Raw genomic sequence first — 42,936 nt, 5'->3', positions numbered from 1 at the left:
AGTGTTCCCCCCACATGCGGAGTAGGTTTGCTATCGCCTTGTCCAAAATGAGGCTGGCATCGTCTGAGCTCGTACCAGACCGGACCTGATCCAGATCGCAGATGAGCTTACGCTGATCGGAATGTCGGACAACGCTCTGAATCCAGCCGACACAAGCCAGACGTGTGCCCCGCGTGATCGGCTGCACCGCGTGAATTTGGTCGGCCGGGTAGAAGATAACTGAACCCGCCTGAAGCCTGAAGGAGCGATCCCCCCCGCACTCCCGGACCAGGAGTTGGCCTCCATCGTAGGAGCCAAGGTCCGAGAGAAACACCGTAAAGCTGATGTCCGTCCTCAACGGCCACCCGTGCTCGTCGGCGATAACCGCGTTGTCGGTGTGCAGGCCATACTGTTGACCTGTTCGATAACGGGAGAACATCAGGTTCGACCACCGCAGGGGCCTAGCCCACGTGCGGACAGTAGGATGGGTCTCCATAGCGAGGCGTATACGGCGGGCGAGAGCAATGACGTTAGGATCGTCACCCCGCGCCTGCTCATTGTCTTTAACCGTTCCGGCAAGCTTCCCGGCCGTGACCCGCCCGTCGTGGAATGGCGCCGTGTCCAAACCCTTACGGATCGCAAGTACCTCATCACGGCTCAGAATATCCGCTTGGACAATCATCGGGTGCCTCCTGTTCGCCAGCTGCAGGTCGCCCGCCGGCAGGCCGGCGCATACTCCACGAAGGCCCAAGGCCATAGGTTCCGCAGCCTTGCGCGAATGGCCGAGGTCCCCATCTTAGAAGGGCCGCCCCTGATTTGGCGACACATGTCGGGGCGCGTAGCGCGCGGGAAGGCCACGCCTGCTCTGTTAGACACGGCCGACCCGCGCCCTTAACAAGAGGAAGCCTTCTATGCCCCTGCTCCTTTGTCCGAACGATAATAGTTCGATGAAGACGGTGGACCGTGCCGGCGTTCAGTTCGACATGTGCCCCACTTGCCGCGGGGTGTGGCTTGATCGCGGCGAACTCGAGAAGCTGATGGCCTCCGGCACGGGCAACGCTTCGCCCCCGACCCAACCAGACCCTTACCGTGCTCCTCCACAGCAGCAGCCCTGGAGCTCGGGCTATGGTGAACGTGGCGAACAAGGTGAATACGGAGAACGGGGCAACTATCGCAGAAAGCGGAGCTCAATCTTCGACATCTTTGATTGAAGGACATGACGCCCGATGCGGGAACAGCCAGCGGCGTGGCACGCGGCGTCTCGACCGTTCGTTTCCTGTGCATCAGATAATGGCTGCCGAGCCCAGTCTCGAACCGCCGCGACACCGACAGATTGCCCTGCGCCGAATAGAAATCGGACGCGATATCACGATACTGGCCCTGCATGACGAGACCAGAGGCTGACGGATTATAGACGGTGCTGGTGCCCGCCAGCGTGTAGCCGATCGGGCCGAACGCGGTTGTCGCGCGGGCCAGATAGTCGAGACGGTAGACCGGTCACCAGCTCGAAGAAAGGTTGATGGGCCGCCCACCCATGTTGTTGATAGGGGTAAATCGCACGCGCTGACCATGAAGCACGGCGATAGGATGGGGCTTCTCAGACCTTAGATCCTGTCGGGTTGAAGGAGTTGCGCGATGAACGACCCTCACTCCCAAGCTCATCAGGCCGGAAGAGGTGGTTCGGGAAAGCCCGAGCAAGGACCCTCTCCCTGCGAACAATCCGGCTCCTGCTGCGTCGAACGTCAGGCTGCCACGGCGATCGAGCATCACGGCGACGGTCACACGGCGGAAGGCGCTCGCGGGGGCGACAGCGAGAGCCTGGATCGGTCGGCCACTGTTAGGGATCCTGTATGCGGCATGACGGTCGACCCTGCGAAAACCACGCACCACGCCGAACATGAAGGCCGAGCCTATTACTTCTGCAGCGCCGGCTGCCAGACCAAGTTCGTCGCCGATCCGAACGCCTACCTCGGCAACAAGGCGAGTCCTGCGCCGAAGGCGGCGCCCGGCACAATGTGGACGTGCCCGATGCACCCGGAGGTTCGCCAGCAGGGATCCGGGACCTGCCCCATCTGCGGCATGGCGCTCGAACCTGAGGAGCCCTCGCTCGACGACGGCCCCAATCCGGAGCTGGTGGATTTCACGCGACGGCTCTGGGTCGCGGGCGCTTTGACCGGGCCGCTGCTCGTCGTCTCGATGGTTGCGGAAATGCTGGGCTTGCGCATCCTCAGTCCGGCCGCGTCGCCCTGGGTCCAGCTTGCGCTCACCGCGCCGATCGTCTTGTGGGCGGGCGCGCCTTTCTTCGAGCGCGGCTGGCAGTCGATCCGCACGCGTCATCTCAACATGTTCACCCTCATCTCGATCGGTGTGGGTGCGGCATTTTCCTACAGCCTGGTAGCAACCGTGGCTCCGGGCATCTTCCCCGATACCTTCCGAACGCAAGACGGCATGGTGCCCGTCTATTACGAAGCGGCGGGCGTTGTTGTGACGCTGGTGCTGCTCGGCCAGGTGCTCGAGCTGCGCGCCCGCGCCTCGACCGGCCGCGCGATCCGTGCGCTGATGGATCTCGCACCCAAGACCGCGCATCGCATTGGTGCCGACGGATCGGAGACGGAAGTCAGCCTTAGCGAGGTGGAAGCCGGCGATCGGCTGCGGGTCCGTCCCGGCGAAGCCATACCGGTTGACGGTGTCGTCCTTGAGGGACGCTCCTCGGTCAACGAGTCCATGCTTACCGGCGAACCGGCACCGGTCCTGAAGGAAGCCAATGCGCCGGTCACGGGGGGCACAGTTAACGGTACCGGCAGCTTGGTCATAGAGGCCCGCGCGGTGGGCTCCGATACGATGCTCGCCCGTATCGTCGGGATGGTCGCCGAAGCGCAGCGCAGCCGCGCGCCCATCCAAGCCGTCGCGGATCGCGTCTCCGGCTGGTTCGTGCCGCTCGTCGTACTCATCTCGATCGCGACGTTTGTCGCGTGGTCGATGGTCGGCCCGGAGCCGCGCATGGGCCACGCGCTCCTGAACGCCATCGCCGTACTGGTTATCGCCTGTCCTTGCGCGCTCGGGCTCGCCACGCCCATGTCGATCATGGTGGGCACCGGCCGCGGCGCTACGGCCGGCGTGCTGGTGAAGAATGCCGAAGCCCTGCAGGCGTTCGAAAAGGTCGATACGCTGGTCATCGACAAAACCGGCACACTGACCGAGGGGAAGCCGACGCTGGTGGCGACTGAGTCCATTGCCCCGTTCAGCGAAGCCGAGCTGCTGGCGCTTGTCGGTGCAGTCGAGACCCGGTCGGAACACCCGTTAGCCCATGCGATCGTGACGGCTGCGACAGACCGCGGCCTGGCAATGGGCAAGGTCGAGGATTTCGCGTCGCAAACCGGACTGGGGGTCAGCGCCAGGGTCGACGGACGTGAGGTGGTGATCGGCAACACGGCACAGATGAACCGGGTCGGGGCTGACGCCGCGCCACTTGGCGATGCTGGCAATCGCCACCGTCGCGAGGGCGCGGGCGTCATGCTGGTTGCGGTGGAAGGACGACTTGCCGGTCTGCTCGCGGTAGCCGATCCGGTGCGCGGAACGGCGCGGCAAGCAATTGCAGCGCTTCGCCACGCGGGCTTGCGCGTCGTCATGCTCACCGGCGACGATCGGGTTACCGCCGAGGCCGTGGCCCGGGCGGTGGGCGGGCTCGATGATATTCGCGCCGATCTGAAGCCTGAGGACAAGGCCCGCATCGTCGACGAGCTGAAGGCGGATGGCCACCGCGTGGCGATGGCCGGCGATGGGATCAACGACGCACCAGCGCTCGCCGCGGCCGACGTCGGTCTGGCGATGGGCACAGGAACCGATGTGGCGATCGAAAGCGCGGGCATGACGCTGACCCGCGGCGACCTGTCCGCCATCGTCCGAGCGCGAAAGCTGGCGCACGCCACGATGCGCAACATACGCCAGAACCTGTTCTTCTCGTTCCTGTTCAACGGGATTGGAGTTCCGGTCGCAGCAGGCGTGCTTTACCCGGTCGCCGGGATATTACTCTCGCCCATGCTGGCGGGCGCGGCGATGGCGCTCTCCTCCTTTACCGTTGTGCTCAATGCGCTTCGGCTGAACGCCGTGAAGCTATGATCATCGACTTCGGAACAGAAGCCAGCGGCGTTTCCCAGCGTAATGGCCAGCTATTACGACAGGATCGGCTCATCATCGCCGACATTGCAGCCGAAAACCCAATGGGCGGCGCCCATGCGCACCTGAGAGGCGACCCGACCACCGAGGTACAGCTGTGAGGAGCGTAGCTAAGCGCCGGCAGCTCTCGGGAACGGATAAGGTCGGGTCAAACGGTTGCAGCTAGCGCGCACAGCCGCCCTGATCCGCGGGAATGGTTGACGCTGGAAAGCTGTTACCGCCACGGTTGGGCGGTGACCAGCTTGTCCCTCGAACACGCACGGCGCATCGTGCTCGCCGCTCAGGGCTTCACGAGCCGTCGGCCGGAGCGACCAACCGCCGCCCACTTGCGTAAGACGATCGACCAGCTCGGGCTTCTGCAGATCGACAGCGTGAACGTGCTGACTCGGGCGCACTATCTCCCGGCCTTTTCGCGGATCGGCATGTTCGAGCGCACCTTGCTCGAGCGAGATGCCTGGGGTCCCAAGCGCCAACGGCACCCTCTTCGAATATTGGGCGCACGAGGCCTCGCTCCTTCCGCTCGATCTACATCCACTCCTACGTTGGCGTATGGCTCGCGCCGAGCGCGGCGAGATCGGTTACCAGGGGCTGAAGCGCTTCGCTGGCGAGCTTCGACCCCAGGCGGAGAAAGTGCTCGACCGGATCAAGGCCGAGGGACCGTTGACCGCTGCAGAGTTTGAGAATGGCTCGAGCAAAAGTGGCTGGTGGGAATGGAGCCAAACAAAGCATGCGCTCGAATGGCTATTTTGGGCAGGCAAGATCACGACGGCGACCCGCCGCGGCAGCTTCGCGCGCGTCTACGACTTGCCTGAGAGGGTGCTACCGAGTTCCGTTCTCGATCTCCCCACGCCTGACATCGAAAGCGCGCAACGCGCCTTGATCGAGCGGAGTGCGCGAGCGCTTGGCGTCGCCACCGCCGCTGACCTGCGCGACTATTTTCGCTTGAAGCCGGATGAAGGGGATCATGCGATCGCAGCGCTGGCAGAGGCTGGCACCCTCGTTCCGGTCCGTGTCGAGGGCTGGAGCCAGAAGGCGTGGATGCATCGCGACGCGCGCTTGCCTCGCCGGGTTCGCAGTACGGCGCTGCTTGCCCCGTTCGATCCCCTCATATGGGAACGTAGTCGCGCAGAACGCCTCTTCCGATTTCGCTACCGGATCGAGATCTACGTGCCGCAGGAAAAACGCAGGCATGGTTATTACGTCCTGCCCTTCCTGATGGACGAGGCGTTGGTGGCGCGCGTCGATCTCAAGTCAGACCGCCAAGCCGGCGTACTCCTCGCACACCGCGTAACTCTTGAACCCGGTGCTCCGCACGAAACCGTAGCACGTCTCACAGACGAGCTGAGTAGGATGGCGTCTTGGCTGGGCTTGGAAGCATTTCGAATTGGTGAGAGGGTCGAGCGCACCTGATCGGCACGATGGGCAGCTTGCGATCACCGATGCCGAGGCTTGGCCAAGCAGCCCGCTATCCCGCTAGGTGAGATGCCGCGAAATGACGGTCGAGCGCGTCCTGGTCGGTCCATATTTCTGCAACGTGGATGGGACGTGGTTCGAACACATCCTCGCCGTAGCTGTATTCAAGGCGACCGTCTTCTAACCGATTGACATCAGCCATGCGCCCCATAATCAGCCGGGCGCCTTCCATCCCGCGGCTAGGCGAACGAAAGAAGGCGGGCTCCGCTTTCCTACGCTTGAAGGCGGCTCGTCCACTGTCCACCCAGCTGATGCAAACTGGGCTCCTGTCATAATAGCTCTGGTCGGGCGGCTACGCCGGGGCCAACGGTCCAGCAAGGTGGCGAAGACTATCCCCTCCCGCTTGCGAGCCGAGATGCAGAAAGCGCATCGGCATCATCCCGTTCCGCCAGAGAACCCGCCGAGCAGTCGATCGCCAGGGTCAGTCGGGACAGAATATCGTCCTCGTACAAGATCTCGACCGCCCGCCCCGCGCTCTGCAGCTCGGCTGCCCGCCTGTGATCGGCATGCGCCGTCACAAACCGCCCAAACGGCTGGTCGTTGCTGATGACCAGCTTCGTCGTCGTCGCGCCGACCGACGCGACGATCCGCGCACCGGCCGCCGCGAGGCGACGGGCAAGCGCGCCATCGCGTGGCGCTCCCAGGATCGCGACCCGCTCCCCCTTGAGCGCGCCGGCAGGCGCCGCCTTCGGAGCGGGACTACCCCGCACCCGCGAAGGGGCAAACCAGCCGGCGAGGTCGATCCCGGTGTGCTCACTAGCGCGGACGATGACCATGCCGGCGGCGCGGGCGTCGCTGAGCGCATCGTGATGCCTGTGCTTGATGCCAAGGAACTTGGTCAGCACGTTCAGACGGTGACTCGGCAGCTCCGGCCAAGCCCGCTCCGCGACCCTCACGCTGTCCAACCATGTCGTCTCAATGCCCGGACGGCCATGCACGCGGCAGGCCGCACTGAGCGCTCCCTTGTCGAAAAAGGAGTGTGCGACCGTGACACGGCCCGAGAGATGGGAGTCGACTATACCGTGGATCGCCCCGAAGGTGGGGGCGCCGAGGACGTGATCGCTGGTGATGCCATGGATGCGGATGTTGAAGGACGAGAACCGGTCGAGTGGATCGACGAGCGTCTCGTACTCGAAAATCTCGCGGCCATTGCGAAAGCCGACGATCCCGATCTGGCAGATGCTGCTGACGCTCGAGCAAGCGGTCTCGACGTCGACGACAACGAAGTCGGGCACGTCACCGTCCGCAGGCGCGGGCGCGCCGTTGGGAGTGGTTCGCTTGGCTAAATCCATCGACCGGAACATAACGCGTCCGTCGTCGCGGCGCACCCCCCGACCTCGATCTCCAGCGGTTCGGTCACCTCCCGGTGGTAGACCAAGCGGCCAAGCAAACGTGGAGAATCGCAGGTTTTAGATCAAACCGTCGAGGACGCCCGAACCACTGAAGTGGGGAGGCGTTGCCGCACCATCGCGCTTCAAGCTAGGAACCGCGTCCAACGCGACGGCGGACGCTCGTCTCACGTCGCATGAACGCGTCGAAGCTGCCACAAAGCCACCGGACGGCGGGGAAAGCCGTTGCGAGACGGGCGTAACCCTGTTCCGGAAGCCCTCCATGATCGAGGGTTACTCGCCTCGCCACTGAGGTGCAGGAGATCGCGCCGCCTTACCGAGGTGAAGTGGGTTCCTCGGTTGGAGGGTCAACGGGCGCAGGAGCCAGCGGTGTTTCGGTGCTCTCCGCAGTCGTTTCATTGACGCCGAGCGCGTCGGTCCCGGCCGGCGGAATCACAATGACCGGAGGGTCGATGGTGGGAACCACCTGTGGCGGAACCACCGGTGGTGGTGCCGGCTCATAATAGTCGCGCCATGCGTCGTATGCGGCATAAAACTCGACGAATGGGCGGTCGAGCCGTTTCAGAGAAGCCCGGGCGAAGGCCGGCAACTCGTCGTCGGCAACCTGGCCGACCTGCGCGACCTCCTCACGTGCCACCGCGCAAAAGGCTGCCCGTATCGCTGGCTGCGCGTAGAAATTGTAGATGCGCGTCTGATTATCGTCATAGACACGCTGCCAGTCCCACCACCCGGGCGCCTGCCATTCCCGAATATAGGCCTGATAGTAGCGATCGATCACGGCGGCATGCGTCTTGATCCACGCACTATATGGCTCGGCCACCCCGCCACCCGCCTGGTCGCAGCCGAGCGCGGCGACGTTTAATGCATTGCGCAGATGCCAAACGGCAGCCTGATCGGTATTGTCGAGATTAGGCGTGAAATACCTGCCGTCGGCCCGTTTGGGCGGGATCTTCATGCCAATATAGCCACCGGCCGGCATCGTCGGGGGCGGCGGCGTAAGCGTCGCGACAACCTGAGGCGGCTGCACGGGAGCGGGCGGCGTGACGCAACCGGATGTGGCGAGAGCCAATCCGCCCAGCAGGCCCCAGCCAAGGTTCGCGCGCAATATCATAGTCCAACCCAGATAATCCGTTGCGACGCGCTTAGCCCGTACCAGATGAACATCACAAGAATGGCTGATCTCCACGCGCGCGCCCTGCCCTCACTCGAGGTTGCGGCCGGCCCATCGGTCACCACAAAGCCGCGCTCGGCTCTGACACGAGAGCTTTGGTCGAGCCGGGCGCGGTATCGGACTGGCTGCACTCATGCTTCGGGATCTAGCGCGTTGACCCGCGGCACAATTAGCGGGTCCTCCGTTGTCAGTGGCAATGGCGGCAGCGCGCCAAGCGAGACGCCGAACGCCGCGGCAAGCACCTCGCGGGACACTGCTGAGGTTGATGCCCGATAGCCAATGTCAGCGGGCATGGGCTGGTCGAAGAACACCAGAAAATGGATATCCTCCTCGCCAATGACCTCGATCTGGTGCGGGTAAGAACGCGGTATGAAATAGGTGTCACCTGGTTCGAGTTCATAGGTATCCACGCTTCCGCCCGGATCCAGAACGGACATTCGAGCACGACCCTTGTGGACATAGCCCATCTCAGCGGTGTCGGGATGCCAATGCGGCTCGCGCATACCGTTTTCGGGGATCAGGATCGAGTACATCGCGAGATGCTTCAGCGCCGGCCAGAACTGCGAGCGCGCAACGCGAGCGCTGCCGTATGGATGGTCGATCGGCGGCGTTTCTCGGGCAATGCCGAACTTGCGCGGATCCGGATAGGCGGCGTTGGCCGGCACCGTAGCCGGCCCGTCACGGCGCACTAGGATCGCGGAGGCAGTACTGCGCTTCAGCGGGATGAAATCGGCGGCCGGCAAAGTGAAGGTGTTCCCAAGGTCCATTCTCAAACCTGCATGGATGACCGAAATTAATCCTGGCTTCGTTTTGATCACGATGTGCCCGTGTCGAGCGGCGCGGGAATGCGTGTGCTTGGCAGACAAGTACCGGCGGGCTCCACCATCGGGCGGCCGAGCAGGAGTATCTATGCGGAAAGCGGTGACGAGGATCCTGTTAGCAAGCGGTGCCGCAATGCTGCCGTCCTGGAGCGGCCCTTCGCTGGCAAACGGCGAGGAACGTAAGGTGGCGTCCGCCTCGGGGCCGGTGATGGCTCGTTTCTGGGAATTGGACGTCGAGCCTTCCCAACTTGAAGCCTTCAAAGCGATCGGAGCTGAAAATCTCGAGGCGTCGGTTCGGCGCGAGCCCGGCGTGCTGATGATGCACGCCGTCCAGCTTGCTGACGCCCCCACGGATGTTCGCGTCCTGGAAGTTTACGCCAACCAGAGCGCCTATGACGCGCACATCCGCTCGCCTCACTTTCAACGGTACAAGATGGACAGCGCGACGATGGTGACATCGCAGCGGCCGGTTCCAATCGATCCGATCCTTCTTTGTGCAAAAGGAGGAACGATCGCACCTGGGGACGCTCCAGGTTTGATGGTCCGCATTGCGGTCATTGCGGTCGATCCCGCACAGCTCGACGCGTGCAAATCATTACTGACCGAAGAACAGGAGGCTTCGGTACGGCTGGAACCTGGGGTCCTGATGCTGCACTCGTTCCAGTACGCGGACGATCCAGCGCAGGTGCGCCTTCTGGAGGTCTACGCCAATCGCGAGGCGTACCAGTCACACCTCAAAACGCCGCATTTCCTCAAGTACAAGACCGGCACCGAGAAGATGGTGAAGTCGCTTGAGCTTCTCCTCGCGAAACCGATCCTCCTTGCCGGGAAGGCCTCTCAGGCAGGCAGTACAGCCTGCCTATGAACTATGAGCGAACGCGGTGAGCAAGCGCTCGATTAGGTCGACCGAGCACTCGTACGCCGTCACTCCCCTCCCGCCCGCCCAGCGCAGGCACTTCCAGCGGAGAGGCATCTTCAAGGTTGGGGAACTCCGCCGCTGTGGCTTCCATGCCTTCGCATCAGGGCGCACGGCCGCGGCGATGGTGATGGAAGGCATCCCCTTTGCTGGGGCGCGAGTGCCGGCGAGCGTCGGGCCTGGCTGCACTTGTTCAGCCACGCGACATCCCGCCCAGGGTACGCTTGCTTATGCCAATTTGTCGCTCGCCGATCTCGCTCTGTCTGGCCGCAACCCTGTTCGTCGGGGCGCTGCCCGCAACCGCCCAATCCTACCCGACGCCGATGCGCACCATCGACATCCCACCGTCGCGCATCGAGCCGCAGGAAGGGCCGACACCTCCGCAGGAAGGGCTGACGCTCGACCTTGGAGCGCTGGACGACGCCGACGATGCGGTAGCGAACGAAGCACCCCTCGCGCCGGCGGCTGCCCCGGAACCGAGCGCCGAGCAGCTCGCGCTGGAGGCGATCGCGGCGGCGGAGGCGGCCAAGCTGCGCAGCGCCAACACGTCGCAACTGGCGGCGGCGAAGGCGCAACTCGACCGGATCAACGCGGACCAGAACGCGCAGCAGGAACGCCTCGCCAAATATCGTGAAGAGGCTGCGGCTCACGCGGCCGCCCTCTCGGAATATGAGGCCCAGCTGGCCGCTGCCCGCGCCGACCGCGAACGTTGGGCGGCGGACGTCGCTGCATGCCGGGCGGGAGATCGGCTTCGCTGCGGCCTGGGTGACGGCCGCCGCTGACGTCAGCGACCGGCTCAGCCGGGTGCTGCTCAGTTGCCGCGATAAGTGGAATAGCCGTACGGGCTGACCACTACCGGGACATGATAATGACCTGCCTTGTCCGTGACGCGGAACGTCAACGTCACCAAAGCGGCCGAGGTGGTACTGGAAAAGGCCGAAAGCTGCTGCTCCGTGTTCACGTGAAGCTTGGAAGCTCACTGGTGGCGGAGCATCTTTTCAAATCCCTCATTTGCCTTGGTCATCTTGGCCAGCTTGCGAAGATACGTCCGGACATGTCGTTCGAACCGGACATCGTCGTGGATGCTGGTCGCCGGGTAGACGTCTTGGGCAATCAGCTCCTTCAGGCGCTTTGCGAAGGCGGCTTGATCATCGGTGCACGCTTCACCCTTCAGCGCACGGCAAACCCATTCCTCAGCGGCGGCCTTGTCGTAATCGTCATTGGCCTCGTAGCCGCGTCGATCGGCGGCGGCCTGGTCCAGCCGCGAGACCTCCCATCGGCGCTCAAGCCACCTGCGGACTTGATTGCCGTCCCACGGTTTCGACGGATCTGTCATGACTCTTCCAAGCTGTCGGGGTGATAGTTGCCATGTGCCGCAGTCGGCCACATAGCTGAGAACGACATTATTTTAGGCATTTTAGATCGCCTTATGGCTCGCAAACATTCAAAACACGATCCCTACGACCATCTGCCTCAGGAAGATGAAGCGCCCGCCCCGCCGACGCTTTGCTGGCTTTGCGGCCGACCGACCGGCAAGACCATCGTCTGGCACCATCCCGTGCCTAAAAGCCGCGGCGGGCGTGATGTCGTGCCGATGCACTCGATCTGCCAGCAGACGCTGACCGCAAACTTCACGAACTCCGAACTGCAGCGACACGGCACCGACGTGACCGGCCTGCTGAACCATCCAAACGTCCGCAAATTCGTTGACTGGGTGGCGAACAAGGATCCGGATTTCACCGCAACTGTCGCCAAGAAGCAACGCTGAAGAAGCGCCCGTCTGACCTGATCACACAGCTGCCCGGAACGGTGAACCTGTAGGCGACGCGAACGTTGAGTGTTCGCTGCCGCAAAAGTGTGAACCTAAAGGGACGGCTGCATGGACTATCCTGTTCCAGGACAATCCCCGCCATCCGAAGATCGCCGGTCGGAATATCGCTATCTTGCCCTCGCGGTGGTCGTCGGCGGGGGGGCGGGCACCATCGGGTCGCTGTTCCACCTCACGCTCAACACGCTTCTGCACTGGCCCACGCTGCTTCGCTCGCTGGTGGGTGGCCCATTGCTGGTGCTGGTCGCAGCAATCATCACCATGACCGCGACGATCGCCGCGGTGGCGCTGGTGCGCCATTTGGCACCGGAGGCCGGCGGGAGCGGCGTTCAGGAGGTGGAAGGCGCGATGGGGGGCCTTCGCGAGGTGCACGGGGCGAGGGTATTGCCGGTCAAGTTCTTTGGCGGGATCGCCTCGATCGGCGCCGGGCTGGTGCTGGGGCGCGAAGGGCCAACCATCCATATCGGCGCGTCGGTCGCGGCGATGCTGGCGGCGCGCTTTCGGCTGAACGCGACCGAACGCAGTGGCCTGCTGGCGGCTGGGGCAGCTGCGGGACTAGCGTGCGCCTTCAATGCCCCCGTCGCCGGCGTGTTATTCGTGATCGAGGAAACGCGGCGCCAGTTTCCGGATCGGTTCAGCACTTACATGGCGGTCATCATCGCCGCGCTGCTCGCTACGGTGATGACCCAGTTGATCGGCGGAACAGGCGCCGATCTGTCGATGGTCGCGCCCGAAATGCGGCTGGCGATGCTGCCATTGTTCGTGCTGCTTGGGTGCCTGTTGGGTGGGGTCGGCGTGTTGCTCAATGCCGCCATCCTCAAGGCACTGGCCTTTGCCGGCGCAGCGGAAAAGAAGGTGCCGTATCTCTACCCGGCAATGGTGGGATTGGTGGTGGGGGCGTTGCTGGTGCTGCTTCCCTCATCGGCCACGGGTGGCGAGGGATTGATCCCCGGATGGGTGCGCGAAAGACCCGGCATCGCAGCGCTGCTGGTCTTATCGGCGGTTCGTTTCTGCACCAGTGTGGCGAGCTACTCGACCGGCGTGCCGGGCGGAATCTTCGCCCCCATCCTGTCCCTGGCAGCGTGTGTGGGGCTGGCCTTCGCCGGCCTCGTTAGCCTGATCGTGCCGGACGCAGCCGGCGGTTCCGGCGCCTTTGCCATCGCCGCGATGGGCGGTCTGTTCACCGCCTCGGTGCGGTCCCCCATGGTAGGGGTCGTGCTGACGTTGGAGCTGACCGGCGCCTACGAGGTGACACTGCCGCTGCTAGCAACATGTCTATCCGCAAGCCTCGCTGCGCACTTGCTAGGCGGCAAGCCAATCTACGAGCAACTGCTTGAACGAACATTGGCCCTAGCGGGCGCCAAGCCATCGCATCGAACAAACAATGGCTGATGCGGGGCGCAACTGGCGTCTTCCTGCGAGACTGCAGCACAGCCATGGCAGCGGCTGCCATTCTCAAAGGGGGGCGACCGTGGTAGTCTATCACCGATCGGGCACAGCAATCAGCTGAGCGTCTGGCGCGCCTCCTTTCTCCCCCTAGCCGCGCTGTTATTAGGCGGATCGGCTCCCGCGGTGGATCGAGCCGCAGATGTGCGCTCCTCCCGAACGGAGGCCATACAGGACTGTCGCGCTCCGATTGGCTGGGAGGTTGTAACTGCTCTGAAGCCAAGGTTCGTTGTGTTTGGTGAAATACATGGAACAGATGAGGCACCCGCCTTCCTCGGGAACTTGGCCTGCGCCCTCGTAGAGCAAGGTGAGCGGATACTAGTCGCGGTCGAACATTCATCGACTCAGGATCAAGCCTTTCAGCGTGCATGGCGCCTTCCGACGGATCAATTCCCACAAGCATTGAAACAGAGCGGTTGGGAAGACCGGGACGACGGCGTCGGAAGTCAGGCAAGCCAAACGATATCGCCTGTGGTAGCTACCCTCTGCATCGCGACGCCGATCTGCGTCTCGCACCATTTATCGCGATTGGAGCGTTACCGGGAAGCGACATCGATCCAGGCTATGACGGGATCTTCTGGCTCGGCACGGTTAGCGCATCGCCGCCGGCCTACACCAAACGATGATGATTCGCCGATTCAATGCTGGATCAAGCTCGCCGGCCCAACCTCTCGGAGCGAGCATCTAACCATAGCTGACGAGTTCATTCCCTCTCCCTGCAGTTCAGAAGGCGTCGTCGCCTGTACTCGCCTGACGCTGCTCTGCGCCTCTAGTCATGATCTAGGCGGGATGAACTGGGAGGGTCCACCAATGTATTGACTTCCCACGCGCTGCGTGGCTGTCTGCTGTGATGGGGATTGCGATCTCCCCACGAGGCGTCAGCTGAAGAGTCGCGTCCAGCCTCGCACGCCAGGGACGCTCCATGCCTGTTCACAACGCCATCTCACCTGAGAAACTCTCCAGGCTCATTGCGCTTCCGGGGTCGGGAGCGATCATGGATGTGCGCGAACCCCTCCAATTGACGGACGCCATCCCAGGCTCTCGGTTCCCCGCCCAACCCGACCCGCTATCCTGGGGTTTCGACAGGCGGACTCCGGTCGTGGTGGTCGACACCGATGGTACCGGCGCCGCAGTGTCGACAGCAGCTGTCCTTCGGAGCGACGGGTACGTCGCCGAAGTGCTGGATGGCGGCTTCAAGGCCTGGTTGGCGGCAGGCTTGCCGACGGTTTTACTCACTCACCTGCCGCCGCGACATGGTGACGGGCGCACCTGGTGGGTGACGCGCGCGCGACCCAAGGTGGACCGCATTGCTTTCCCATGGCTGATCCGGCGCTTTGTTGACCCGGATGCGCGATTCCTCTTTGTGGCGCCTGCCGAAGTACTGGCGGTCGCCGCCCGCGAACACACCGAGCCGTTCGAAGTCACCGACGACGGAGTCTTCTGGAGCCATCGCGAGGAGCGGTGCACGTTCGATCTCATGGTCAAAGCATTCGGCCTGGTGGAGCATGAGCCGCTGGTTCGCCTCGCCACGATCATCCGTGGTGCGGACACGGATCGGCTCGACCTTGCCCCCGAGGCGGCTGGTCTGCTCGCCATCTCACTCGGGCTGTCGCGCAACCATGCCGACGATCATGAGCAACTGGACGCGGGAATGGCGATCTACGACGCGCTTTATCGCTGGGCTCGGGATGCCCGGGGGGAACGGCACAATTGGGCGTCGCATCAACCGTCCCGCGCGACAGCACTGGCATGACCGCCGCGGCGCTGGACGCGGCGGCGTCGCCTCGGCCCGAGCAGGTCAGTCTGGGTCAAGCCTTCTGGGTGTGGCTGCGCATCGCGATGCTGTCCTTCGGCGGCCCGGCGGGCCAGATCGCCGTGATGCATCGCATCCTGGTCGACGAGAAGCGATGGATCGGTGAGCAGCGCTTCCTGCACGCACTCAACTATTGCATGCTGCTCCCCGGCCCCGAGGCGCAGCAACTGGCCACCTACATTGGTTGGCTGATGCACCGCAGGCGTGGAGGCATCGTTGCCGGCGTCCTCTTCATCCTTCCGGGCGTCATATCGATCATGGCGCTGAGCTGGGTCTACGTCTTGTACGGACGTGTCGGGATCGTCTCGGCGCTGTTCTTCGGGCTCAAGGCCGCCGTGCTCGCAGTCGTTCTGCAGGCTGTTGTGCGGATCGGCTCGCGGGCGCTGAAGACCGGCGCAGCGCGTGCGTTAGCGGTCGCCGCCTTCGTGCTGATCTTCTTCCTCGCTGTGCCCTTCCCGCTGATCGTGCTTGGTGCGGGACTGATCGGCTGGGCGGCAAGCCGCCTCGGTTCAGCCGCCTTTGCCGGCGGTGGCGGTCACGGCGGCGCCGGCAGTGGCATCGTCGCGGATGCGGACACGCTGCTCGGCGAAGAGCTTCCGGCGCATGCCCGTCCCAGATGGCGAGAGATGCTGGGTACGGCGACGGTGTGGCTGGCGCTATGGCTCGTGCCCGTTGCGGCATTGGTGATCGTGCTGGGACCGGAGAATGTCTTCAGCCGGATCGCCACTTTCTTCTCGACCATGGCAGTCGTCACTTTTGGGGGCGCGTATGCGGTACTCGCCTATGTCGCCCAGCAAGCGGTAGAGAATTATGGCTGGCTGCAGCCGCGCGAGATGCTGGATGGCCTCGGCATGGCGGAGACGACGCCGGGGCCGCTGATCATGGTGCTTCAGTTTGTCGGGTTCCTGGGCGCATACCGCCACGCAGGCGGGCTTGATCCGTTGCTCGCAGCAACCTTGGGCGGCCTGCTCGCCACTTGGGTGACGTTCACGCCGTGTTTCCTGTGGATCTTTCTGGGCGCGCCCTTCATCGAACGGTTACGCGGCAATGCGGCGGTTACCAGCGCGCTTTCCGCCGTCACCGCTGCGGTCGTCGGGGTCGTGCTCAACCTGGCGATCTGGTTCGCTCTGCACACCATCTTCCGCGCCACTGCGGGGCTCGCCGCGGGGCCGCTGCGCTTCGACGCGCCCGTCCTCGGCAGCCTGGATCCGTGGGCGCTGGCGCTGTCTGCCGGCGCCGTAATCGCGATCTTCCTCCTGCGCGCTGGCGTTATCACCACCCTGTTTGCGACGTCAGCAGCCGGAGTTGCGCTGCACCTCTTTGGTCTGGTCGGCTGAGCGATAGATTTTAGTGCGGGGAACAGGGCCGAGCGACAGCTTTCTCCCGGCGCAGCGCCCGCGCTGCTCCAGGCCATCGCCACCTAACCGGACCGCGTTTTCCGGCCGTGGGATGGAACAGCCGATTTGACTCTCCCGGGCGGGGCGGCGCATGGAACCCTGAACGGGGGACAGGCGCCATCCGTTTCTGCTCCATTTCGGCGCAGCTGCTTGAGATCCTCTCTTGTGTGCCACCCACCCATTAGAAGGTATCCAGCATGTCGCGTGAAGCCGTCCGCCCATTTCTCGTCGTGAAGAACGAAGACGGCGATTATCGAGTTACCATTCGCACGACGCGGTATAATTCGCAGGGCTACCCGCTCGTCTCGGCCGATCTGCTCGAGGAGAAGTTTGCGACGCAGAAGGCAGCGAAGCTCTTCGTAAAGGAAAATTACGGGGCCGAGACCGGTCAGATCGCGATCAAATAAGTCGACGTAAGGCCGGGCGCGATCCGATCGCGCCCGGCTATATCAGGGATTGTCTCGCGGTCGGACTGCAAGCCAGATGGTATAGGGCGCCCGCTCGCGCCCTCCAGTATCAGGGACCTTCGCCTCCTCGACCGCAAAGCCGGCCGCTTCCAGACGTCGGGTGAAAAACGCGTCCTCATAGGACGACCACACGGCCAGCACCCCGCCCGGCCGAAGCGCTGCATAGGCGGCGCGTAGCCCCCAATTGCTGTAAAGGCGCTCGTTCGCCAGCTGGATGAAGCCATCTGGTCCATTGTCGACGTCGAGCAGGATGCTGTCGAACGCCTCGGGAACGCCGTCGATGATGTCGTGCACATCACGGATCTCAACGCTGACGCGCGGATCAGCGAGCGCACCATCAAATAAATGGGCGAGCAAGCCTGTCGCCCAGGTCACCACCTTGGGTACGAGCTCCGCCACGACGACGGTGGAGGAGGCGGGTAAAAGCTCGAGCGCCGCACGCAAGGTGAACCCCATTCCCAACCCGCCGATCAGGATGCGATCACATTGCCTGCCGAGCCGACCGAGCGCTAGGCTGGCCAGCGCCTGTTCCGACTGGAACGCCTCACTTCCCATCAACTCCTCATCACCGAAGTGAATGGAATACGCCGAACCGCACCGTAACAGGCGCAGTTCGCCCCCATTGGGTATGTCGGCGATATCGACGATCTCGATCGCAGCGCTCTCAGCCAACATCAATTCACAATCCCCATGAAGGTCGTGCCCGCTCCGAGCTCACAGGCTCCGAATTCCTCGGCTGTGACGATGGGGCGCAGCGCGCCGGTGGTTCGCAAGTTGGCAGTCCGAAGCTGACCCATGATTTCCTGTCGATCGGGGAGCGCCATAGGCCGGGCTGGCCACTGTCTTGAAGCGCTGGCAAACGCTGGTCACATCCGGGCCGCGCTGACAAGGAAATGTCGGCCTCGCCGCGCGATTGAGGATCTCGCCAGATCACCAACCCGACCCTCATTAAGGGTGCTCGCGGGCTGACGATTACCTGCCGCCAGCCACTTCCAATCGCAGCGCAGGCGATGTGGCTTGCCACCCCGCCCGCGCCCGTCCCGCCAACTTTCGTCAGCTTGCTTACGCGCCGAACCCGCCGTCGATGGTGTGCATGGCGCCAGTGACAAAGCTTGCCTCCGGGCCGGCGAGCCAAGCCACCATTCCGGCAACTTCCTCTGGGCGGCCGTGGCGTTTGATCGCCATGAAGCTGTGCATCAGGTCCTTCATCGGTCCGTCTTCCGGGTTCGCGTCGGTGTCGATCGGGCCGGGCTGCACAATATTGATCGTGATGCCGCGTGGGCCGAAATCACGGGCCAGCCCACGCGCCAGCCCCTGCAGCGCCGATTTGCTCAGCGCATAGGACGCCATGCCAGGCAGCGGCATACGATCGCCGTTCACCGACCCGATTATGATGATCCGGCCGCCTTCGGGCATCTGCCGAGCAGCTTCGACCGAGGCATGGTAGGGCGCATGGACGTTGACCCTGAAGAGCCGGTCGATCTCGTCAGGATCCTGATCCAGCGCGTCACCGAAGATCGCGAAACCGGAGTTCACCACCAGTACGTCGAGGGGGCCGCTGTCGCGCACGCGGGCGATAACGGCGTCGCGATCACCGCTATCGGTCTGCACCGCCGTGCTGCCCGTCTCGCGTGCCAGCTGCTCGGCCGCTTCTTGCGAGCCCGCATAGGTGAACGTTACCGCCGCGCCATCGGTGGCAAAGCGCCGTACGATCGCCGCTCCTATCCCGCGACTTCCGCCCAGGACCAGAACGGATTTTTCCTGAAACGCAGACATTCGGCTTCTCCTTGAGGAATAGTGTATGGTGCGCTACATAAATCACCTGACAAGCCCGTCAAGGATATTGTAATAGTGACTACAGATAAACCTCGCGGTCGCGGCCGTCCACGGCGCTTCGATCCGGACGAGGCCGTCGCTACCGCCCAACAGCTCTTCCACGCCCGCGGCTACGACGCCGTCAGCGTGGCGGACCTTACCGCCGCGCTCGGCATTAACCCGCCTAGCTTCTACGCCGCCTTTGGCAGCAAGGCCGGCCTCTACACGCGCGTTCTGGCGCGTTATAACAGCGACAACGCCGTTCCGCTGGCCACCCTGCTGCGCGAGGACCGCCCGGTGTCCGAATGTCTTGCCGCCGTTCTGGAGGAATCCGCGCGCTTTTATGCCGCCAATCAGGAGGCACCAGGCTGCCTTGTTCTGGAAGGCGTTCGTTGCAACGACCCCGAGGCGCGCGGGGCTGCCCGCGCGTATAATGTCGCCGCCGAAGGCGTGATCCGCGATTTCGTCGCGGCGCGCTGCCCAGAGCAAGCCGATATCTTGGCGGACTTCGTCAGCACGACGATGTCGGGGCTTTCCGCCAAGGCGCGAAGCGGGCACGGATTGGAGCAGCTCCTGGCAACCGCCCGTCTTGCTGGCCTCGCGATCGCCCAGGTCGTGCCCAGCTAGCTTCGTGCACCGCTCGGCGCCGAACCGCGATATACAGCGGCGAAGGTTGTTGTGCCGGAACAAAGTCACTGGCCCGGCCCTTGGCAAATAACCGCTGAACGGCGGCGGCAGGGAGACGTAATGAACCATCTAGCCATCGTGCTCACGCTCGTTGGATTACTCGGCATCGGGGCACAGTGGATCGCGTGGCGAACCGGCCTACCTGCCATCGCGTTGATGCTGATCGCAGGGTTGATCGCTGGCCCCGCCACCGGATTGATCCAGCCTGAGGAGGACTTTGGCCCCCTGCTCGAGCCTGCCGTGTCACTGGCGGTGGCAGTGATCTTGTTCGAAGGCGGTCTGAGCCTGAACCTGCGCGAACTCCGGCATGCCGAGGGTGCGGTGCACCGGCTGGTGCTGGTCGGCGTGCCCGTCGGCTGGGTGCTGGGGGCACTCGCTTGCTATTATGTCGCAGGCTTAGTGTGGCCGGTGGCGATCCTTTTTGCCGGCATTCTCGTCGTCACCGGTCCGACGGTGGTGCTTCCTCTGCTGCGTCAATCGAGCGTTGCGGCGCGGCCTCGCGCCATTTTGAAGTGGGAAGCGATCGTCAACGATCCGATCGGCGCGTTGTGCGCCGTGGTCACCTACGAGATCCTGCGACAGGCGGGCAGCGGCGCAACCATCCTGGAGAGCCTGGTCAGCCTGCTTCTCGCCGCCGCCGTCGCGGGATTGCTGGGCTACGGCGTGGCGCGGCTGCTCGGCTGGGCGCTGCCGCGCGGCTATGTGCCGGAGTATCTCAAGGCGCCGGTCATCCTCGTGGCGGTGATCGGGACCTTCGTTGCGTCGAACGCGATCCAGCAGGAGACCGGTCTCCTCGCAGTGACCGTCATGGGCATTGCGCTGGCGAATATGCGCCTTGCATCGCTGCGCGATTTCCTGACTTTCAAGGAGAACATGACGATCATCCTCGTTTCGGGAGTGTTCGTGCTTCTGTCGGCCTCGCTCGACCTTAGCGTATTGCGGCAGTTTGAGTGGCGCTTCGGCTTGTTCCTCTTCGCGCTCCTCTTCATCGTTCGCCCCGCCACCGTGCTGCTCAGCCTTTCCTTCAGCCGGATCCCATGGCGCGAGCGGCTGTTCATCGGATGGATTGCGCCGCGCGGCGTCGTTGCAATTGCGATTACCGGCCTGTTCGCGTTGCGGCTGGACGAACTGGGATATGGCGATGGTAGCACGCTAGTCGCGCTATCGTTCGCGGTCGTCGTCGCGACGATCGTGGCACACGGCTTCACGATCGGCTTTTTCGCCAAGGCGTTGAATTTGACTGCGCCGAGCGGACGCGGCGTGCTGATTGTCGGTTCCACTCAATGGAGCCTGTCGCTTGCACGGGCGCTGCGCGCGCTCGGGGTCGGGGTGACGATCAGCGATACCAGCTGGCAGCGGCTAAGCGCGCCGCGCGCCGAAGGGGTGCCGATCTACCACGGCGAAATACTGGCGGAGGCGACGGAGGAACGGCTCGATCTGCTGCAGTTCGGCCTGCTCGCAGCCACCACTGAAAACGAGGCGTATAATGCTCTGGTGTGCAGCGAATTTGCGCCCGAGCTGGGACGCGACAATGTTTATCAGCTTGGCGATGCTGCGGGCGACGATCCGCGCCGGCTCCCTGACGCGCTGCGCGGTCGTGCGATGTTCCGTTCGGGCCTTGGTGTCGAAGATGTCGCGATGCGTGAACGCAGGGGCTGGCAGTTCGCCGCCGCAAAGGTTGACGATGTCGGCAGCTTCTCGGCCGCGGCGGAAGCTTTGCGAGAGGATGGCGGCCCCCTGCTACTGCTGAGAAAGGATGGCTCGCTGCGCATGTTCTCGCACGCGTCCGCCCCCACGCCGTCGATTGGGGACACTGTTCTGCTGTACGTTCCACCGGAACGCATTGAGGACACGCACTGGCAAGTGATCGGGACGAAAGATCCGGACGCGCTTTCGAGGGAGATAGTCGCATGAAGAAGACCGCATCCGTCATCTTGGCAGCCGTTTCGCTCAGCGCCTGCGATGCCCGGTCGCCGACCCCGGCGCCGACCCCCTCCCCTACACCTACGTCGGTGGCCAACAGCAGCGTGGCCGCTCAGTCGATCATGCAGCCCAAGGTGATCGCGGAAACCCAGCCTGCTCCGGCGGCGACCCCCGTCGCGCCTCTCCCGACCGGCGGGACTATCCTGTTCGAGCGGGGCGCCAGCCTCGACGATGCCGGGCGCGAAGCGCTGGACACGTTGCTGGCTACCCCCTCGTTGCCGTCAGACGCCCGCTGGATTTTGCGCGGGAGCAGCGACAACGACGGGAGCAGCGCGGCGAACCTTCGGGTGTCACGCCTGCGCGCCGAGGCGGTCCGTGACTATCTCGTCGAGCAAGGCGTCGATGAGACGCTGATCACCGTCGTGGCGCTCGGTGACGGTCGCCCTGCCGCGCCGAACGTGAAGCTCGACGGCAGTGACGACGTCGAGGGCCGGCGGAAGAACCGCCGCGTCGACATCGAGATCGACCTGCCGCAGCCCGAAGCGCCCTCCGCCACGAAGCAGCCAAGTCTAGAAGAGCCGCCTGTAAACACTCAGAACTGCTCGGGTGATCCGTAACTCATCCCGGTCTTGGTTCCCCAAAGCCGGAGAAGTGCCACCTGACCTATGCAGTTGCAGAACTGCAACTCGCCTCGAAATGCGCGTCCACCGGCAGGTTCAGACCGACAGACGACCAAGTTGCAGGTCTGCAAGTCGAACTTTGGTCTCCTCTCAAGAGGGCACACCGAACGAGGGCCTGCTTAGCAGACGGTTGGTTGGGCATCGCGGTACCGCTCGCGATAAACCAGTTAGAGCTCGCTTCCGTCGAGCGGACATGTACGGATGGCCCCTGAACTGGAGCACAGCGCCTATCGTACAACGCCAAGAGGATTGACGTGCGTCTTCGGACTAGTCTAGCTGATAGCTAGTGCTCTAGCCAAAGTCCCGCAGGCTTCTGTACTAAGCCTCAGATAGCTGCGACACTCATCAAATGGATCGCCCGTACGAACCACCAAGTCGTCAATTTCTAGCTTTTGGATCCACCTCAACGCGGTGCTGTGTGGCACACAAGCGGCCACGCAGGCCTCACCTACTGAAGTAGGTCTTCCCTTAGACCAATTGATCAAGAGCGTGAGCATGATGTCCCATGCGGGCTCCGCGAATAAGTCGGACCTCCCGAACGCCCGGTCCCTTACGCGACGCGCTTTATAGATTACCCGAGCCGCTTCGATGTGCGCAGCGCTCAAGCCGACGCTTGCGGGCACCGACTCGTCACTGCGCGCTTGTTCATTTCGTCTCCAGACGTCATCAAAACAACTCGTCACGAGTTCCCTTCCCCTCCGGCCGGGTCGTTTCCTGGTCTGTCCGGCGCATTAACCATAAGTAGATGCCATAAACACCGAACGAGCAAAAAAGCTGCAGGAGTTGGAGCAGATTGTGAGAGAAGCTCTCGAAACGTCGGATCACCTTATCCTTGTTGACACAAGCATTCCGCTCAATAGCCTTAGTTACACTTGATGGTGTTGGGAGCGTCGAGTCTGCAAATCCAATCGGCGAAACTTTCAGCCATGAACGTTTTCGGTGCAGAGCCACTGAGGCTGGCACCAGCGGTAGGCGGGCGGTGATATAAACCGCGCTCACTGCAGTTCATTATGCCCAGTTGTCGGCAGAGCCGTAGTTCACTGGTAAGCGCCTTTGACTTTCTTCATCGCTGATCGTTCCAGCCTCTTTTCGCGCCGCACCCTCCCCCGTTCTTCACGGACGCCCCGCTCAGGCGAACCGGCCTCTGTTACAACATCCTTCCGCGACCACTCCACATGCCTTGAGCTATTGGCTTGTCAGCATCTTGGGCGCAATGCCTGCCCCAGCCCGATATATGAGTGATAAACGACGCTAGATTTAGCATTGAAGAGCATCAATTATGCTGCCTAGGCCCAACAGAATGAGGGATCGCGCAGCTCTGACCAACCTGCAACCATCACCTCCGCGAATGTGGTCGCAGCATGATTATAGGTCAAAGGCTTAGCAGGCTAGTACAGCGACCATGCGCCGCGAGGCCTCTTCGGTGAGGATCAGGAATGACCGACGCCTATCGAGCGGATCGTCTTCGCGACAGAGAAAGCCCTGCTTAATGAGTCTATTTACCCATCTCAAAGCAGTGGTTGTGGCTACATTAGAGGCACAACAGGCAGACTTAATAAAAGTCTATTAACCAGCACACTGATCAATAGAGATGGCGATAGGCATGTCCCATGCTGGCTAATCGAAGTTCGTTGACCTTTGAGACTTTACACTCGTCAACTTGCGAAACCTGTATCAGTCTTTGGCGCTTCTAAGATAGATCCCCTATTCTTCTAGGCCCACCTCAAAGCTGCATAGTCTATTTCTTTTTGGGAATTTCCTTTCAATAGTTCCCCCTTGCCTACATGGAGTGTACTAGTTTTTGTTTATGATATACTTATGATGTTTTGCTATACTGTTCAACAGAGAAGCAGTTGAATATTGGGTGAAGCAGTCAGTTAGCATAGCCATTTAGTCGTCGCTGCACGACGCCTAGACACTTCTGCGTCTCGTATAAGCCGCATTAATTGACCGGAACGTGATTGATGTATCCCGAAAGGCGGACGGCCATACGAGATACGCAACTACGAAGCAGTGCCGCAAAAACTATATCAGCAAGAACTCGCTTCTGGTACACTTCCAGCCTGGACTGCTCCTCACACAGTCTTGGGCCGGCGTCTAAAGCACAGAAATATGGAACCGAATAGTGGTGAGAGCCACCGCTTCTTACGAACAGCTAGCATCGTCTAAGTGTTTTGGCCCCCATGGTCCTTTATGCTGTGCGCCTCGGTACTGCCTCGCTTAGTTTATACTGGCCGAGTATCGTCGGCGCTAATCGTACAGACTTTAAGTCAGCTAATACCAACACTTTGATAAAGAGCGCCCGGCGAGAGCAGGCTAGGGCACTCGCCGGGCAGCCCCCCTCGGGGGGAGGTGGGGGAGTTCGAGATTCTAAATCACCGATTGTTCAGATTCGCGCACCTAAGGGAATATACGTAAGTCATCAGTGACCGTGGTCGCCCTGACCCCTCCGACGAGATTCACCGACGGGTCGGCAGGATAGATGCCGCTCTATCCGAAACCATCTTGTATTTTAGACATCTTGGGAACAGCCGAGAATGGACCAACATCTGCTGTGGGTAGTCAGATTACTACCCTCCTATCGCGGACCGTCCTCTTTGTAGCCAAGGGCCGCAATCTTAGTTGAGCGAACCCCCTGCAAAGCCACCCACTTCGGAACTCAGCAAACTCTGAAAAATAATTCAATTCGGATGTTTTCCGTTTTGCACGATAATGAATTATCCCATCATATGTTACCGACGTCGCATTGACTTGGCAGAGCGCTTGCCAGAGGTTTGTGCGGTAAGTGATGCGAGAGACGTGGTGCATGACAAAGCATTCGAGAAGGCGCGCACTTTGGTTCTGGTCACAGTCGTGACCGTCGCGACGGCCGCAGCGCAGGGTATTCCTTCTCGGCTCTGGAGTAATCTGGATCGCGTCGTAGTCCGGTGTTCCGCACCCTCAGAGAATGAGTTTGCCCGGGCAACGTTATGCGCCGTCATTCTGGACGAGGTGCGTCACCTGTCTCCGTACCCGGTCGAGCGATACCGCGATGACTCGGCGACAGGCCGCTCCCCGCGAAGTCTGCTCATCGAAGCTCGGTTCTTCCGCCAAAAGGACTTGCAGTTCCTTCAGGTAAGCGTGCGTCGTGCCATCAGCATCGACGATTCGGAGGGAACACGGACATTGCCGCCCGTAGCGCTCGGAGGGCCCGCGTCGCGTAAAACCCTGCGCGCCGTCGTCTCTGGTGCTCTTGCGCGCGCCCTACCTTGGCGCCGCGATGCATTTGAACCAACCGCAAAGATTGTTGCCGCGGAAAAATCAAGCAGTTCTTAACCTGGGGAAATGACATGCCCTTAATTGAAGAAGCCCTTATGAATTCCGGCAACTCGATGTGGGAAGCGATGTCGCTAGATCCACTCGCAGGCGGAAGCTACGCTGGTAAGTCAATCTGGACTGTCGAGGCGATCGCAGAGAATCTAAATCGGACAGGCTACGATTGGTACACAAGCAATTACGGCGAGTTGGACGACGGCGTACTTAATTTCGGTTTTTGGCTTAACCAGGAGGAGATCGCCAACAGCTACTACGTCAATGCGACTGGCACCACTGCCTTTGCTGAAGCCGACCCCGAAACCTTCTCTCCGTTCACTGCCGGGCAGAAGGACGTGGCACGCGGTGCGATTGCGCTGTGGGACGATCTTGTCGATATCTCCTTCCGCGAAACAAAATCGTTCAACGCCGACATCAATTATGGCAACACCGACACCGGCGGCGCACAAGCATATGCGTACCTGCCGTTTGGCGACATTTTCGATAGCTACTATGAAGAGGAGCTTGATTTTGATGAGATCGGCCGCATCAGTGGCGACATCTGGATCGACGGCTTCGTCTCGTCTAATTTCACACCTCTCGCTGACAGCTACTACTCTGTCCTGACGATGATCCACGAGACGGGACATGCGCTCGGCCTCAGTCATCCCGGCGACTATGATGCACTCGACGATGATGATGGCGACGGCGTGCCCGATCCGATCACCTACGAGAACGATGCTAGCTTTGCGCAAGACTCGCTTCAGTACAGTGTGATGAGCTACTTTGACGCCTCTGAGACGGGCGCGCAGCATATCGACTGGTCACTTTTGAACTTCGCCTATGCAGCGACGCCGCTTGTGCATGACATCGCAGCGATCCAGGAAATCTACGGCGTCGACAGTACCACGCGTACTGGCGACACGGTCTACGGCTTCAATTCCACCGCCGACCGTGCGGCCTACGATTTCTCGAAAAACACGCGGCCAATTGTAACGATCTGGGATGCGGGCGGCAACGATACGCTAGACTTCTCCGGATGGAACACGCCGTCAACGATCGATCTCAATGAGGGCGCCTTCTCTTCCGGCGGCGGCATCGAGGAATTCCTGATGCTGGATCAGGTTAACGCCAATCGGGCGGCGCTTGGTTTCGCACCACGAACTGCGGCGGTCGCCGACCTCTACGAGGAGATAAAGGCAGCCAATGGCATCACGAGTCCGCTGTACAAAGACAACATCTCAATCGCGTATGGCGCCCTAATAGAGAATGCTATTGGAGGCGCAGATAATGACCGCTTAATCGGCAATCAGGTGAACAACGTGCTCACCGGCAATGCGGGTGCGGACACGTTCATTTTCAAGACGCTAGGGCAGACTGGTGCTGATCGAATCACCGATTTCGGCCGCACAGACGTGCTCGTCACAGAGAAAGCCATCAAAGATAGCAACGGCGACGGGTTGATAACATGGTCTAAAACTTCCGGTCTGCGGCTGGACACAAGCGACAACGACCGGGTCTTCTTTGATGGGCTCTCGACGGCGAGCGGACTTCGTTACCTAGGCACTGTGGGCGGCGAATACTTCTACGCAGATGCAGGGGTCCGTCCCATCGCGAAGAGTGGACATACGGTCAGAGAAGGTAGCGTGGCCGATGATGTTCTGAAGGGCAGCGGAAGCAGCGGAACCGCAAAGACGGTGCTGTTCTTCGATACGGCCGGAGCCGCGCCGACTGGTAATGACACTGTCTCAAGCTTCGGCAAGCGCGATATTCTAGTCACGACTACTAAGCTTGCTGACAACAACGGTGACAATATCATCGCGCTTGGGACCGATGGCGTGCTGGATCTCGGCGAAAATGGGGGAACCGTCGACTTCAACAGTAGGCTCAGGCTCGAGTTCGATGGACTCGTAAGCGGGTCGGGCACGGACTATTACGTTTACAGCCTCCAGGGATCAGCGGCTGGCGTGGGCGATCTCATCCTCGCGTGATACTGTTGCTCGCGAAGCTCGCCGGTTTTGCGCCGGCGTAGCTAGCGGGCGAGCGCCTCACGAAGTGGCGCAAGCCATGGCCCGAACAACTCTGCGCGGCCGATCCCTTCGCGGTTGATCGGCTTGCGCACCTGTTGCGCACTAGGTGTCCGCACAGGCCGCTCCGTCTCGAAGAAGCGGAGACAGCGCGCGTCAAAGTCGAGGTCACAGGCCGTGAGCAGGTGCCGAACCTCAGTTTCAAGATCGTCGACCAGCCGCTCGTAGGTCACTCTGTGGACTCTCCCCGGCAGCGCAGAATTAAGCTGGTCCATGAAGGTCACATAGTCACGATAGTACCGACCGAGATCGTCCAGGTCGTCGGCATGACCTTGGCCATTCGCAAAATAGCGGCAGAAGTTTGAAATGCAGCAATCTAGCGGATCGCGCCGTACTTCTATGATCTTCGCATTAGGAAGTATCGATTGGATCAGAGCGATATGGCGCCAGTTGCCCGGCATTTTGTCGGTAAAGCGCGGACGATTGCTGCGCCGGTATGGCTTAACTCCGGCGAGATAGTATTCTCCGAGCGCCGACGCTTGTTTGGCGTCGAGCCTCGCAACCTGCTCGTAAGTCCCGCCGTATTCCCTTTCTCGTACGCCGAAACGTTGGGCGATCTGCATCAAATGCGGAAGTTCCGCGAGCCCTTCCACGTCCGGATGACTAGCCAGGATTTGCTCGACAAGGCTCGAGCCAGACCGATGCATACCAACGATGAAGATCGGCGCAGCGCTCGAAGTCCCATATCCCGCGCGGCTGCGGAAGAACGAGGCATCGAACGACCGGGCATCGTCTCGAATAGCGCGAGAAATGGCCTGCGCATCGTGAGGTACCCGGAGCCGGCGTAGCCGATGGCCTTCAGCATAGCAGGCGAACGACATCGCGCCGTCGCCCCGGTGCTCCCACGCTCGACCGAGTGCGAAATGGATCGGAATACCGAAACGATCCTCCGCGTCCGAACGTTTGACGACGGTAGTCATAGCAGAAATGTCAGCGTCTGTCACAGCGGCGGGATCTAGATCAGCCAGAGTCCACCACGCAGGTCCGAACTCCGGATTGACGGCTATTGCACGGCGCGCGCCCTCGCCAGCTTCCGCTCGCCGCCCGACCTGCGCCAGCAAGCGAGTGTGGCTGAGCCACGTGACTGCGTTGTCCGGTGCGAGCGCAACACTTGCAAAGCTTGCGCTTAACGCCTCCTCGACACGGCCGACGCGGCCAAGCAGCGCGGACTTCAAATACAGCAGCTCGGCCGCGTTTGTTGCAGACGTCAAACCGTCGTCCAGCAACGCGATTGCTTCGTCCCAGCGGTTCTGGTGCCGCAAAAGGCGGACGAGCGTCTTACGCGATGCGACATAGCCGGGCGCGCAGGTCAGCGCTCGGCGCAGCAGGGCCTCTGCATTGCCCAACTGGCCCATCCGAAGCGCTAATCCAGCGAGCATCTCGAGGGCTACCGGATTGTTAAGATGCTCGCGCAAGTGAAGCGACAAAACTTGCTGAGCTTCCGCCGATCGACCGCCTGACAGCGCTTCAGTAGCAGCAGCGACGCCGGGCAGTTCCCGCAGCCGCGAGATCAGTGCTGCCTCGGAGCGTTCCGCAGCGTCGTGCCTCCCGAGCGATCGAAGGGCAGCGGCGGATACCTGGAGGGCTTGGAGGTGCAAGGGATCCGCGGTAAGCACAGCCTCAGCCGCTTCAAGCGCTGCCACTGCATCCGCATCGGGGAAGTCTGCCTGCAATGCTTTTGGCCTCCGCGTTCTAACGGTCAAGATAGATTGTGATCATCGCGAAATCGATTCGTAGATACCGCCGTTGAACTGCCAAGTAGAAGGCTTGTTCAGCGAGCAAGGCTGCCTTTGCGGACAGCCCTCAGACCTTAACGTAAAGCCATCTCCGTTTTCATGCTGATTTCGGCGCAACAGTCGAATTCCATTCGCGGCCCTGCTAGTACTACTTTGGCACTCTCAGATTGACGGCGTCCGCGAGACGCTTGTCACAGTGAGGGCAGCGCAGTGGCGGCGGCTGGGCGAAGAGGTTGAGGATCGCTTGCCTGATGGCCGGCATGCTCGGCTGTGGCGGGGGACCCCCGACTCTTTTTTTCCGTCCCGCTGCCATAAGGCGGCGGGATTGGAGGAAGGCGTAGGCGATCATCGTCATCAAGGCATGTCGGTGTAATCCGGTCCAGGATCTGCCCTCGAAGTGATCGAGGCCCAGTTCCTCCTTTAGCTGCTGATGCGAGCGGCGGCCATTTCCTTGGGTGTCCACCGCGTCGAATAGGGAAGAAGATGCTCGAGTTGCGGCTGGTTGGTCCTGATCCAGTGGGCCAGACGGGTCCAGCTATCCACCGCCACTTCGGCGGAGCCGGCGGTAGCGGTCGTCGCCCTTGTGTTTCTAAGGTGGCAATGAACACGCTGCCGAGAGGGTGCCGCGTTTTTACAACGACACCCTTCCCTGTCGCCTTAGCCGTTCAACATGACCGCCGGGAACTTGTCTTCGAACCGGGTTACTAAACTATCGCAACGGCGCAAATGCTTGCGGGTAAGCTCGGCGAACCAGCGCTCCACCTGTTTGATCCACGATGCTGACGTTGGCGTGAAGTGGACGTGGTAATGCGGTCAACGAGCGAGCCATGCCCGGGCCAGCACGGTCTTGTGGGTTGCGTAATTATCTATGACGATATGGATATCGAGGTCCCGAGCAACCCGCGCGTCGATCTGCTTGAGGAAGTCGAGAAACTCGGACGAACGATGGCGCTTGTAGCATTTGCCGGTGACGAAGCCCGAGGCGATGTCGAGCGCCGCGAACAGCTACGTTGTGCCGTGGCGAACGTAGCTGTGGGTGCGGCACTCGGGCATGCCGGGCATCATCCGCAGGATCGGCTGCTCGCGGTCGAGCGCCTGGATCTGCGACTTCTCGTCGACGCTGAGCACGAGTGCGCGGTTGGGCGGCGACAAGTAGAGCCCGACGATGTCGCGGACCTTGCCGACGAACAGCGGATCGCTCAACAGCTTGAATGTCTCCGATCGGTGCGGTTGTAACCCAAAGGCCGTCCAAACGCGCCGGATCGTGGTATGCAGAGATTGAGTGCCTGTCCGCCGACAATGAACGCCTTGTCGCTCAGCTGCAGTATGCTGGCGAGATCATACACCACCTCTGGCGGCAGTACGCCTTTGTTCAGGCGAAGACCTCTTGGCAGATCACGGCCGAATCGATGACCTGAAGCGACGAGAAGAAGCCGTTCCGGGCCGAAAGATCACGACGCGATACGAAGCCGCTGCTCAGGGCAGCAGCATCGGATGCCCTGGAGCGCTCCTTCTCCCTCTGCCGTTCGGCGGGGTCGTAGTAGCAGACCTGTCGCATGCTCATCTCCAGAACCTATCTAGGCCCGACCCGGTTACCAGTCAATGAACCGGGTTGTGGACCAATCCTTTCGCCTCAGCTCCGGTTCCACGACTCTGCTCATCCCTCTTCCGGATACGACCGGAGCGCCACCTTGTCCAACGTACGCGCCGGCCGCAGGACCATTCCATTGCGGCGCGGGCGCGATGAGGTGGCGAAGTACTCGGCGTAGGGCTCGCCCTCCCTGCCGCCGAACCCATACTGGAAGTGACGAGCCCCAATCGCGTTGGCCATGCGCGCAACGCTGCGCCGTATCAGCTCCATCTCACCACAGAGGGCATAGGCGATAGCGACGACCTCCTCGCCCCTCAGCCGCTCGTCACGTCGGCGGTTTAGACGAAAGTTGACGAGTGCGCCGGCAATAAAGCCGAGGAACGATCCAATGGTGCCCTGCCAGCCTTTCAGCTCAGCGTAGAAGCTGGAAGCCTCACCTCTGCCCGGTGGCACCTACCGGATAGATGGCGAGGTGCCGGAAACCGAGGTGTGGTCCTATCCACCCGGTGCTGTTGTCGAATACGAGTGGAAAACTTTCGACAGTGGCGAGCGGGCTTTGACAGCTATCGGCCTTGGTTAGCCCACGTCCGATTTCCACCCAATCTAGGCCGTTCTTGCGCGATGGGGCGATTCCGAGAGCGGACAGGCAGGAAGCGCCCCAGTTGTGACCGTTCTGAAGGCTCCAGACAGCTGCGGAAAGCGGCCGTCCGTCGTATGGGCGGTCAAGCGGCAGCCGCAACCTTTGGCGTGATGAAGGGTGAAACTACCGACACCGCCTGATTCACGTAGAGCGCCTTTTCACCCACTGGCGCGACATAGTGCATGGCTTCCTTGGCATCTTGCATCGAAGCGCCTCGGGCGATCATCCACGTGGCGAGGTACTGCGAGGCAAGGCAGCCGCCCGCAGTCGCAACATTGCCATGTGCGACGAAGGAGCTTCTGCTACTCGCGCGATCTAAATGCCGCCTGAGCTGGCGAGGCTGCCACTGCGTAGATGATTGACAAGATTTTACGATAATGGCTGATTGACTACATGGGGCTTGCGGTCACCCCATGAGGCGTCAGCCAAAGCATCGCATCCAACCCAACACTTCTTGGTCGCGCCATGCCTGACACTATACTTCCTGTTTTTCTGTGCCCGGCAAACCGGCTGATACAAATTTGCTGCTGGGCAATAGCGGTCAGCATGCTGCCTTGGGCTGGGCCTGGTGCCGCACAAAGCGAGCCCGCCGAGGGGCTCTCCATCGCAGGATCGGTGCGGCTTCGTGCCGAGGCAATCGATGGGCAGCCGCGTGCCGGCTTCAATGAAGCCGACGACTTGGTCAACCTACGGACGACGCTCCTCGCGCAGTACAGAGATGGCCCTTTCCGCCTTGTTGGAGAGCTGTGGGACAGCCGAATTTACGATGACGATGGAGGGACGCCGGTCTCGACCGCAGAGGTGAACGCTCTCGAACTCGTTCAAGCTTTCGCCGAAATCAAGGTGCCCGAACCCTTAGGCGCAGGCAGCAGTGCGACCGTCGCGGGCGGCAGGTTCGTAATGAACGTCGGCTCCCGGCGCCTCGTAGCGGCCGACGACTACCGGAATACGACGAACGGTTACACCGGGCTGAAAGCCGATTTCGTTTGGCCTGGCGGCTGGAATTTCACGCTGCTGTACACGCTTCCGCAACAGCGCCGCCCTGACGATCTTGCTCGCCTGCGCCGCAACGCCGTGGGTCTCGATCACGAAGGCTTCGATCTTGTCCTCTGGGGCGGCCTGGTCAGCCGCGCGCGCGCTATTGGCCCGGTGACGCTCGAGGGCTCCTTTTTCCACCTGGGCGAGCGGGATACGCCAGACCGTCCGACCCGCGACCGCTCCCTCTACACCGTCAGCTTACGGCTCGTCCGGGACTCCGCGCCGGCGCGGCTTGATGGCGAACTGGAGTTGATCGTGCAACGGGGCGATGTCTCCGCCAGCGTCGCTCCGATGGCTCGCACCCAGCCCGTGCGGGCCTGGTTCGTGCATGCCGACACTGGTTACACCTTTGGCGATTCATGGAAGACGCGGGTCTCGGTCGAGTATGATCACGCCAGCGGAGACAGGCCGGGCGGTGCGTACAATCGGTTCGACACGCTGTTTGGCATGCGGCGGGCCGATCTGGCGCCGGCCGGCCTCTATAATGCCATCGCGCGCAGCAATATCATCAGCGCCGGTATTCGCGTCGAGGCCGCGCCTGACAAGCGCACCGACCTGATGGCAACGCTTCACCCGATGTGGCTCGCAGCGCGTGAGGACAGCTTCGCATCTACCGGCGTGCGCGACCCCACGGGTCGCGCCGGTAGCTTTGCCGGCACGCAGGTGGATGGTCGCCTCCGGCACCTCCTCACGCCTTGGCTGCGCTTGGAAGTGGACGCCGTGCTGTTGGCGAAAGGCAGGTTCCTGAAGGAGGCACCGAACGCGCCCGCTGGACGGTGGACGCGCTATCTGTCCCTGAATGCCACGGCGACATTCTAGAACGATCAGCTTCCATCCAACTTCGGCCACTCTTGCTCCGGCGCGCATTACGGAAGCAGGCTGGCAGTAACTGCTCTTCGGTGGCCCTTCAGCTACGCCTGGGTCACCCCTCATAAGGGGGCCGCAGATTACAACGCGGACAAGACAGGTGGCATGGGGCCGTCCCAATAAACAGGGCTTTCGCCCCGCTGCCGGCGACCTGATATCTGGCGAAGTAGATCTCTAGACCGATGAACCAAAGCTATCTTGCCGTTAATTCCTACTGGTTCAGTATGGATTGAACGGAGGTCGCCCGACTGCGGCTCGCGGCAATTTGATGGGATCAGCTTGCTCCGCGTTACCAACGGCTAAAGCGCACCCGGCGTGTCGACTGGCGGCACGGCGCGTGTCCCCGCATCTCGGGAGAACGAGCATGGTCGACCCGCCGCGCTAGGCCGCTTCACGCCTTCATCGTCAGCGCCCGCCCACTCGCCAGCATGACCGGCGGGCAACGAGCGTGCGCGCCGATTATAGATCGATAAAAGGGACCATATCGCGATGCCCCTGCCCCTCACTGCCTGGCTGCTGGCCAGCGCAGGCAGCATTTCTGCGCCATCCATTCATACCGCCGACGCCTCGGTCACTCTTCGACCTGCGTCGGAGGCGGCCGCCTCGAGCAACGACCCCGCAACCACAACCCCATCCACCGTCCCCTCCGACAGTGGTTCCGACATTCTCGTCACCGCGCGGCGCCGCGCGGAGAGCATACAGGACGTGCCGCTCGCTATCAGCGTCCTGGGCGGCGAGGCGCTGGAGCAGAAAGGTGCCTATCACCTCCAGCAGATCTATCAGGAGGTGCCGAGCCTGACGGTCTATACCTCGAACCCGCGCAACGTGACGGTAAACATCCGCGGCCTGGGATCGAACGTCGCCACGGCGAACAACGGGCTGGACCTTGGCGTCGGCTTCTACGTCGACGACGTTTATTACGCGCGGGTCGGCCAATCCGGCTTTGACCTGGTAGATCTCGATCGGGTCGAGATCCTGCGTGGACCGCAAGGCACCCTGTTCGGCCGCAACACTACGGCCGGTGCAATCGTCGTCACCACCAAGCGGCCCAGCTTCACGCCGGAGGCATCGGGGGACGTTTCGGTCGGCAATTACGGGCTGTTCCAGGCGCGCGGAACGCTTTCCGGACCAGTGGCGAAGAACGTCGCCGGCCGCCTTTCGTTCGAGGCGACCAAGCGCGACGGCTTCCTGCGCAACATCTTCCAGGATCGCCGCGTCCACGATTTTCAGAACTATACCGTGCGCGGGCAACTGTTGTTCACGCCGACTGAAGCGCTGACCGTGCGCGTCATCGGCGATTATGCCCGGCAGGAGCAGAATTGCTGCGTTCCGGTGTTGCTCGGATCACTCGCTGCTTATGACAATGGCGCGCCGATCGCGTTCAACTATGCCCAGCGGATCGCGCAGTTCGGCTACACCCCGCCGCTCGCCGACCCCAAGGATCGCATCACCGACAGCGACTGGCTGGGCCCGATCCGCATGGAACAGGGCGGCGTGCAGGTAAACGCGGAATATGATTTCGGCGGGGCTACGCTGACCTCCGTCTCCGCGGCGCGGTTCTGGAATTGGACACCACGCAACGACCCAGATTATTCGGCCCTCAACATATCGCTGGAGGGCAATCAGTATGATCGCCAGCGACAGTTCAGCCAGGAATTCCGCTTGGCCTCCAACGGGCGGCAGACGATCGACTGGGTGGCGGGCCTCTACGCCTTCCACCAGAAAATTCCCGGCTGGTTCATCAACGAATATGGCCGTGACGCGGGCGAATTCCTTATCGCACCGGGCACGTCCGGCCTGACGCGGGCACAACGCCGCGCCACGCTGGAAGGCACTTATACTTACGCGTCGTCGGAGCCGAAGACGACAAGCGTTGCGGCATTCGGCCAGGGAGTCTGGCACCTGACCGACGCGGTGGATCTGACGGTTGGCCTGCGGTACACGCATGAGCGCAAATACGGCTTCTACGAGCAGGTCCGCGGCGGCGGGTCGCGGCTTACGACGCTAACCCCCGCGCAGATCGCGCTGCGCAACGCCTACACGCCCATTTATGCGCGTTACGATCTCGATCGCAGCTGGGGCGACCTTTCCGGCATGGCGAGCCTGTCGGGCAAGTTGGGCGAGGACGCGCTGGTCTATGTCACCTATGCGCGTGGGCAGAAATCCGGCGGGCTGAATTTCGCCACACTGCCGCTATCTCCGGACGGTGCGCCGCTGCTGGATCTCGCAGTGGTCTCGCCGGAGAAGGTCGACAATTACGAGGTCGGCCTGAAAAGCGAATGGCTCGACCGGCGCCTCACAGCCAATTTCTCGGCATTCCTGACCGACGTCTCGAATTATCAGTCGACGATCGTCGACGCGAGCGTGGTGCCGCCACGTGCATATATCGCCAACGTCGGCGATGTCAGATCCTATGGCATCGAGGGCGATTTGCGGGCGCGTCCCGTCGCGGGTCTGTCGCTTTACGCCAGCGGCACCTGGAACCCGGCCGAATACCGCCGCTATTCCAACGCGCAATGCCCGTTTGAGATACGCGCGCCAGGGCGGCCCACGGTCTGCGACCTGTCCGGGCGCCGCCTGCCCGCCGCCCCGCGATGGGCCTGGTCGGCGGGCGCCAGTTATGACGCGCCGCTCAGCGACACCGTCACCGGCTTCATCGGCGCGGACTATGCGTACCGTTCGTCCTTCTACACGACGTACAATCTCAGCCGCTTCTCGCTGGTGGATGGCTTTGGCCTCCTCAACGCGCGGCTCGGCGTACGCGGCAAGGATGGTCGCTGGGAAGCGTCCCTGTGGTCCCGCAACCTGCTGAACAAGCTGTATTTCTACTCCAAGGGCATCAGCGAGAACGGCGCCGTCTTCTACGGGCAGCCCGGCGATCCGCGCACCTTTGGCCTCACCTTGCGTCACCGTCTCTGACCGGGAGAACAACCATGACTAAACGCACCGACACGATCCGCTTTGGCGCTTTCCTGATGGCGACGGGCCACCATGTCGCCGCGTGGAGGCACCCGCGCGCTGCCAAGGACGCAGGCGTCGACATCGAGCATTACGTCTCGCTCGCGCAGAAGGCCGAAGCGGCGAAGTTCGACATGATGTTCCTGGCCGATAGCCAGGGCGGCTTCGTCGATCGGGACGATCCGGAGAGCATCGCACGCATGGCGGGCGTCGCCGGGTTCGAACCAATCACCCTGCTGAGCGCGATCGCTTCTCGTACGCAGCGCATCGGCCTCGTCGCGACGGCGACCACGACCTACTATCCGCCGTTCCTCCTCGCCCGCCTGTTCGCCTCGCTGGACAATGTCAGCGGCGGGCGCGCCGCGTGGAACCTCGTCACTTCCGCCTCGGCGGGCGAAGCGCAGAACTTCGGGCTGGAGCAGCATCCCGAGCCGGAGGTGCGCTATGCCCGCGCCGCCGAATTCGCCGCGGTGGTAAAGGGATTGTGGGAAAGCTGGGAGGACGATGCCTTTCCACGCAATCGCGACAACGGCCTCTTCGCCGATCCGTCAAAGCTCCACATCCTCGGGCACAAGGGCCCGCATCTTTCGGTTGCCGGACCGCTCAACGTGCCGCGATCGCCGCAGGGGCACCCCGTCGTGGTCCAGGCGGGTTCGTCGGAACCAGGGCGCGAGCTTGCGGCTGCGACTGCCGAAGTGGTGTTCACCGCGCATCAGACGCTCGCCTCCGCCTCAGACTTCTACGCCGATGTGAAGCGCCGGATGGCACGCCACGGCCGGCGGCCCGAGACGCTGAAGATCATGCCCGGTGTCATGGCCGTTGTAGGCGACAGCGAGCGCCACGCCCGCGAGAAGTACGAAGAGCTACAGGCGCTCGTTCATCCCGAGATCGGCAAACGGTTCCTCGCCCGGCTGTTCGAGGACGATCGCCTGCTGGAGCATGACGAGAACCAGCCGCTTCCGGATTGGGTGCAGGTCGACGGGCGCAAGAGCCGCCCCGCGCTTCTTTTGGACATGGCGCGGCGGGAAAACCTTTCCGCCCGCGAGCTTCACCTGCGTGTCACCGGCGCGCGCGGCCATTGGACGATCTTCGGCGATGCCGGCCAGATCGCCGACCAGCTTGAATCCTGGTTCGATGGCCATGGTGCGGATGGCTTCAACGTAATGCCGCCGTACCTGCCGGACCATTTGGACGACTTCATCGCCGAGGTGCTGCCCGAGCTGCGCCGCCGCGGCCGCTTCCGCACGGACTATGAGGGAACGACGCTGCGGGAGAACCTGGGCCTGCCCTTTCCGGAGCACCCCGCCCGTAAATCGACCGCGCTGGCGGAGGCAGCGGAATGAGGCGCCGTGCATTGCTGGCCGGCACGCTGGCGCTGATGCTCGCCGCGTGCGGCAAGGGCGACAGCGCAGGCACAGGCAAGGGCCTGACGATCGGTGTCCAGAAGGGCGGCGTGCTGTTCGTGGCGAAGGAGCGTGGCGCGGTAGAGAAGACGCTCGCCGCACAGGGCATTGCGCCGGTACGATGGGTGGAATTCCCCTCCGGCCCGCCCTTGATCGAGGCGATGCGCGCAGGCTCAGTCGATATCGGCGCAGTCGGCGATACGCCGGTCGCCTATGCGCAGGCGTCGGGATCGGACATCGTCTATGTCGCGACGCACAGCTTTCCGAGCGCGATCACCGGCGGACTGATCGTGCCACGCCAGTCGCCGGTGCGCACCGCCGCTGACCTCAAGGGCAAGCGCCTCGCCTTCACCAAGGGCTCGGCCAGCGAGCTCAGCGCAGTCATCGCGCTGAAGAAACACGGGCTGACGCTGAAGGACGTGACGCCGGTGTACCTGGCGCCGGGCGACGCAATGACCGCGTTCAGCAACGGGTCGATCGATGCCTGGATCACCTGGGATCCCTACCGGGGGCTCGCCGAGGAGCGCCATGGCGCACGCGAGATTCCGATCGACCGGGCCGGCCTTGCCTCCACCGTCTTTTACATCGCGCGGGGCGCGATAGTGAAGGAACGGCCGGAAGCGATCGCCGCCACACTCGACGCGCTGCGAGACGAAGCTGCCTGGGCGCGGGCGAACCTGGACGCGGTGAGCAAGCTGTCCGCCACCGCGACCCGTCTCCCGCTCGCCGTCCAGCAGAAGATGCTGGCGCGCTACAAAGGGGCAGCCTTTGTCGTCGATCCGGTCACCCCGGCTGACATCGCGAACCAGCAGCGTGTCACCGATTATTTGACTGAGGCGGGCGTGCTGAACCGCAAGCTGGATGCCGGCGCGATCGCCTGGACCGGCTGGACCCCGAAAAGCTGAGGAGACGATCATGGCCAGTCTCGCGCCCAACCTGACGCGCGCCGATGCCCCTGCCAACCCGCGCGGGCCATCACGCACCACTTCGCGGGTCCCAGTGGGCTCATGGCTCGCCCGCACGCGCTGGACCCCCGCGATCCTGCCCGTGCTGCTGCTCGCCACCTGGCAGCTCGCCTCGACGACCGGTGCGCTGCCAGCGACTATCCTCCCCGCTCCCACCGCTGTGATCGATGTCGGGGGTGAGCTGATCCGCGACGGCACGCTGATCGCCAATCTGGGCGTCAGCGCGGGACGCGCGCTGGTTGGCCTCCTGGCGGGCGGCACGATCGCTCTTGCGCTCGGCCTTGCCACCGCATTGTCACCGGGGCTTCGCCGCCTGCTTGATCCGACGCTGCAGGCGGTCCGGACCATTCCGCATCTTGCGCTGATTCCACTCGTCATCCTCTGGTTCGGGATCGACGAAGGGGCGAAGATCCTGCTGGTCGGGTGGGGCGTGTTCTTCCCGATCTATCTCAACACCTACCACGGTGTGACCTCCGTCGACCCGGGATTGATCGAAATGGGACGGGTGTACGGAATGCGGCGCATGACGCTGTTTCGCCGCGTGATCCTGCCTGGGGCGCTGCCGTCGATCCTGGTCGGCCTGCGCTTCGCGCTGGGCATCATGTGGCTGACGCTGATCGTCGCGGAGACCATCGCGGCTAATTCGGGGATCGGCTACATGGCGAACCAGGCCCGCGAGTTCAGCCAGACCGACGTGATCGTCCTCGCGATCCTGGTCTACGCCTGCCTCGGCAAGCTCGCCGACAGCCTCACTCGCCTGATGGAACGGCGCTTCCTGCGCTGGAACCCAGCCTATGGAGCACGCTGACATGGCCACCGTCCATACCCTTGCCCGCCCTGCCGTGCAGGGCGGCGCCACGATCACGATCCGCGGCCTCGGCATTGCTTTCGGCGGCAACCGCGTGATCGATGCGCTCGACCTAGATGTCGCCGCTGGCGACTTCGTCTCGATCGTGGGCCGGTCCGGCTGCGGCAAGAGCACGCTGCTGCGCGCGATTACCGGGCTGGAGCAGCCCGATGGCGGCACGATCGAAACCGATCGCGATCGCACGCGCGTCGTCTTTCAGGAACCGCGGCTGCTGCCCTGGGCCAGCGTTCTCGACAATGTCGTGGTGGGCGCTGAAGGCACACCGGCCGAAAAGCGCGAGCAGGCGGTCGAAGCGCTTGCGCTCGTCGGCCTCACTGAAAAGGCAGGCGAATGGCCCGCGCGCTTGTCCGGCGGCCAACGCCAGCGCGTCGCGCTGGCCCGCGCGCTCGTCAGCCGGCCACGGCTGCTGTTGCTAGACGAGCCGCTCGGCGCGCTCGACGCGTTGACGCGGATCGAAATGCAGCGGCTAATCGAACGGGTTTGGCTGAACCAGGGCTTCACCGCGCTGCTGGTGACGCATGATGTGACCGAGGCGGTGACGCTCGGCAACCGCGTGGTGATCATGGAAGGTGGGCGGATCACGCTCGATCGCGCCGTCCCGGCAGGCCGACCGCGCCGCCATGGCGATACAGGGCTGGCAATGATCGAGGGTGAGATACTGGAACGACTGCTGGAGAAATAAGGCGGCAAAGCTCCCCTCCTCCCCTGCGGCGGAGGGGAGCAATCACTCAGCTCGCGGCGGCCTGCCGCAATGTGGTGAAGGGGAATTGCGGCGCCGCTTCCTGCGCCTTCGGGCCGTTCACCAGGTTGAGATGCGGGAACAGGAGCTCGGCCACCCGATAGGCCTCCTCGAGATGCGGATAGCCCGAACCGATCACGGTATCGATGCCGATCGCGGCATATTCCTCCAGCCGCTCGGCAACCGTTACGGGGTCGCCCACCAGCGCGGTACCGGCACCCGTCCGCACCAGTCCAATGCCGGCCCACAGGTTCGGGCTGACCTCCAGATCCGCCCGATTGCCCTTGTGAAGGTCCCGCATCCGCGCTTGGCCTACGGACTCAGTGCGCGCCAGAGCGGCCTGAAAGCGGGCGATATCATCGTCGGTGACATGGCGGATGAGGTCATTCGCCGCATCCCATGCCTCACCCTCCGTCTCGCGCACGATGAAGTGCAGCCGTATGCCGAAGCGGATGGTGCGCCCGCGCGCCGCCGCACGGGCGCGCACGTCGTCGATCACGTCCTTCAACTGGGCGGGCGGCTCGCCCCACGCCAGATAGACGTCGACATGCTCGGCTGCGATCTCCCGCGCGATGTCTGAGGAACCGCCGAACCAGATCGGCGCATGCGGTTTCTGCACGAAGGGAAATTCCAGCCGGCCCTTGCGGATCGACAGGTATTTGCCCTCGCGCGTCACCGTCTCGCCGCGGCCCAGGGCACGAAAGATATCGAGGAACTCGGCGGTTTGTTCGTATCGCTCGCGGTGATCGAGGAAGATCCCGTCCCGCGCCAGCAGCTCGCTGCTGCCGCCGGTAACGACGTTGAGCAGCAGCCGCCCATCGCTGATGCGATCCAGCGCCACCGCCTGCCGCACCGACTCCGCTGGCAGCGTCAGCCCCGGCCGCAGCGCCACCAGCAGCCGCAACCGCTCGGTCACGGGGGCGAGGCTGGCAGCAGTGATCCATGCATCGGCGCAATGCGATCCGGTCGGCATCAGCGCGCCGGAGAAGCCGAGCTGGTCCGCGGCGATTGCCACCTGTTTCAGATAGCCCGGCGTCGCGGCGCGCGCGCCATCGGTGGACGCCAAATACCTCTGGTCCCCGGCTGAGGGCAGGAACCAGAGGAAATCGAGCGGGCTGCGGCTGGCGGCGGCGGTCATTCTGCAGCCTCCAGCAGCGCCTCGTCCGCCTCCGGGCGGATGGCACGGCTGCGGCGGCCGTCGATCGACACCGGAACGTCACCGGCAATGGTGACCCGGCGGACCGTGCGGCGCTGCAGGCCGAAATCGGCCGTGGCGCGGTGCTGGGTAGCGCGATTATCCCAAATGGCCACATCACCTTCGCGCCAGCGCCAGCGGACGATGTTTTCCGGCTGGAGGATATGGTTCTGAAGGATCTGGAACAGCGCCAGACTGTCCGCCTGCTCCAGGCCGACGAAGCGCTGCACGAAATGGCCAAGCAGCAGCGTCCGTTCACCTGTTACCGGATGGACGCGTACCACCGGATGCTCGGTCTCGTGCACGACGCGGGCGAACACCTCGCGCTGGTAGCGGATCCGCTCCGCCGAGGTTTCAGGACGCAGCGCCGCATAATCATAAGCGTTGGAGTGAACCGCCCACAGCGTGTCCGCCAGTACGCGCAGCGGCTCCGGCAAGGCATCGTAAGCAGCGGCCGTATTCGCCCATTGCGTGTCGCCGCCCGCCTCCGGGATGGTCACCCCGCGCAGGATCGAAGCGGCCGGGTAAGCCGGGACGAAGGTGACGTCGGTATGCCACGAGTTCGCCGCCCGTCCGTCGGTTGAATCGAGGTCGAGGATATGCTGCGTTCCCTGCCGCACTGGCACGGTCGGGTGCGACACAGGATCGCCAAAACGCGCCGCAAATGCCTCTTGCCCGGCATCGTCCAGCTGGTGCTGATCGCGGAAGAACAGCACCTTGTGCCGCGCGAGCGCCGCATGAAGCGCGTCGTAGATTTCGGGCGCAAGATCGGCGGAAAGCGCAATCCCGTGCACCTCGCCGCCGATGCGGCCTGCAACCGGGGTGATCACCAGCGGGCTGGCAGGGCCGGGTGTGTTGATGAACTGAGTCGTCATTGGGCACCTCCTAATTCCTATCTTCTTGGTAGGATTATGAGGAAGCCACGAAGAACGGCTTCATCCGTTGAAAGCCGAGCTAACGCCACCCCACATCGTCGAGGTTGGCTTGGACGCTCTGCTCTCCATCGGCTGAACGGGGTCTACCAAAGGAAAACCCGGATGGTGCAGCTTTGCTGCGCTTCTCGCCGACTATCGGAGAGGAGCCTCCGCCGTCTAGAGTGCTTTAATGTCTGTTAAATCTTGAATTGGAGACGCCTAGATGGCAGCGCAGCCACTCCCCAAGGAAAGTATGTACATAATGGCTGATATCCCCCCGGACGATCCAAACTTCGACACGATTGAATTTGCGGTACAGCTGACCACCGCTTGGCTGGCGAACCCGAACACTCGAGCATCTGAGACCGACGTTCTCGCCTTTCTGAAGGATATGCACGGAGCTGTTGACCAGCTTTCGGGTGCTGAGCGACACCTGAAATCAGCTGACGTGGCGAATGAATACACGCCAGCCGTGTCGGCCAGGAAGTCTCTCGCTTCCAAGGACCACATCATATCGATGATCGACGGCAAGCCGTACAAGACGCTCCGGCGCCATCTTGCCGGCTACGGGCTCACGCCACAAGGATATCGGGATCGTTATGGTCTGAAATCAGACTATCCGATGGTTGCTGAAAGCTACTCGGAAGCGCGTCGAGCCATGGCCAAGAAGATCGGCCTGGGCCGCAAGCCGGGTATGACGCGG

37 protein-coding genes and 4 pseudogenes are annotated in these 42,936 nt (G+C 62.7%); 23 read left to right on the top strand and 18 right to left on the bottom strand.

The window, feature by feature from the left end:
- Positions 1 to 661, bottom strand: a 661-nt coding sequence (locus K0S66_RS15125; RefSeq protein ID WP_301076295.1) for a Fe2+-dependent dioxygenase, incomplete at its 3' end; no start/stop codon positions are given.
- 229 nt (positions 662 to 890) lie between these two features.
- Here K0S66_RS15125 and K0S66_RS15120 point away from each other — a divergent pair.
- Positions 891 to 1,190, top strand: coding sequence for a zf-TFIIB domain-containing protein (locus K0S66_RS15120; RefSeq protein WP_301076294.1), 300 nt, complete (start codon positions 891 to 893; stop codon positions 1,188 to 1,190).
- A 79-nt stretch (positions 1,191 to 1,269) separates the two neighbouring features.
- Here K0S66_RS15120 and K0S66_RS15115 read toward each other — a convergent pair.
- Positions 1,270 to 1,458, bottom strand: a pseudogene (locus tag K0S66_RS15115) (hypothetical protein); the annotation flags it as partial.
- A gap of 339 nt (positions 1,459 to 1,797) precedes the next feature.
- Here K0S66_RS15115 and K0S66_RS15110 point away from each other — a divergent pair.
- The 3 genes from K0S66_RS15110 to K0S66_RS15100 all read left to right on the top strand — a co-directional run bounded on the left by K0S66_RS15110 (position 1,798) and on the right by K0S66_RS15100 (position 5,565).
- Positions 1,798 to 4,098 (top strand): heavy metal translocating P-type ATPase, encoded by a 2,301-nt coding sequence (locus K0S66_RS15110; RefSeq protein ID WP_301076297.1) that lies wholly within the window; start codon positions 1,798 to 1,800, stop codon positions 4,096 to 4,098.
- Positions 4,095 to 4,256 carry a hypothetical protein gene (locus K0S66_RS15105; protein ID WP_301076293.1) on the top strand — a complete coding sequence of 54 codons (162 nt, stop codon included), beginning with the start codon at positions 4,095 to 4,097 and terminating at the stop codon, positions 4,254 to 4,256. Before K0S66_RS15110 ends, K0S66_RS15105 begins: the two co-directional genes overlap by 4 nt.
- A 349-nt stretch (positions 4,257 to 4,605) precedes the next feature.
- Positions 4,606 to 5,565, top strand: a complete 960-nt coding sequence (locus tag K0S66_RS15100; RefSeq protein ID WP_301076292.1) for a crosslink repair DNA glycosylase YcaQ family protein — start codon at positions 4,606 to 4,608, stop codon at positions 5,563 to 5,565.
- A gap of 55 nt (positions 5,566 to 5,620) precedes the next feature.
- Here the strand turns inward: K0S66_RS15100 and K0S66_RS16845 are convergent, their stop codons facing one another.
- The 4 genes from K0S66_RS16845 to K0S66_RS15085 all read right to left on the bottom strand — a co-directional run bounded on the left by K0S66_RS16845 (position 5,621) and on the right by K0S66_RS15085 (position 8,966).
- A complete protein-coding gene (locus K0S66_RS16845) occupies positions 5,621 to 5,770 on the bottom strand; it encodes an antibiotic biosynthesis monooxygenase (protein ID WP_366520838.1) in 150 nt (49 codons plus the stop codon).
- Positions 5,771 to 5,957: 187 nt separating this feature from the next.
- Entirely contained in the window at positions 5,958 to 6,920 is a 963-nt protein-coding gene (locus K0S66_RS15095) for an exonuclease domain-containing protein (RefSeq protein WP_301076296.1), read from the bottom strand.
- Between the two features lie 370 nt (positions 6,921 to 7,290).
- Complete coding sequence (locus K0S66_RS15090; RefSeq protein ID WP_301076291.1) at positions 7,291 to 8,088, bottom strand: hypothetical protein; 798 nt, start codon at positions 8,086 to 8,088, stop codon at positions 7,291 to 7,293.
- Between the two features lie 191 nt (positions 8,089 to 8,279).
- Positions 8,280 to 8,966, bottom strand: coding sequence for a cupin domain-containing protein (locus K0S66_RS15085; RefSeq protein WP_301076290.1), 687 nt, complete (start codon positions 8,964 to 8,966; stop codon positions 8,280 to 8,282).
- Between the two features lie 91 nt (positions 8,967 to 9,057).
- Here K0S66_RS15085 and K0S66_RS15080 point away from each other — a divergent pair, with 91 nt between their 5' ends.
- Together K0S66_RS15080 and K0S66_RS15075 are read left to right on the top strand one after the other, a co-directional pair.
- Positions 9,058 to 9,834, top strand: a complete 777-nt coding sequence (locus K0S66_RS15080; protein ID WP_301076289.1) for an antibiotic biosynthesis monooxygenase — start codon at positions 9,058 to 9,060, stop codon at positions 9,832 to 9,834.
- Positions 9,835 to 10,208: 374 nt separating this feature from the next.
- Positions 10,209 to 10,667, top strand: a complete 459-nt coding sequence (locus K0S66_RS15075; RefSeq protein ID WP_301076288.1) for a hypothetical protein — start codon at positions 10,209 to 10,211, stop codon at positions 10,665 to 10,667.
- A gap of 29 nt (positions 10,668 to 10,696) precedes the next feature.
- On the opposite strand, the gene K0S66_RS15070 is transcribed toward K0S66_RS15075, so the two are convergent.
- Positions 10,697 to 10,846 (bottom strand): hydroxyisourate hydrolase, encoded by a 150-nt coding sequence (locus K0S66_RS15070; protein WP_301076287.1) that lies wholly within the window; start codon positions 10,844 to 10,846, stop codon positions 10,697 to 10,699.
- Positions 10,847 to 10,861: 15 nt separating this feature from the next.
- Positions 10,862 to 11,221: a hypothetical protein gene (locus K0S66_RS15065; RefSeq protein WP_301076286.1), complete on the bottom strand. Its 360-nt coding sequence runs from the start codon at positions 11,219 to 11,221 to the stop codon at positions 10,862 to 10,864.
- Between the two features lie 93 nt (positions 11,222 to 11,314).
- Here K0S66_RS15065 and K0S66_RS15060 point away from each other — a divergent pair, with 93 nt between their 5' ends.
- From K0S66_RS15060 to K0S66_RS15040, 5 genes are all read left to right on the top strand, one after another.
- Positions 11,315 to 11,653: a hypothetical protein gene (locus tag K0S66_RS15060; RefSeq protein WP_301076285.1), complete on the top strand. Its 339-nt coding sequence runs from the start codon at positions 11,315 to 11,317 to the stop codon at positions 11,651 to 11,653.
- 111 nt (positions 11,654 to 11,764) lie between these two features.
- The gene (gene clcA / locus K0S66_RS15055) at positions 11,765 to 13,105 is read left to right on the top strand and encodes a H(+)/Cl(-) exchange transporter ClcA (RefSeq protein ID WP_301076284.1); all 1,341 of its coding nucleotides are present in this window, start codon (positions 11,765 to 11,767) and stop codon (positions 13,103 to 13,105) included.
- 976 nt (positions 13,106 to 14,081) lie between these two features.
- Positions 14,082 to 14,912, top strand: a complete 831-nt coding sequence (locus tag K0S66_RS15050; protein WP_301076283.1) for a chromate resistance protein ChrB domain-containing protein — start codon at positions 14,082 to 14,084, stop codon at positions 14,910 to 14,912.
- Positions 14,909 to 16,309 (top strand): chromate efflux transporter, encoded by a 1,401-nt coding sequence (chrA, locus tag K0S66_RS15045; RefSeq protein ID WP_301076282.1) that lies wholly within the window; start codon positions 14,909 to 14,911, stop codon positions 16,307 to 16,309. The genes K0S66_RS15050 and chrA overlap by 4 nt, the downstream gene beginning before the upstream one ends.
- A 257-nt stretch (positions 16,310 to 16,566) precedes the next feature.
- Entirely contained in the window at positions 16,567 to 16,776 is a 210-nt protein-coding gene (locus K0S66_RS15040; protein WP_301076281.1) for a hypothetical protein, read from the top strand.
- 42 nt (positions 16,777 to 16,818) lie between these two features.
- Here the strand turns inward: K0S66_RS15040 and K0S66_RS15035 are convergent, their stop codons facing one another.
- Positions 16,819 to 17,511: a spermidine synthase gene (locus tag K0S66_RS15035; protein ID WP_301076280.1), complete on the bottom strand. Its 693-nt coding sequence runs from the start codon at positions 17,509 to 17,511 to the stop codon at positions 16,819 to 16,821.
- A 387-nt stretch (positions 17,512 to 17,898) separates the two neighbouring features.
- Positions 17,899 to 18,612, bottom strand: a complete 714-nt coding sequence (bdcA, locus tag K0S66_RS15030; RefSeq protein WP_301076279.1) for an SDR family oxidoreductase — start codon at positions 18,610 to 18,612, stop codon at positions 17,899 to 17,901.
- A gap of 75 nt (positions 18,613 to 18,687) precedes the next feature.
- On the opposite strand from bdcA, the gene K0S66_RS15025 reads away from it, so the two are divergent.
- The 5 genes from K0S66_RS15025 (at position 18,688) to K0S66_RS15005 (ending at position 27,223) form a co-directional block, all read left to right on the top strand.
- Positions 18,688 to 19,278, top strand: coding sequence for a TetR/AcrR family transcriptional regulator (locus tag K0S66_RS15025; RefSeq protein ID WP_301076278.1), 591 nt, complete (start codon positions 18,688 to 18,690; stop codon positions 19,276 to 19,278).
- 120 nt (positions 19,279 to 19,398) lie between these two features.
- Entirely contained in the window at positions 19,399 to 21,252 is a 1,854-nt protein-coding gene (locus tag K0S66_RS15020) for a sodium:proton antiporter (RefSeq protein WP_301076277.1), read from the top strand.
- Entirely contained in the window at positions 21,249 to 21,878 is a 630-nt protein-coding gene (locus K0S66_RS15015; RefSeq protein ID WP_301076276.1) for an OmpA family protein, read from the top strand. The genes K0S66_RS15020 and K0S66_RS15015 overlap by 4 nt, the downstream gene beginning before the upstream one ends.
- Positions 21,879 to 24,743: 2,865 nt before the next feature.
- Positions 24,744 to 25,256 (top strand): hypothetical protein, encoded by a 513-nt coding sequence (locus K0S66_RS15010; RefSeq protein WP_301076275.1) that lies wholly within the window; start codon positions 24,744 to 24,746, stop codon positions 25,254 to 25,256.
- Positions 25,257 to 25,270: 14 nt separating this feature from the next.
- On the top strand, positions 25,271 to 27,223 hold the full coding sequence (locus K0S66_RS15005) for a M10 family metallopeptidase (protein ID WP_301076274.1): 1,953 nt from the start codon (positions 25,271 to 25,273) through the stop codon (positions 27,221 to 27,223).
- Positions 27,224 to 27,264: 41 nt separating this feature from the next.
- Here the strand turns inward: K0S66_RS15005 and K0S66_RS15000 are convergent, their stop codons facing one another.
- From K0S66_RS15000 to K0S66_RS14975, 6 genes and pseudogenes are all read right to left on the bottom strand, one after another.
- Positions 27,265 to 28,992 carry a tetratricopeptide repeat-containing sulfotransferase family protein gene (locus K0S66_RS15000; RefSeq protein ID WP_301076273.1) on the bottom strand — a complete coding sequence of 576 codons (1,728 nt, stop codon included), beginning with the start codon at positions 28,990 to 28,992 and terminating at the stop codon, positions 27,265 to 27,267.
- 254 nt (positions 28,993 to 29,246) lie between these two features.
- Positions 29,247 to 29,494 (bottom strand): annotated as a pseudogene (locus K0S66_RS14995) (IS701 family transposase); the annotation flags it as partial.
- 278 nt (positions 29,495 to 29,772) lie between these two features.
- Positions 29,773 to 30,327 (bottom strand): annotated as a pseudogene (locus tag K0S66_RS14990) (IS630 family transposase); the annotation flags it as partial.
- A gap of 100 nt (positions 30,328 to 30,427) precedes the next feature.
- Positions 30,428 to 30,619: a hypothetical protein gene (locus tag K0S66_RS14985; protein WP_301076272.1), complete on the bottom strand. Its 192-nt coding sequence runs from the start codon at positions 30,617 to 30,619 to the stop codon at positions 30,428 to 30,430.
- Positions 30,620 to 30,712: 93 nt separating this feature from the next.
- Positions 30,713 to 31,099 (bottom strand): hypothetical protein, encoded by a 387-nt coding sequence (locus K0S66_RS14980; RefSeq protein ID WP_301076271.1) that lies wholly within the window; start codon positions 31,097 to 31,099, stop codon positions 30,713 to 30,715.
- A 269-nt stretch (positions 31,100 to 31,368) separates the two neighbouring features.
- Positions 31,369 to 31,584 (bottom strand): annotated as a pseudogene (locus K0S66_RS14975) (AraC family transcriptional regulator); the annotation flags it as partial.
- A gap of 248 nt (positions 31,585 to 31,832) precedes the next feature.
- Here K0S66_RS14975 and K0S66_RS14970 point away from each other — a divergent pair.
- The 6 genes from K0S66_RS14970 (at position 31,833) to K0S66_RS14945 (ending at position 40,067) form a co-directional block, all read left to right on the top strand.
- Entirely contained in the window at positions 31,833 to 33,143 is a 1,311-nt protein-coding gene (locus K0S66_RS14970) for an alginate export family protein (protein ID WP_301076270.1), read from the top strand.
- 537 nt (positions 33,144 to 33,680) lie between these two features.
- The gene (locus K0S66_RS14965; RefSeq protein WP_301076269.1) at positions 33,681 to 36,110 is read left to right on the top strand and encodes a TonB-dependent receptor; all 2,430 of its coding nucleotides are present in this window, start codon (positions 33,681 to 33,683) and stop codon (positions 36,108 to 36,110) included.
- A 14-nt stretch (positions 36,111 to 36,124) separates the two neighbouring features.
- Positions 36,125 to 37,492, top strand: a complete 1,368-nt coding sequence (locus K0S66_RS14960; RefSeq protein WP_301076268.1) for an LLM class flavin-dependent oxidoreductase — start codon at positions 36,125 to 36,127, stop codon at positions 37,490 to 37,492.
- Positions 37,489 to 38,457, top strand: coding sequence for an aliphatic sulfonate ABC transporter substrate-binding protein (locus K0S66_RS14955; protein WP_301076267.1), 969 nt, complete (start codon positions 37,489 to 37,491; stop codon positions 38,455 to 38,457). Before K0S66_RS14960 ends, K0S66_RS14955 begins: the two co-directional genes overlap by 4 nt.
- Positions 38,458 to 38,467: 10 nt before the next feature.
- Complete coding sequence (locus tag K0S66_RS14950) at positions 38,468 to 39,325, top strand: ABC transporter permease subunit (protein WP_301076266.1); 858 nt, start codon at positions 38,468 to 38,470, stop codon at positions 39,323 to 39,325.
- Between the two features lies 1 nt (position 39,326).
- Positions 39,327 to 40,067, top strand: a complete 741-nt coding sequence (locus K0S66_RS14945) for an ATP-binding cassette domain-containing protein (RefSeq protein ID WP_301076265.1) — start codon at positions 39,327 to 39,329, stop codon at positions 40,065 to 40,067.
- A 46-nt stretch (positions 40,068 to 40,113) separates the two neighbouring features.
- Here the strand turns inward: K0S66_RS14945 and ssuD are convergent, their stop codons facing one another.
- Both ssuD and K0S66_RS14935 read right to left on the bottom strand, forming a co-directional pair.
- Positions 40,114 to 41,262 (bottom strand): FMNH2-dependent alkanesulfonate monooxygenase, encoded by a 1,149-nt coding sequence (gene ssuD / locus K0S66_RS14940; protein WP_301076264.1) that lies wholly within the window; start codon positions 41,260 to 41,262, stop codon positions 40,114 to 40,116.
- On the bottom strand, positions 41,259 to 42,194 hold the full coding sequence (locus K0S66_RS14935; protein WP_301076263.1) for a TauD/TfdA family dioxygenase: 936 nt from the start codon (positions 42,192 to 42,194) through the stop codon (positions 41,259 to 41,261). Before K0S66_RS14935 ends, ssuD begins: the two co-directional genes overlap by 4 nt.
- Before the next feature lie 301 nt (positions 42,195 to 42,495).
- On the opposite strand from K0S66_RS14935, the gene K0S66_RS14930 reads away from it, so the two are divergent.
- Positions 42,496 to 42,936 (top strand): MucR family transcriptional regulator (locus tag K0S66_RS14930; protein WP_301076262.1); only part of this gene is annotated, 441 nt, incomplete at its 3' end.

This window comes from Sphingomonas sp. (genome assembly GCF_029239295.1).
Lineage (GTDB): Bacteria > Pseudomonadota > Alphaproteobacteria > Sphingomonadales > Sphingomonadaceae > Sphingomonas.
Note: the sequence above shows the minus strand (reverse complement) of the source record. Positions and strands in the feature narration are given on the sequence as shown.

What these genes read in the sequence shown, in the direction of transcription:
- K0S66_RS14950 (WP_301076266.1), top strand. Translation starts at nt 38,468, where the DNA reads ATGGCCAGTCTCGCGCCCAACCTGACGCGCGCCGATGCCCCTGCCAAC.
- K0S66_RS14985 (WP_301076272.1), bottom strand. Translation starts at nt 30,619, where the DNA reads ATGAGCATGCGACAGGTCTGCTACTACGACCCCGCCGAACGGCAGAGG.
- K0S66_RS15120 (WP_301076294.1), top strand. Translation starts at nt 891, where the DNA reads ATGCCCCTGCTCCTTTGTCCGAACGATAATAGTTCGATGAAGACGGTG.
- K0S66_RS15095 (WP_301076296.1), bottom strand. Translation starts at nt 6,920, where the DNA reads ATGGATTTAGCCAAGCGAACCACTCCCAACGGCGCGCCCGCGCCTGCG.
- bdcA (WP_301076279.1), bottom strand. Translation starts at nt 18,612, where the DNA reads ATGTCTGCGTTTCAGGAAAAATCCGTTCTGGTCCTGGGCGGAAGTCGC.
- K0S66_RS15050 (WP_301076283.1), top strand. Translation starts at nt 14,082, where the DNA reads ATGCCTGTTCACAACGCCATCTCACCTGAGAAACTCTCCAGGCTCATT.
- K0S66_RS14935 (WP_301076263.1), bottom strand. Translation starts at nt 42,194, where the DNA reads ATGACGACTCAGTTCATCAACACACCCGGCCCTGCCAGCCCGCTGGTG.
- chrA (WP_301076282.1), top strand. Translation starts at nt 14,909, where the DNA reads ATGACCGCCGCGGCGCTGGACGCGGCGGCGTCGCCTCGGCCCGAGCAG.
- K0S66_RS15080 (WP_301076289.1), top strand. Translation starts at nt 9,058, where the DNA reads ATGCGGAAAGCGGTGACGAGGATCCTGTTAGCAAGCGGTGCCGCAATG.
- K0S66_RS14945 (WP_301076265.1), top strand. Translation starts at nt 39,327, where the DNA reads ATGGCCACCGTCCATACCCTTGCCCGCCCTGCCGTGCAGGGCGGCGCC.
- K0S66_RS16845 (WP_366520838.1), bottom strand. Translation starts at nt 5,770, where the DNA reads ATGGCTGATGTCAATCGGTTAGAAGACGGTCGCCTTGAATACAGCTAC.
- K0S66_RS15075 (WP_301076288.1), top strand. Translation starts at nt 10,209, where the DNA reads ATGCGCACCATCGACATCCCACCGTCGCGCATCGAGCCGCAGGAAGGG.
- K0S66_RS15015 (WP_301076276.1), top strand. Translation starts at nt 21,249, where the DNA reads ATGAAGAAGACCGCATCCGTCATCTTGGCAGCCGTTTCGCTCAGCGCC.
- K0S66_RS14960 (WP_301076268.1), top strand. Translation starts at nt 36,125, where the DNA reads ATGACTAAACGCACCGACACGATCCGCTTTGGCGCTTTCCTGATGGCG.
- K0S66_RS14970 (WP_301076270.1), top strand. Translation starts at nt 31,833, where the DNA reads ATGCTGCCTTGGGCTGGGCCTGGTGCCGCACAAAGCGAGCCCGCCGAG.
- K0S66_RS14955 (WP_301076267.1), top strand. Translation starts at nt 37,489, where the DNA reads ATGAGGCGCCGTGCATTGCTGGCCGGCACGCTGGCGCTGATGCTCGCC.
- K0S66_RS15020 (WP_301076277.1), top strand. Translation starts at nt 19,399, where the DNA reads ATGAACCATCTAGCCATCGTGCTCACGCTCGTTGGATTACTCGGCATC.
- K0S66_RS15105 (WP_301076293.1), top strand. Translation starts at nt 4,095, where the DNA reads ATGATCATCGACTTCGGAACAGAAGCCAGCGGCGTTTCCCAGCGTAAT.
- K0S66_RS15065 (WP_301076286.1), bottom strand. Translation starts at nt 11,221, where the DNA reads ATGACAGATCCGTCGAAACCGTGGGACGGCAATCAAGTCCGCAGGTGG.
- K0S66_RS15100 (WP_301076292.1), top strand. Translation starts at nt 4,606, where the DNA reads ATGCCTGGGGTCCCAAGCGCCAACGGCACCCTCTTCGAATATTGGGCG.
- clcA (WP_301076284.1), top strand. Translation starts at nt 11,765, where the DNA reads ATGGACTATCCTGTTCCAGGACAATCCCCGCCATCCGAAGATCGCCGG.
- K0S66_RS15040 (WP_301076281.1), top strand. Translation starts at nt 16,567, where the DNA reads ATGTCGCGTGAAGCCGTCCGCCCATTTCTCGTCGTGAAGAACGAAGAC.
- K0S66_RS15005 (WP_301076274.1), top strand. Translation starts at nt 25,271, where the DNA reads ATGCCCTTAATTGAAGAAGCCCTTATGAATTCCGGCAACTCGATGTGG.
- K0S66_RS15035 (WP_301076280.1), bottom strand. Translation starts at nt 17,511, where the DNA reads ATGTTGGCTGAGAGCGCTGCGATCGAGATCGTCGATATCGCCGACATA.
- ssuD (WP_301076264.1), bottom strand. Translation starts at nt 41,262, where the DNA reads ATGACCGCCGCCGCCAGCCGCAGCCCGCTCGATTTCCTCTGGTTCCTG.
- K0S66_RS15090 (WP_301076291.1), bottom strand. Translation starts at nt 8,088, where the DNA reads ATGATATTGCGCGCGAACCTTGGCTGGGGCCTGCTGGGCGGATTGGCT.
- K0S66_RS15060 (WP_301076285.1), top strand. Translation starts at nt 11,315, where the DNA reads ATGGCTCGCAAACATTCAAAACACGATCCCTACGACCATCTGCCTCAG.
- K0S66_RS14965 (WP_301076269.1), top strand. Translation starts at nt 33,681, where the DNA reads ATGCCCCTGCCCCTCACTGCCTGGCTGCTGGCCAGCGCAGGCAGCATT.